We start from the raw sequence: 57,016 nt of genomic DNA, 5'->3' as shown, positions 1-57,016 counted from the left end.
CGAACTGTGCCGGGCGCAGCGCCGCGATCTGCCGGTCGGAGAAACCGTGGTGCTTCGCATAGCGCAGCTCGGTGGCACCGAACTGCTCGGCCGTGCGGACGTCCTCGCCCAGCTCGACGATGTACGCGAACTGCTCGAGGAACCACGGGTCGATCTTCGTGGCGTCGAAGAGCTGCTCGACGGTCGCACCGAGCTCGAGCGCCCGGGCGATCCGGTAGAACCGGCCGTCCGTGGGAGTGCGGATCTCTTCGAGGATCTCCTCGAGGGTGCCCTCGACCTCGGGGCCGGTCCAGAAACCGGCGGACTTGGTCTCGAGCGAGCGCAGCACCTTGCCGAAGGCCTCGGTGAAGTTGCGGCCGATCGACATGGCCTCACCGACCGACTTCATGGTGGTGGTGAGAGTGCCGTCGGCACCGGGGAACTTCTCGAACGCGAACCGCGGGGCCTTGACCACGACGTAGTCGAGGCTCGGTTCGAAGCAGGCCGGCGTTTCCTTGGTGATGTCGTTGACGATCTCGTCGAGGGTGTAGCCGATGGCGAGCTTGGCGGCCATCTTCGCGATCGGGTAGCCGGTGGCCTTCGACGCGAGCGCCGACGACCGCGACACGCGCGGGTTCATCTCGATGACGACGAGCCGGCCGTCGCGCGGATCCATCGCGAACTGGATGTTGCAGCCGCCGGTGTCGACACCGACCTCGCGCAGGATGGCGATCGAGAGGTCGCGCATCTTCTGGTACTCGCGGTCGGTGAGCGTCATCGCGGGGGCGACGGTCACCGAGTCGCCGGTGTGCACACCGACCGGGTCGACGTTCTCGATCGAGCAGACGATGACGACGTTGTCGGCACCGTCGCGCATGAGTTCGAGCTCGTATTCCTTCCAGCCGAGGATGGATTCCTCGATGAGCACGTTCGCGGTGGGCGAGGCCGCGAGACCACCGCCGGCGATGCGCTCGAGGTCGGCGTCGTCGTAGGCCATACCGGAGCCGAGGCCGCCCATGGTGAAGGACGGTCGCACCACGACGGGGAAGCCGAGTTCGGCGACGGTCGCACGGACCTCGTCCATCGTGTAGCAGACGGCCGAGCGAGCGGATTCGCCGCCGCACTTGGTGACGATGTCCTTGAACTTCTGCCGGTCCTCGCCGCGCTGGATGGCGTCGAAGTCGGCGCCGATGAGTTCGACGCCGTACTTGTCGAGGATGCCGCGCTCGGACAGCGCGACGGCGGTGTTGAGGGCGGTCTGGCCGCCGAGGGTCGCGAGCACCGCGTCGATCGGGGTGCCGCTGGCCTGCTCGGTCGCGATGACCTTCTCGACGTAGTCGGCGGTGATCGGCTCGATGTAGGTCGCATCGGCGAACTCGGGGTCGGTCATGATCGTGGCCGGGTTCGAGTTCACGAGGGAGACCCGCAGGCCCTCCTCGCGGAGCACCCGGCACGCCTGGGTGCCCGAGTAGTCGAACTCGCAGGCCTGCCCGATGACGATCGGGCCGGACCCGATGACCAGGACGTGGGAGAGATCGGTACGGCGTGGCATTTAGTTCTTCTCTCCCTCGAGCAGGCGGGTGAAACGATCGAACAGGTCGACGGCGTCGTGGGGACCGGCCGCCGCCTCGGGGTGGTACTGCACGGAGAACGCCGAACCGTCGAGCAGTCGGACGCCCTCGACGACACCGTCGTTGGCGCAGGTGTGGGTGACCTTCGCGCGCCCGAACGGGGTGTCGAACTCCTGGCCTGCCTCACCTTCGAGCGCGAAGCCGTGGTTCTGGGAGGTGATCGCGATCTGCCCGGTCTCGTGGTCGATGACCGGGATGTTCAGGCCGCGGTGGCCGAACTTCATCTTGTAGGTGTTCAGGCCGAGCGCGCGACCGAGGATCTGGTTGCCGAAGCAGATACCGAACAACGGCAGCCCTTGGCCGAGGATCTCCTTCGTCAGGTGCACCACGTCGCCGACCGCCGCGGGATCACCGGGACCGTTGGACAGGAACACGCCGTCGGCCTTCAGGTCGAGGATGTCGTGCAGGGTCGTGGTGGCGGGGAGCACGTGCACGCGGATCCCGCGCGCAGCCAGCAGTCGCGGGGTGTTGCTCTTGATCCCCAGGTCGAGGGCCGCGACGTCGAAGCGCGCCTCACCCTCGGGTTCGACGACGTAGCCGCTGGTGGTCGTGACCTCACGTGCGAGATTCGCGCCGAGCATCGGAGGCTGCGCCTTGACGCGGTCGAGGAGGGCGTCGATGTCGAGGTCGTCGCCGTTCCAGGCGAGTGCGTCGCCCGAGAAGATTCCCGCGCGCATCGAGCCGAGGGTGCGCAGGTGCCGTACCAGCGCGCGGGTGTCGATGCCCGCGATCCCGACGACCTTCTGCCGTTCGAGTTCGTCCTGCAGGGTACCGGTGGCGCGCCAACTCGAGGTGGTGCGCGACGGGTCGCGCACCACGTAGCCGGCCACCCAGATCTTCGAGTCGGCCGCGTTGCCGTCGGGGCCGACCGATTCGTTGTCCTCGTCGTTCCAGCCGGTGTTGCCGATCTGCGGTGCCGTGGCCACCACGATCTGGCGGTGGTAGCTCGGGTCGGTAAGGGTTTCCTGGTAGCCGGTCATTGCCGTGGTGAACACGGCCTCGCCGAGCGTCTGGCCGACCGCGCCGAAAGTGGTGCCGCGGAAGGCACGTCCGTCCTCGAGGACCAGCACCGCGGTGCCGCCGCCGAATGTTCTGCCGCTCATGCGTTGTCTCCGTTCTTATCGACCGCACCAGAGCCGGCCGCGCGGGCTGAGATCTCGCGTGTCGTGATCGTCGTGTTGTTCGTCGTGATCGTCATCGTCGTTGTGATCGTCACCGTCTCAAGATTTTTCGTCCGACCCGCTCGTCCAGAGCGGGTAGATCGACTTGTCGTCCCCGCGGAAGCCGGTGTCGACCTCCGTGCCCGAGGGCAGCTGCCAGCGGATGACCAGCACCCCGTCCTGGGACATGACCTTGCCCGCCAGACCGCGTTCGGTGCGGATCGCGCGGATCGAGTCCTGCGGGATCCAGATCGGGGATGCGCCGTCGCGTTCGAGCAGGGCACCGGATCGGTATCGGGTCAGTTCCGCGTTGGCGCGGTGGCCGAGATCACCGACCGCGATGCGGTCCTGCCAGCTCGGCGCGAGCGTGCTGCCGACGTACAGACCGGTGGTCGGCTCGACGAGCCGCTCCCCCAGCTCCGCCGGCACGGTCGGCAGTTCGCCGACCACGTCCTGCTGGCGTCGGGCACGTCCCTTCCAACCCTTCCACATCAGCAGGACGAGCACGACCCAGAGCGCGAGGAAACCGACGGTGATGAGAACGCGATCCATGTCGGTTCCTACCTTTCGGTCGAGCGCGGGAACACCGCACCGTCGCGGGCGGTGATCCGCCCGCGCAACACAGTGGTGGTGACCCGGCCCGGCAGGGTCATGTCCTCGTAGGGCGTGTTGTGGGAGATGCTCGCGAGGTCGGGACCGTGCACCGTCCACTCGGTATCCGGGTCGACGAGCACGATGTTCGCGGGTTCGCCTACCTCGAGGGGCCGGCCCTGATCGTCGAGGCCCACGATCTCCGCGGGACGCTCGCTCATGACCTTCGCGACGCCGCGCCAGTCCAGCAGGCCCGGCCGGACCATCGTCTCGATCACGACGGACAACGCCGTCTCGAGCCCGAGCATTCCCGGACGTGCCTGTGAGAACTCGCAGCACTTGTCCTGTTCGGCGTGCGGGGCGTGGTCGGTGGCCACACAGTCGATGGTCCCGTCCGCGAGGCCGCGTCGCAGTGCTTCGACGTCGCTCCGCTCCCGCAGGGGCGGGTTGACCCGGTTGATGCCGTCGTAGCTCTCGAGACGCGAGTCGTCGAGGAGCAGGTGGTGCGGCGTGACTTCGGCGCTGATCGCGATGCCCTGCGAGCGTGCCCACCGGACGAGCTCGACGGTGCCGGCCGTCGACGCGTGGCAGATGTGCACGCGGGCTCCGGCGTCGCGGGAGAGCAGCGCGTCGCGGGCGACGATGGACTCCTCGGCGGCACGGGGCCAGCCGGTGAGGCCGAGACGCGCCGCGGTCGGTCCTTCGTGCGCGACGGCACCGACGGTCAGCCGCGGCTCCTCGGCGTGCTGGGCGATGAGCACGCCGAGCGAGGCCGAGTACTCGAGCGCTCGACGCATCAGCAGCGGGTCGTAGACGCACTTGCCGTCGTCGGAGAACATCCGCACGCCACCGACACCGGCGGCCATCGTGCCCATCTCGGCGAGCTGCTTGCCCTCGAGTCCGACGGTGACCGCACCCACGGGGTGGACGTCGACAAGCCCGACCTCGCGGCCGCGGCGCCACACGTGGTCGGTGACGACCACCGAGTCGGCGACCGGATCGGTATTGGCCATCGCGAACACCGCGGTGTACCCGCCGCGCGCCGCGGCGGCCGAGCCCGAATCGACGGTCTCGGTGTCCTCGCGGCCCGGTTCGCGCAGGTGCGTATGCAGGTCGACGAAGCCCGGGAGCATGATCTGCCCCGTGCCGTCGACGATCTCCGCGTCGTCGCCGACCTCGAGGTCGGTTCCGACGGCGAGGATCTGCTCGTCGCCGAGCAGCACGTCGACCGGATCGCCCTCGCCGTAGAGGCGGACGTTGCGGATGAGCACCTGCGGCGTCACCTGTGTGTCTCCTGTTCCTGTGTCTCCCGGATGGGAAGTGTGGGTCACGACAGGCTCCCTTCCGTGCCCACGAGCAGACGGAAGAGCACCGCCATCCGCACGTGGACACCGTTGCTCACCTGCTGCAGCACAGCGCTCTGCGGGGCGTCGGCGACGGGGAAGCCGATCTCCATGCCGCGGAGCATCGGGCCGGGATGCAGGATCACGGCGTGCTCCGGCAGCAATGCCGCGCGCGTGGCGTTGAGTCCGTATCGAATCGAGTACTCGCGGGCGGACGGGAAGAACCCGCCGTTCATGCGCTCGGCCTGCACCCGCAGCATCATGACCGCGTCGAGGGTGGGAAGTTCGGCTTCGAGCGAATCGGCGACCGTCACCGGCCAGGTCTCCACCCCCACCGGCAGCAGGGTGCGGGGAGCGACGAGCACGACCTCGGCGCCGAGCATGCTCAGCAGCAGCGCGTTCGACCGGGCGACACGGCTGTGCAGCACGTCGCCGACGATGCCGATCCGGCGGCCTTCGATCGAGCCGAGACGCTGGCGCAGGGTGAGCGCGTCGAGCAACGCCTGAGTGGGATGTTCGTGGGTACCGTCGCCGGCGTTGACCACGGCCGGTCCGGAGCCGGATTCGTTGGTCCACTGCGCGATCCGGTGCGCGGCACCGGAGGCGGAGTGACGGACCACCAGCGCGTCGGCGCCGGCGGCGTGCAGGGTCAGCGCGGTGTCGCGCAGCGATTCGCCCTTCTTCACCGACGAACTGGACGCCGAGACGTTGATGACGTCAGCGCTCATCCACTTGCCGGCGACCTCGAAGGACACGCGGGTGCGGGTGGAGTTCTCGTAGAAGACGGTCATGATGGTGCGGCCGCGCAGCGTGGGGAGCTTGCGCACCTCACGCCCGAGCAGTGCCTGCTCGAACCGCTCGGCCTCGTCGAGAAGCCCCGTCGCGGAGTCCTTCGTCAGATCCGCGATGGTGAGCAGGTGTTTCACTGGGACTTGCCTCCGGAGATCTCGACGGCGTCGCGCCCGTCGTGTTCGGTCAGCAGCACGCGGACGTCCTCGCTGCGCGCGGTGGGGACGTTCTTGCCGACGTAGTCGGCCCGCAGCGGCAGTTCGCGGTGGCCGCGGTCGACGAGGACCGCGAGTTGCACCGCGCGGGGTCGTCCGAGATCGCGCAGGGCATCGAGCGCGGCGCGGACGGAGCGTCCCGAGAACAGGACGTCGTCGACGAGGACGACGAGGGTGTTGTCGACTCCGCCCTCGGGCACCGAGGTGCGCTCCAGCGGGCGGTGCGGCTTCGTGCGGAGGTCGTCGCGGTAGAGCGTGATGTCGAGCGAGCCGACCGGGACACGGACGCCGGCGAATTCCTCGATGCGGTCGGCGAGGCGCTGGGCGAGGGTGATCCCGCGGGTGGGGATGCCCAGGAGTACGACACGCGGTGCGTCCTCGGGGGTGTCGAGAGCGGTCTTCTCGATGATCTGGTGTGCGATACGGGAGATCGTCCGGTGGACGTCGGCAGCGGAGAGCAGCTCACGCGCCGGCACGCCGGTACCGGAGGACGTAGTGGGGGTAGAAGCTGTGGACCCGTCCTCGGACACGGCCATACAGCGACCTCCTTCTCCGCCTCACTGGACGGATCGTTAAAGGATGCCTGACAGTTGTCGAGCCTATCAGCGTCGACGTCCGCCCCGGCACGGATGACGGGTGAAGCGCAACACAGGCCCGGATGCGTGAGCGGGCCCGGCGGGAGTCTTCCCACCGGGCCCGCTCACGGTGCCTCGTGTCGTCGCTCACCCGAGAAGGGTGACGAAGTCAGGACTCGTTCGAGCCCTGATCCTGCGACTCCTGCGCCGGCCGGGCGAGGGTGGCAGCGGCTGCTGCACGCACCTGGTCGGCGACAGTGACGATCTGACCCAGCACCCCGTTGACGAAGGCCGGCGAATCGTCGGTGGACAGCTGCTTCGCCAGCTCGACCGCCTCGTCGACGGCCACCACGGGCGGCACGTCGGTCGCGTGGAAGAGCTCCCACACCGCGATGCGCAGGATCGCGCGGTCGACGGCGGGAAGGCGGTCCAGCGTCCATTCGTGCAGGTGATCGGCGATCACTCGGTCGGTCTCGTCGAGGTTGTCGGCGACACCGCGGATGATGGTCTGCGCGTATGCCGGCACCGGCGCGACCTGGTCGTCGTCGATCGCGAGTTCGACGCGATCGGCCGCGAGGTCGACGGGGTGCACGTCGCGGGCCTCGGCCTCGAAGAGCAGGTCCACGGCGCGCTTGCGGGCCTTGTGGCGGGCCCCGAGCTTCTTCTGGTTACCGGACACTCAGGAATTCACTCGCCCGAGGTAGCTGCCGTCGCGGGAATCGACCTTGAGCTTGTCGCCGGTGTTGATGAACAGCGGGACCTGGATCTCGGCGCCGGTCTCGAGGGTCGCGGGCTTGGTGCCGCCGGTGGAGCGGTCGCCCTGCAGGCCCGGATCGGTGTGCTGGACGACGAGCTCGACCGTGACCGGGAGCTCGACGAACAGCGGGACGTCCTCGTGCGTGGCGACCTGCACGGGCATGTTCTCGAGCAGGAAGTTGGCGCTGTCGCCGAGCAGTTCGGGCGAGATGGTGATCTGGTCGTAGGTCTCGCCGTCCATGAAGACGTAGTCGGTGCCGTCGTTGTAGAGGTAGGTCATGTCGCGGCGATCGACGGTGGCGGTCTCGACCTTGACACCGGCATTCCAGGTCTTGTCGACGGTCTTGCCCGACGTCACATTCTTGAGCTTCGTGCGCACGAAAGCAGGACCCTTGCCCGGCTTGACGTGCTGGAACTCGATGATCTGCCAGAGCTGTCCGTCGATTTTCAGAACGAGGCCGTTCTTGAAGTCACTGGTATCAGCCACTTGGTTCGTGTCTCCTAGGGTCGAGGAACCGCCCTCAAATGACGGTCAATGTCTTGTCGGTGAGCGTGAGCAACTCCGGAGTATGCTCCCGCACCACGAGCGTGTCTTCGATCCGCACGCCTCCGCGCCCCGAGAAGTACACGCCCGGCTCGACGGTCACCGCCGCACCGGCGACAAGTGTACCGGTCGCCGCGGCGCCGATTCCGGGCGCTTCGTGGATCTCGAGGCCGACTCCGTGGCCCAGCCCGTGCAGGAACAGGTCGGCGTAGCCGGCCTCGGCGATCACGGTGCGCGCGGCGGCGTCCACCGCGGCGCAGTCGACACCGGGCGCGAGCGCCTCGCGTCCGGCCTGCTGCGCGCGCAGGACCAGCTCGTACAGGTCGCGCTGCCAGTCCGCGACGCGGCTCAGCACGTAGGTGCGCGTCATGTCGGAGTGGTAACCGCCGATCTGCGCCCCGAAGTCGAGTTTCACGAAGTCGCCCTCCGCGAGGACCGCGCCGGTCGGGCGATGGTGCGGGATCGCCGAATTGGCACCGGCGGCGACGATCGTCTCGAAGGAGATGCCGTCGGCACCGTGCTCGAACATGCGCCATTCGAGATCGCGGGCGACCTCCTTCTCGGTTCGACCCGGACGCAGACCGCCCGCCGCGATGAGGTCCGCCAGTGCGCGATCGGCCGCACCGCATGCCTCGCGCAACAGACCGATCTCGTGTTCGTCCTTCACGGCCCGCAGGTGTTCGACGAGCCCGGGAGCGGGAACGAAGCGGACGGACACGCCGAGCTCGCCCCACCGCGACCGTTCGTCGACCGTGACGACGTGACTCTCGAATCCCCAACGCGCAGAAACTGTTCCGAACTCGGTGACGAGGTGAGCGGCCGACGACCGGGCGATCACGGCCCGCAGGTCGGGGACCTGCTCCCCCACCTGCGTGACGTAGCGGCCGTCGGTGCAGATGACGGTGCGCGTCTCGTTCTCGTCGTCCTCGGTGGAGACGATCAGCGCCGCGTTGGATCCCGTGAAGCCCGTGAGGTAGCGGATACCGGTCAGATCGGTCACCAGCAGCGCATCGAGTTCGCGTTCGGCGAGCAGCGCACGCAGCGCTCGACGGCGGGAGGCGTGGTCGGCAGACATATCGCTCAACCTACCGCGATCACGGCTGTGGGACGGGACACACTGTCGGCTTCGCCACCCGTTACGCTGAGGTACATGAAACCCTGGTTGCTCCGCGGACTCGGGCTCGCCCTGGTCCACGTGGTCGTGCGCGTCCTGCTCGGTGCCGCTCTCATCCAGTGGCCGTTGCAGGGATCGGTACTGCGCTGGCTGGGCTTCGCCGTGGTGGTCGTCGCAGCGTTCGTCTGGGCCGGTCTCGACGGCATCCGCGACCACCGCGCCCATCCCGACGCCGACGAGGGCGACGACCTGACGATGCGCTGGCTCGCCGCCGGTGCGGTCACCGGCCTGGTGGGCGGGGTCCTCACCTGGCTCGTCGACACCGTCACCCCGATGCCGGTGGGTGTGACGTCCCTGTTCTTCGAGATCACCTCCGGTGCCGCGTTCACCGTGCTTCTGGTATTCCTGCCGGCGATGGCGGCGGTGACGCTGGGCCGGTTCTTCGCGCGCCGGAACGAGCGCAAGGCCGCCCGCGACGACGACTGGTCGGTCCACCGCGATCACCACGCGCCCGCAGGCGTCGGAGCGGCCGCGGTTTCCGCTCCCGCGAACTCCGCGCAGCAGACCGATCCCGCCTGGCGCAGCGACGACTCGCCCACCGAGGTGTTCCCGAGGGTCGATCCGAAACAGTGAGACCCGAGTAGTGAGACCCACAGCAGTGAGACCACCCGCCCCCGCACATCCGGGGGCGGGTGCTCAGTTTTCCGAGTTGTGACGGTCAGTAGAGGTAGCCGACCCCGAGGAGCCGACCATGACCGACATCACCGAGACGCTCGACCTGACTCCCGCGACCCGCCGGATGGAGCGCATCCTGGCGGGGATCGACGACGCCCAGTTGCCGGGGCCCACACCGTGTTCCGAGACCTCCGTCGGTGCGCTCGTCGACCACGTGCTGGGCCTGTCCCTTGCGTTCACGGCCGCGGCGCGCAAGGACATCGGCCCGCACACCGACACTCCCCCGCAGCTCACGAGCGAACTGCCGCCGGACTGGCGGCGTCACGTTCCCGACCGGCTCGGCGACCTCCGCCGAGCGTGGAGCGATCCCGCAGCCTGGGAGGGCATGACGCGCGCGGGCGGCCTCGACCTGCCCGCGCCGGTCGCCGGACTCGTCACGCTCGACGAACTCGTCGTCCACGGCTGGGACCTCGCCGTGGCCACGGGACAGCAGTACTCCTGCGAGCCCGACGAAATCGCCGCGTGTACCGCATTCGCGGAGAGCATCACCGACGAGGAACGCGTCGCCGACGGGGGCGGCCTGTTCGGTCCGGCCGTCCGGGTGGGCGACGACGCTCCGCCGCTGGAACGCCTGATCGGACTCACCGGGCGCGACACGTCGTGGAGACCGCCCGCATAGAACCAGGCGGTCGACCAGGTGGTCAGAGCAGTACGGTTCGCGCGTCGGCCTTGCCTTGGCGCGCGACCTCGGAATAGGCCGCCGCGAGCAGGGTCGGGTCGGGTCCCTCGAGCCTGCCGGGCTTCGCAAGTCCGTCGAGGACGACGAACCGAAGCATGCCGGCACGGTTCTTCTTGTCGGTCTGCATGCCCGCGAGCAGATCGGCGAAGGCGTCGGGATCGTAGGTGGTGGGCAGGCCGACGGATTCGAGGATCGCGCGGTGCCGGTCGGCGGTGGCGTCGTCGAGACGCCCTGCGAGCCGGCCGAGTTCGGCCGCGAAGACCAGGCCCACCGACACGGCGGCGCCGTGGCGCCAGCGGTACCGCTCGCGACGCTCGATGGCGTGGCCGAGGGTGTGACCGTAGTTGAGGATCTCGCGCAGGCTCGACTCCTTGAGGTCGGCCGCGACCACCTTCGCCTTGACCTCGACCGATCGCCGGATCAGCTCGGGCAGCACCGTCCCGGCAGGATCGAGCGTGGCCTCGGGGTTCTCCTCGATCAGGTCGAGGATCACCGGATCGGCGATGAAGCCGGTCTTGATCACCTCGGCGAGTCCGGCCACGATCTCGTTGCGCGGCACCGTCTCGAGGGTCGCGAGGTCGACGAAGACCGCCGAGGGCTCATGGAACGAACCGACGAGGTTCTTGCCCGCCTCGGTGTTGATGCCGGTCTTGCCGCCCACCGCGGCGTCGACCATCGCCAGCAGCGTGGTGGGGATGTGGTAGACCCGTACGCCGCGCATCCACGTCGCGGCCACGAAACCCGCGAGGTCGGTGGCGGCACCGCCGCCGAGGCTGATGACGGCGTCCGAACGGGTCAAGCCGATGCGGCCGAGCACCTCCCAGCAGAATCCGGCGACGGCCAGCTCCTTGCCGTCCTCGGCGTCGGGGATCTCGATGCGGTGGGCGTCGATGCCGGTCTCGGCGAGCGCCTCCCGCACGGCCTCGGCCGTCGCGGTGAGCGTCGGCTGGTGGAAGATCGCGACGGTCCGCGTGCCGGACAGTTCTTCGACGACCTCACCGAGCAGTCCCCGGCCGATGATCACCGGATAGGGCTGGGCGGTCTCGACGTCGATGCGTACCGGTTCGGTCACGGTGTGGGGCTCCGATCCTCGCTGATGGTCTGGCTGGTCGCGGCGTCCGCCGCTTCGAGTTTGGCGAGCACCTGCTGGACGACCCGCCCGGGGCTGCGGCCGTCGGTGCGCACCCGGATGGTCGCCGCCTGCCGGTACAGTGGGCGGCGGCGACGCATGAGGTCGCGGTATTTCTGGGCCGGATCACCACCGGCCAGCAACGGCCTGGTTCCGGCGGCGCCGACCGCGCCGGTGCGACGCAGTCCTTCCGCCACGCTGATCTCGAGATAGACGACGGTGTGTCCGGCCAGTCGCGCGCGGGTGCGCTCCGAAAGGATCGCTCCCCCGCCCAGGGACACCACACCGTCGTGGGTGTCGAGGGCGCGCGCGACCACCTCTTCCTCGGTCTCCCGGAAGGCCGGTTCGCCGTCCTGGGAGAAGATGTCGGGGATGGTCCGGCCGGTCACACGCTCGATCTCGGCGTCGGTGTCGAGCAACGGCAGCTCGAGCGCGTTCGCGACCCGACGACCGATCGTCGACTTGCCCGCTCCCGGCGGGCCGATGAGTACCAGGCGAGGCGACATGCGATCACCGCGGCGGCCGCGCCGCGATGCCCTTCAGGTAGTGGTCGATGTTGCTCACGGTCTCGGCGAGCGAGTCGCCGCCGAACTTCTCGAGGGCGGCCTGCGCGACGACGAGGGCGACCATCGCCTCGGCGACGACACCCGCCGCGGGCACCGCGCACACGTCGGAACGCTGGTGGATCGCGACGGCCTCGTCGCCGGTGGTCATGTCGACCGTCGACAGGGCGCGCGGCACGGTCGAGATCGGCTTCATCGCCGCCCGCACGCGCAGGGCCTCACCGTTGGTCATGCCACCTTCGATGCCGCCGGCGCGGTTGCTCGAGCGGAGCACACCGTCGAGGCCGGGCTTCATCTCGTCGTGGGCAGCGCTGCCGCGGCGACGCGCGGTCTCGAAGCCGTCGCCGACCTCGACACCCTTGATGGCCTGGATCCCCATGAGGGCCGCGGCCAGTCGCGCGTCGAGGCGATCGGCACCGCTGACGAACGAACCGAGGCCCACGGGCAGCCCGTGCACCACGACCTCGACGATTCCGCCGAGGGTGTCGCCGTCGCGCTTGGCGGCCTCGATCTCGGCGATCATGGATTCCTCGGCGGCCTTGTCGTAGGCACGCACTGGGCTCGCGTCGATCGCGGCGAGATCTTCGGCACCGGGTTCGGAGCCGACATAGGGATCGGATGCGCCGATGGAGATGACATGCGAGACGACCTCGGCGCCGAACGCCTGGCGCAGGAAGTTCCGGGCAACCGCGCCGGCCGCCACGCGTGCTGCGGTCTCCCGGGCGCTGGCGCGCTCGAGGACGGGACGCGCGTCGTCGAAGCCGTACTTGAGCATGCCCGCGAAGTCGGCGTGGCCGGGGCGGGGACGGGTCAGCGGCGCGTTGCGCGCCTGACCTTCGAGCAGTTCGGCATCGACCGGGTCGGCGGCCATGATGGTTTCCCACTTGGGCCATTCGGTGTTGCCGATCTCGATCGCGATCGGGCCGCCCAGGGTGCGTCCGTGCCGGACGCCACCGATCACGGTGACCTTATCGGCCTCGAACTTCATGCGTGCGCCGCGGCCGTAGCCCAGTCGCCGTCGCGCGAGTTGCTCCGAGATGTCGTTCGACGTCACCTCGACTCCGGCGACCATCCCCTCGAGCATCGCGACGAGAGCGGGACCATGGGATTCTCCAGCAGTTATCCAACGCAGCACAGGTCCATCCTTCCATGTTCGTCCGCCGACTCGACATGCCGCCCCTGGTCAACCCGTCGAGATCACCGCCAACGCCGCGGCGGCGCACATCGACGGTCCGTGCGGAAGCACGCGCGGAGCGGCACGCACACCCCCGCGGCGGGCCTCCCGGAGCCGCAGAAACAGGGCCGCACCTGCGGTGAGGACGGGTGGGAGCAGTGCACCGAGGAGCACCGCCGAGGGGCCGGCGAGTCCGGTGACGGCACCGAGCCCGAGGGCGAGTTTGACGTCGCCCGCACCCAGCGACCGCGGCACCGCGAGGTGGGCGATCAACAACGGTGCCGCGAGCAGAAGTGCACCGGCGAACGCCGCCCGGCCGTGCCCCGTCGCTGCGGCCACACCGAGGATCGTGCCCGCTCCCCCGAGCGTCAGCACGTTCGGCAGACGCCGCACGAGCAGGTCCACGGCGCTCAGGCACACGCACCACCATCCGAACATCGCTGCTCCGACGACCGCCGCGCCCGTGGTGATCGAGACCGCGACGAGTGCGGCTGCCGCGCATGCCGCCTCGCACGAACCCGGCAGCGGCCGACGACCGGCCGTTCTTCCCGCCACCACGCGCACGATCGCTCCCACGCCCACGCCGAGAACCACCATCGCGAGCTCACCCACCGTCTCCCCTGCCACGACCCGGAGCATCCCCCATCCACACTCGCCGGCAGGGCGTTCGCGCGGTGTCCGGCCCGGTCCTGTGGACAGGCACGTCTCCTGTGGACAAAGCCGCACAGTGCGGCGATCGTCCTGCGAGGATTGCCGGAGTCTGTCGGTTCCGGTCGGAAGGTTCTGGTCGAATGGAGATTTCGTCGCTGCTCGAACACGTGGGCACGGCCATCGACGTCGTCGGAGTCGGCGTCATGGTGATCGGCGCATTGGCGGCGACGTGGATCGCGGCGACCGCGCGGCGGCGCGGACCGGGTTCGGAGATCTACGAGCCGTACCGGCGCAATCTCGGCCGGTCGATCCTGCTCGGCCTCGAATTCCTGGTCGCCGCCGACATCATCAAGACCGTCGCCGTCACGCCGACCTTCACATCGGTGGGTGTGCTGGCGGTCATCGTGCTCATCCGCACCTTCCTGAGCTGGTCGCTGCAGCTGGAGATCGACGGCCGGTGGCCGTGGCAGCGTTCGGTTCCCGACGCCGAGACGACGACCGGCACGACGCCGGCTACCTGAGCGCGTCCCGGACCTCGTCCCGCCGGCGCAGCAGATGCGCGCGCTCGATGGCGTTCTCCGTCCGCGCCGCGGCGGTGGCGTATGTCTCACTCGCCTCGGTGAGCCGGCCGAGGCGGGCGAGCAGGTCGGCCCGGACTGCGTGGAAGACGTGATACCGCTCGAGGTCGAGGTGGTCGACGATCCCGAGAGCCGCTGCGGGGCCCTCCACTTCGGCGAGTGCGACGGCCCGGTGCAACGCGACGACCGGTGTGGGGTCCGCGGCGAACAGCAGGTCGTAGAGCGCGACGATCTGCGCCCAATCGGTGTCCTCGAAGGTGGGCGCGTCCGCGTGCACTGCGGCGATCGCGGCCTGGATCTGATAGGGCCCCGGCCTGTTCCAGCGCAGGGTGCGCCGCACGAGCGCCTGCCCTTCGGCGATCAGCGCGCGGTCCCACCGCGAGCGGTCCTGGTCTGCGAGCAGGACGAGTTCGCCGCCGGGTCCCGTACGCGCCGAGCGCCGGGATTCACCGAGGAGCATCAGGGCGAGAAGTCCCGTGGTCTCGGGATCGTCGGGAACGAGCCCGGCCAGCACACGCGCCAGCCGCACCGCCTCCGAACACAGGTCCGTGTCGGCGAGTTCGGGTCCGGCGCTCGTCGTGTGGCCCTCCGTGTACACGAGATAAAGCACGGAACGCACCGCGTCGAGACGTTCGGGAAACTCGTCCGGGGACGGGATGCGGAACGGGATGCGCGCGTCGCGGACCTTCCCCTTGGCTCGGGAGATCCGTTGCCCCATAGTCGTTTCCGGCACGAGGAAGGCTCGGGCGATCTGCGCGGTGGTCAGCCCGCCGAGCAGCCGCAGTGTCAGCGCGACCCGCGACGCAGGCGCGAGCGCCGGGTGACAACAGGTGAAGATCAGACGGAGGCGATCGTCGGGGATCTCGGGCGGGACGACCGCTCCGGAGTCGAACGCGTCGCCGGATGTCGGGTAGAGCAGGTCCGCCTCGGCGTGCTTGAGCGGACGTGCGGCCTCCCGCCGTGCCCTGTCGATCGCCCGGCGACGGGCGGTGGTGATGATCCACCCGGCCGGGCTCGGCGGGATCCCCTCCCCGGGCCACCGTTCGACGGCGATCGAGAAGGCGTCCTGCACCGCGTCCTCGGCGGCGTCGAGGTCGCCGAGGACGCGGGTGAGCACGGCGGTCGCCCTGCCGTATTCCTCACGGAAGGCACGTGCGATGTCGGCGGTGGACGGCCCGGTCATCGAGCTTCGCACGTCATCCGGCGCAGGAGCCGAACGCCAGGGGCCGCACCTCGATGGGCAGTGTGGTGGCGTCGGCAAGACCGCGCGCCCACCTCAGCGCCTCGTCGAGGTCGGGCACGTCGATGACGTCGAAGCCACCGAGATGCTCCTTGCCCTCGATGTACGGACCGTCGGTCGTCGCCGTGCGCCCCTCGTCCGTGCGCACGACCGTCGCCGTGTCCGGAGGGTGAAGGCCGCCGGAGAACACCCAGACCCCTGCCTCCCGGATCTCGTTCTGCCACGCCGCGACCTTCTTCATGATCGGTTCGAGGAACTCCGGTGACGGCGGTTCACCGTCGGGCTGGTAGATGCTCAGCAGGTACTGCGCCATGGCGGGGTCCTTCCCCTCGGCGGCCGGCGGCTCCGGCCTCTCACCCTCTATACGAACGGTAGGGCGCCGATTCGACACCTGCGCGGAGAAATCCGCTGCCCACCCGCTCAGGCATCGCAGGTGGACAGCGGACGGTGTCGGGTGCGGCCTACTGCGCGACGAATTCGACGATGGTGACGTTGGTTGGCCTGGCCACCGCCCTCGCACATCGTCTGCAGGCCGTACCGGAGGTTAGTGCGGCGCATGTGGAAGATCATGTCGGTGAGGATGCGGGCACCGGAACCCCCGAGCGGGTGACCGAGAGCGATCGCACCACCGTTGGGGTTGAGCTTGTCCTCGGGTGCGCCGATCTCCTTCTGCCACGCCATGGGCACCGGAGCGAACGCCTCGTCGACCTCGAAGACGCCGATGTCCTGGTGGGGCCGCGCCCCGTCGTACCGGGTTCTCAGGCCGGGTGCGGAGAGTTCAGGTCGAGCCCGACAGCGCGCGCCATCTCCGCGCGCGGCGCGGGCAGCCCCGTGAACTGCTCGACCTGCCCGAAGGCCTGACTCAGGAGCATGTGCAGACCGCTGACGACGCGGACACCGCGTGCCTCGGCCGCTGTCGCCAGCGGCGTGGGCCAAGGGTCGTAGATTGCATCGAGAATGCACGGCGCCTGCGCGAGAGCTTCTGTGTACGGCGCTGCCGCGGGTGCGGGCACGGTGCTCACGAGCGCACCGGCCTCGGCGCAGACCCGGGCCAGTTCGGGTGCGTCGAACGACAACCACCGAGCCTCGATGTCGTCGCCGAGACAATCGAACGTCGCGCGGGCCTTCTGCTCGGACCGCGCGACCACAGTCACCGAGCGCACACCGAGGTCGGTGAGACCGACGAGCGCCGGCCGCGCGGTACCACCCGAGCCCACGACGACCGCCGACGCGCCGGACAGATCACCGACGCCGGCCGAGCGCAGTGCTCCGGACACGCCGTCGACGTCGGTGCAGTCGGCACGCCACCCGTTCTCGATGCGCACGAGGGTGTTCGCCGAGCCGATCCTCACGGCCCGCTCGGTGCGTTCGGTGGCGAACTCGAGAGCCGCGAACTTCCCGGGCATCGTGACGGACAGACCCACCCATTCCTCACCGAGCGAGGACACGAGGCCCGGCAGCTGCTCACCGGTGCATTCGATGCGTTCGTAGGTCCACTCGGTCAGCCCGAGTGCCCGGTACGCCGCGAGATGCAACAAGGGCGACTTCGAGTGCGCGATGGGTTTCCCGAGGACCGCGGCCCTCCGGACACCTCCGTTCGGATCAGCGGCCACTGTCGAGGATCCCGCTCGCGAGTGCCAGTTCGGTGTTCTGCAGGTGCTCCTCGTAGGAATTCGCGAAGAGCGTGGTGCCCTTGTCGTCGATCGTCACGAAGTAGATCCATTCCCCCGGTTCCGGGTTCTCCATCGCCTGCAGCGCACCGATGCTCGGTGACGAGATGGGCGTCGCCGGAAGACCGACCATGGCGTAGGTGTTCCAGGGGGTCACCCGCGCGCGGTCGGCGTCGGTGGTCGCGAGTTCGGTCTCGTCGAGTTCGTAGTTGACGGTCGAATCGAACTGGAGCATCTGGTCGATGTCGAGGCGGTTGAGGATCACGCGCGCGACCTTCGCGAAATCCTGTGGCAGAGCCTCGCGTTCGACGAGCGATGCGGAGATGAGCATCTCGTACGGGGTCAGCCCCACCCGTGCGGCCGCGTCGGTGATCCCCGTCGCGTCGTAGCTGGCAGCACTTTCCGACACGAGGCGAGCCAGGATCTCGACGGGTTCGGCCGTCGGATCGAAATCCCAGCTGCCCGCGGCGATGAGGCCTTCGAGCTGCCGCCTGCGGTCGGGCACGTTCGCGACCGCGTCGCGTGCCCATTCCGGAACTCCGAGTGCCTGCAGGTCCGGGGTGGCCCCGGCCGCGTCGAGTTCCTCGTAGGTGACGCAGTTCTCGGCGGCCGGATCGCCGTGGCAGCTCGCCTCTGCGATGAGCGTGTAGATGCCCTTGCGGACGGCACCGGTGTTGACGTCGCGGATGTCGTGGAGCTGACGTCCCTCGGAGATCACGAGCGCACCGACCCGGCTGGCCGGGTCGACGAGGGCCGCGACGGCGTCGACAGCCGGGATGTTGGTGGCCACCTGGTAGAAGCCGGGTTGCAGCGAATTCATCCCCGAGTTCTGCACGGCCGCTTCGTAGAAGGCGGCGGAACTCGCGACGACACCCTTGTCGACGAACTCGCTGCCGATCTCCCCGGCGGTCTCGCCCGGGTTGACCTGGACGACGACGGCCGGTCCGGGAGGTCCGGTGAAGTCCGGCGGAAGATCGGTGCCGAGGAACCGGTCGTAGGCGAGATAGCCGCCACCCACGACGACGAGCAGGAGCACCGCGGCGGCGAGCGCGCCTACGACACGTCCGCGCTTCTTACGCCCGCTCGCCTTCGGATCACGGCGTGCGGCGCGTTCCGAACCACCGACCGCGAGGGGGACCGCACGCTGCTCGGCGGTAATCTCCTCCGCTGCGACCGCGTCGTCGGCGGGGTCGTCGTCACGGCTCGCGTCGCGTGCGGCGTAGGAGTATCCGCCCGGGTACTCTTCGTCGAGATGTCCCCCGTCGGGGTGATCGGCCGGAGCGTGTCCGCGATCGGCGCCGATGGACCCCTCGTGCTCGTACCCGGATCCTGCGTAGCCCCCGTCGCCGTAGCCCTGCTCGGCATAGCCCTGCTCGGCATAGCCCTGCTCGGCATAGCCCTGCTCGGCATAGCCCTGCTCGCCGTAACCCTGTTCGGCGTGACCGGGCGGCGGGCCATCGAATACACCCGGCTCGAAGTTCAGGACCGTGGTCTCGTGATCGTCGGGATCGGGTCGACGGGCCTCCGGGTGCCCACTCGGGACGCCCTCGTATCCACCACCGCCGTACGGATCACAGCCGTGGGAGTCGTTGCCGTACGGGTCGTGCCCGTATGCATCGTGACCTCGAGGGTCGGATGCGTACGGATCGTCGTACCGGTAACGCGGGTCTGATCGATACGGATCCTCGGATCCGTATCGATACGGATCCCCGGATCCGGTGCGATCCACTGGAGGTTCCGTGTACCCATCGGCGTAGGGATCCGCGAACAGATCCTGCCGTGCGTTCTCCGAATGGTCGTCGTGTCGTCCGTGCCGGCTCACCGGCTGTCCCCCGCGTCACGCCCCGACTCGTTCACTACCGAACTCCGCTCGTCCAACCAACCCTGCAAGATGGCCACGGCGGCGGCCTGGTCGATGACCGGCCGCGCACCTCGCGCACTCACCCCGCTCTCGCGGAGGGCGCGCGCCGCAGTGACCGTCGTGAAACGTTCGTCGGCCAGGCGCACGGGAACGTCGGGTAAGGCACGGCGAAGTCGACGCGCGAAGTCGCTCGCCAGTTTCGCAGCCTTGCCGGGCTCACCGCGCAGTGTCTGCGGCAGCCCGACGATAACCTCAACAGCCTCGTATTCCCTAACGATCTCGACGATGCGCCGGATATCGGGTGCGTCGGGTCCGCGTTCCTTGGACCGCGGCACCGTCTCGACCGGGGTGGCGAGGATCCCGTCGGGGTCGCTGGAGGCGACCCCGATCCGGACGCTCCCGACGTCGACTGCGATGCGGCGACCACGGCCGGGATCGTCCACTCCGGGACGATCGGGGCGCGGCGGTTCGGCCACGCTCAGCCGGCCAGCTCGCTCAGACGGGCACGGAAAGCATCGAGTGCGGCCGGGATACCGGCCGGATCCGACCCTGCGCCCTGAGCCATGTCGGGCTTGCCGCCCCCGCGACCACCGATCGCGGGACCGAAGCTCGCGACGAGGTCGCCCGCCTTGATGCCCTTCTCCTGCGCAGCCTTGGTGGTGGCCACGACGAAGGGCACCTTGCCACCGGCGTTGCCGAGCAGCAGCACCACGGCGGGCTCGGTGCCGAGCCGGCCACGGACGTCGGATGCGAGTGTGCGCAGGTCGTTGCCGGCGACATCCTCCGGGGCGGCCTCGGCCACGACGAGCACGTCACCGACGCGCTGCGCCTTGCCCGCGTACGTTCCGGCTGCGGCGGCGACGTTCGCGGCGCGGGTCTTCTCGAGTTCCTTCTCGGCGGCCTTGAGCCGATCGAGCAGGGCCTCGACACGTCCGGGCACCTCCTCGGAGGGAACCCTCAGGGTCGAGGACAGGCCCGCGAGCAGCGCGCGTTCCTTCGCCAGGTGGCGGTACGAGTCGAGACCGACGTACGCCTCGACCCGGCGGATGCCGGAACCGACGGACTGCTCACCGAGGAGCGTGACGGTGCCGACGTGCGAGGAGTGCTGCACATGCGTGCCGCCGCACAGCTCCATCGAGAACGGGCCGCCGATCTCGACGACGCGGACCTCGTCGCCGTAGTTCTCGCCGAACAGGGCCATCGCGCCCATCTTCTTTGCCTTGTCGAGGTCGGTGACGAAGGTGTTGACGGGATAGTTCGCCGCGACGGCCTCGTTGGTGACGGCCTCGATGTCCTGCTTCTGCTGCTCGGACAGGGCGCCGGGCCACGAGAAGTCGAAGCGCAGGTAGCCGGGCTTGTTGAGCGAACCGGCCTGCACGGCGTTGGGGCCGAGCACCTCGCGCAGCGCGGCGTGGACCAGGTGGGTGCCGGAGTGGCCCTGGGTGGCGCCCTTGCGCCACTCGGGATCGACCTGCACGAGGACGGCGTCGCCTTCGACGACCTGGCCCTCGAGCACCGTGACCTTGTGGGTCCACAGTTGCTTGGCGATCTTCTGGACGTCGTCGACCTTGATCTTCAGGCCCGGGCCGGTGATGCTGCCGATGTCGGCGATCTGGCCGCCGGACTCCGCGTAGAGGGGGCTGCGATCGAGGATCAGCTCGACCTGCTGGCCCGCGCTCGCCGCGTGCAGGCGCTCGCCACCGGTGATGACGGCGAGCACGTGCGCCTCGGTCACCAGCTCGCTGAAACCGGTGAACTCGGTGGGACCGCGGTCGAGGAGTTCCTTGTAGACGGTCAGGTCGGCGTGGGCGTGCTTGCGGGCGCGGGCGTCGTCCTTGGCGCGCTGGCGCTGCTCGGCCATGAGCGATCGGAAACCCTCCTCGTCGACGGTCAGGCCCGCCTCGGCCGCCATCTCGAGGGTGAGGTCGATCGGGAACCCGTAGGTGTCGTGGAGGGTGAACGCCTCCGTGCCACCGAGCACATTCCTACCCTGCGACTTCACGGTCTCTACAGCGCCTTCGAACAGCTTGCTGCCGGTACCGAGGGTCTTGAGGAAGGCCGTCTCCTCGCCCACCGCGACGGTCTCGATGCGCGAGAAGTCGGTGTCGAGTTCGGGATAGGACGGGGCCATGGTGTCGTGCACGACCGCCATGAACTCGCGCATGGTGGGCTTGTCGGCGCCGAGCAGACGCGCCGAGCGCACGATGCGGCGGAGCAGGCGGCGCAGCACGTAGCCGCGGCCGTCGTTGCCGGGGTTGACGCCGTCGACGATGAGCATCGCCGCGGTGCGGGCGTGGTCGGCGATCACGCGGAAGCGCACGTCGTCGTCGTGCTTCGCGCCGTAGACGGCGCCGGTGAGTTCGGCGGCCTTGTCGATCACGGGGCGCAGCAGGTCGGTCTCGTAGACGTTCTCGACGCCCTGGAGCAGGAAGGCGACGCGTTCGACACCCATGCCGGTGTCGATGTTCTTCTTCGGCAGCGGGCCGAGGATCGGGTAGTCGTCCTTGGCACCACCCTCACCGCGCTCGTTCTGCATGAACACGAGATTCCAGATCTCGATGTAGCGGTCCTCGTCGGCCTCGGGGCCGCCTTCGACGCCGTAGGCGGGGCCGCGGTCGTAGAAGATCTCGGAGCACGGACCGCACGGCCCGGGGATGCCCATCGACCAGTAGTTGTCCTTCATGCCGCGACGCTGGATGCGTTCCTCGGGAACGCCGACCTTGTCGTGCCAGATCGAGAACGCTTCGTCGTCGTCGAGATAGACCGTCGCCCACAGCTTCTCGGGGTCGATTCCGTAGCCGCCGCCCTCGACGGATCCGGTGAGCAGCGACCACGCGAAGGTGATGGCCTCTTCCTTGAAGTAGTCGCCGAACGAGAAGTTGCCGGCCATCTGGAAGAAGGTGTTGTGGCGGGTGGTCTTGCCGACCTCCTCGATGTCGAGAGTGCGCACACACTTCTGCACCGACGTGGCGCGGGTGTAGGGCGGGGTCTGCTGCCCGAGGAAGTAGGGCACGAACGGGACCATGCCGGCGTTGACGAACAGCAGGTTGGGATCGGCGAGGATCAGCGACGCGCTGGGCACCTCGGTGTGTCCCGCCTTCACGAAGTGATCGAGAAAGCGCCTGCGGATCTCGTGGGTCTGCACGTCGATGGTCCTTTGTGGTCTGGCGATGGTGTGAACTTCCCGGGACGGGCGGTCGACCCTGTCGATCGGCCGTTCTTCAGCTTATCGCGCCGCCGAAAGCGGCCGCGGTACGGCGCCGTGAGTACTCGGCGGACGGCGTCACCGCTCACCGCGCACGATGCGGCGCAGCTTGGGCAGGCGGGCCGACAGCTCCCGTTCCACACCGCGACCGGTCGGCTCGTAATAGTCGACGCCGACCAGCTCGTCCGGGGCGTACTGCTGCGCGAGCACGCCGTCCGGGTGCGCGTGCGGGAACTTGTAGCCGATCGCGTTGCCGAGCTTCTGCGCGCCCTGATAATGACCGTCGCGCAGATGGGCGGGCACCGGACCGGCCCTGCCCGCCTTCACGTCGGCGATCGCGGCGCCGAGCGCGGCGGTCACCGAGCCCGACTTGGGTGCGGTGGCGATATGGATGGTGGCCTGAGCGAGCGCGAGCTGGGCTTCGGGCATCCCGACCTGCTGCACGACCTGCGCTGCGGCGACCGCCGTCTGCAGGGCGGTGGGATCGGCCATGCCCACCTCCTCGCTGGCCTGGATCATCAGGCGGCGGGCGATGAAGCGCGGGTCCTCTCCCGCGACGATCATCCGGGCCAGATAGTGCAGGGCCGCGTCGACGTCGGAGCCGCGCAGCGACTTGATGAAGGCGCTTGCGACGTCGAAGTGCTGATCGCCGTCGCGGTCGTAGCGCACGGCGGCCTCGTCGATGCTCGACTCCACGGTCGCGAGGTCGATGACGGCCGCGTCGCCACCGGAGACGGCGAGCGCCGTGTCGGCGGAGGCCTCGAGCGCCGTCAGGGCACGGCGGGCGTCGCCCCCGGCGAGCCGGACGAGGTGGTCGAGGGCGTCGTCGTCGATCTCGACCGCACCGGCGAGTCCACGGGCGTCGGTGCGCGCACGTTCGAGCAGTGCCCGGATGTCGTCGGGCCCGAGCGGCTGCAGTTGCAGCACCAGCGAGCGCGACAGCAGCGGGGCGACCACGGAGAACGACGGGTTCTCGGTCGTCGCCGCGACGAGCAGCACGATGCGGTTCTCGACCGCGGCGAGCAGCGCGTCCTGCTGGGTCTTCGAGAAGCGGTGGACCTCGTCGATGAACAGCACGGTCTGTTCGCCGTGGGTGAGGCGCCGGCGTGCCAGGTCGATGACGGCACGCACGTCCTTGACGCCCGCCGACAGGGCGGACAGCGCTTCGAACCGGCGTCCGGTGGCTCCGGAGATCAGCGAGGCCAGGGTCGTCTTCCCGGTACCGGGCGGACCGTAGAGCACGACGGAGGCCGCACCCGATCCCTCGACGAGCCGCCGCAACGGTGCTCCCGGTTCGAGCAGGTGTTGTTGCCCGACCACCTCGTCGAGACTCGCCGGTCGCATGCGCGCAGCGAGGGGCGCGTTCGCGCCGCCGGCCGCGACGGGTTGCCGGCGGACCTGCGGTTCGTCCTCGGGTTCCGGTTCGCGTGGCGCCTCGAACAGGGCGTCCGGTTCGGCAGACGGGTCGTTCGCCCCGAAAAGATCACTCACGCATCCGACGCTACAAGCTCGCGCCGACGCCCGGTCGACGGCGGTGTTCGTCGTTCGCGTGGACGGATGACCGACCGTGTGGTCGGATCTTGGTCGTGGCCACGACACCGTCCGCCGAACATGTGTCCCGTCGCGCCGTGCTCCGGTCGTCGATCCTCGCCGCAGGTGCGGCGGCCTTCGCCTCGACCACTCAGCACGCGCAGGCATCCCCCGCCGTCTTCGCGCACGGCGTCGCGTCGGGAGATCCGTTGCCCGACGCGGTGATCCTGTGGACGCGGGTGACACCCTCGCCGGAGGCGACACCCGGCTCGGGTGCGGGACCGGACGTCCCGGTCACCTGGGAACTCGCCCGCAGCAACAGCTTCGACACGCTGGTCGCGAGTGGGACGGTGACAGCGAGTTCCGTCTCCGACCACACGGTCAAGGTCGACGCCCGCGGGCTCGTACCGGGCACGACCTACTTCTATCGATTCCGCGCCGGCGGTGCCGTCTCCCCGACCGGCAGGACGTTCACCGCGCCCTCGCCCGACGCTGCGGTCGCACGCCTGCGCTTCGGGGTCGTGTCGTGCGCCGACTGGGAGGGCGGTTTCTTCTCCTCCTACCGCCACCTCGCCGCACGCGACGATCTCGACGCCGTGGTGCACCTCGGCGACTATCTGTACGAGTACGCGGCCGGGAAGTTCCCCGTCGCCGGTGGGCGGGGCGTCCGGACGCACGAGCCCGCCCACGAGATCGTGAGTCTCGCCGACTACCGCATCCGGCACGCGCAGTACAAGACCGATCCGAACCTGCAGGCGCTGCACGCGAAGGTGCCGTGGATCGTGATCTGGGACGACCACGAGGCGGCGAACGACGCGTGGGCGGGTGGGGCGGAGAACCACGATCCGCTCGTCGAGGGCGACTGGGCCTCTCGCAAGGCCGCATCGGTGCAGGCCTACGACGAGTGGATGCCGGTGCGTCCGAACGGCGGCCGACTCTACCGGCGCCTGCGGTACGGACGGCTCGCCGAACTGTCGATGCTGGATCTGCGGAGCTACCGTTCCCAGCAGGTCCTCGCAGTCGGACGGCAGGTCGACGATCCGGGGCGCACGATGACCGGCCGGGACCAGATGGAATGGCTCACCGCCGGGCTGGCGACCTCCCCCACACGATGGCAGTTGATCGGCAATTCGGTGATGTTCTCGCCGATCGTGTTACCACCGCTCGATCCGCGGACCACCGGAGCACTGACCGAACTCGTCGGAGTGCCGGCCGGCGGACTGCCCTTCAACACCGATCAGTGGGACGGCTACACCGCCGACCGTCGACGGTTGATGGACACCATCACGGCGGCGGGACTGCGCAACGTCGTCTTCCTCACGGGCGACATCCACACCTCCTGGGCGATGGACGTCCCGATGGACGCTGCCGACTATCCGGGTGCGGGCACCGTCGCCACGGAGTTCGTGGTTCCGTCGGTGACGTCGGCGAACATCGACGAGTTGCTCGGTGTGCCTCCGCGGAGCCTGTCGCCCGCGCTGGAGGCGACGGCGACCGCGGCCAACCGGCACGTGCGGTTCGTCGAACTCGATTCGCACGGTTACGGGGTGCTCGACGTGACTCCCGAGGCGACGCAGATGGAGTGGTTCTTCATCGGCGACCGCACGGATCCGAACACGGACGCGCGCCGCGCCGCGGGATACCGGGTGGCCGACGGCGCGACGAGGATCGAACCCGCCGCTCCGCTGGTGTAGACGCCGGTCGGCACCTGGCGGATCGGTCGCTCTAGCCGGCGGCGCGGTCCTCGAGGTGGGCGAGCACGTCGCGGGCGTGCGCGGCGACGTCGTCGTGGCCTGTCGCGGTGGCAAACTCGGCGAGCAGCGACCAACGGGCGCGGAGCGCGGGGATGCGCGGCACAGACAGTCCGTGTTCGCGTACCGAGGCGATCCGCGCATGGTCCTCGGGCAGGAACAGGTGCGTGCTCAGCCAGATGCACGCGAGCAGTGCGTCGAGCAGCCGCTCCTCGAGCACCTCGTCGTAGGCCAGCTGCGGCCACATGGCGACGACCTCGGCGCGCCACGCGTCGGCCATCGCACGGATGCGATCGACGGACAGCGGCACCGAGCACAGGCACAGCGGGAAGGAACTGAGGGCGTACGCGATGTCCAGGGTCGCGTCGCGGAAGCCGCCCCATTCGTAGTCGAGGAACTGCACACCCTCGTCGCCGACCACGATGTTGTCGGGGCACAGGTCGGACGGGCTGAAGGCCCGGAAACGCCCGCCGGTGAACAGCTTGGACGCCCGCTCGGCACGCTCGCGTACCGACTCGGGCACCGACAGGCCGAAGTCGGCCTCGAGGAGCTCGGGCACACCCCGCACGGCATCGAGGGCCTGCTGGGACACGGCGTCGGCGACCCGCGCGACGTCGGCGCGACGCAGCAGCGCCGCGAAGTCCTCCTCGCGGCCGACGGTCGCCGCATGCATGCGTCCGAGTGCCTGAGCCAGGGCCATCAGGGTGTTCCCGGCGGCCTCGGAACTGTTGCGGAGCACCTCCGACAGGGTGGTCGCGTCGCCGAGGTCGCTGAGGACCAGCAGGCGAGCGTCGAAGTCGTAGGCGAGCAGTTCGGCACCCGGACGGTGATCCTTCGCGAGGGCCGTCGTGAACTGGTAGGAGACCGCCTCGCGGAGGAAGGCGATCTGCTCGTCCGTCTCGGAACCGCGGAAGTCGACGTGGCCGGTGCCACGCGAGGGCGGTACCTGCTTGAGGACGAGAGTGCGCGGGAGCGAGAACGGATTGGCGGCCACTCGTACCCGTACGACCATCGAGCGGCCACTGCCCCCGAGATCCACCGGATCGGTCAGGGTCACCGTGGCGCCGGTACGGCGGGTGAGCAGCGCTTCGGCGGCGTGAACCACCTCGGACACGGGGTCTGCCAATGTTGCGGTCATCACTGCCCAATCTACAGGTTCTCGGTCACGACGAGGTCCTCCACAATGCTCGGATCGAGCAGGACCTTCTTCACCCGTGCCCGGCCCACCAGGTCGCTTTTGTCTGCTTTGCGAGGGGAAATCGCTGTTCATCCGGGTGTGTCCCCGTCCGCGCCTCGGCCGCTCCGCTCCTCGGACGCCGATCACGATCGGGACACGTCACGATCATTCCGGTGAAACGTGTGTCACCTTCTGAAAACCACGGGCGGTGCCACGATCCACCGCAGCCTTCACGACACCGAAGATCAGACCCTGGAGGGCGGCCGCGATCAGCACGTCCCGGGTGCGCTGCGACAGATCCTGCGGTTCGGGCCGTTCGTCACTGCCGCCGACCTTCTTCCACACTTGGTTGAAGACGGCTCCGGCGAGGATGCCTCCTCCCACACTGGCTGCGAGAGCGAGCGGCTTGTAGAAGATCACGCGTGCGTCGGCCATGGATACCTCCTCGATCCGTCGCCCCCGTTGGCGCCGGACCGACGGAGTACCCGGGCAGGATCCTCACAAACCTCATCGGGCCCACGAACCTCACTCGGGAGCACCACCGGACGGCACACACGACGGCGCGGTGCCCCCGTCCGGAGACGGGCGACACCGCGCCATCGACAGCTACGGGTGATCAGGTCTTGTCGGCGCCCTCGGTCTCGGGTTCGGGCACGAAGTCGATGCCTGTCTCCTTGCGCTGCTCCGGCGTGATCGGGCCGGGTGCATCGGTCAGCGGATCGACACCGCCACCGGACTTGGGGAACGCGATGACCTCGCGGATCGAGTCCATCCCGGCGAGCAGCGCGGTGATGCGGTCCCAGCCGAAGGCGATGCCGCCGTGCGGGGGCGCGCCGTACTTGAACGCCTCGAGCAGGAAGCCGAACTTCTCGTTCGCTTCCCCCTCCGAGATGCCCATCACCTTGAACACCCGCTCCTGGATGTCGGGGCGGTGGATACGGATCGAGCCGCCACCGATCTCGTTGCCGTTGCAGACGATGTCGTAGGCGTACGCCAGCGCCGAACCCGGATCGGTATCGAAGGTGTCGATGTACTCGGGCTTGGGCGAGGTGAACGCGTGGTGCACCGCGGTCCACGCCGAATGACCGAGGGCCACATCACCGCTCGCGGTCGCGTCGGCCGCCGGCTCGAACAGCGGGGCGTCGACCACCCACACGAACGCCCATGCGTTCGGATCGATCAGATCGAGCTTGCGGGCGATCTCGTCGCGGGCGGCGCCGAGCAGTGCACGCATCTGCTTGGTGGGACCGGCGGCGAAGAAGATGCAGTCGCCGGGGTTCGCGCCCACGTGCGCGGCGAGACCCTCGCGTTCGGCGTCGGTGAGGTTCTTGGCGACCGGACCGCTCAACGTGCCGTCCTCACCGACGAGCACGTAGGCGAGACCCTTGGCACCGCGCTGCTTGGCCCACTCCTGCCATGCGTCGAGCTGACGACGCGGCTGGCTCGCGCCACCGGGCATGACGACGGCACCGACGTACTCGGCCTGGAAGACGCGGAAGGTGGTGTCCTTGAAGAACTCCTTGCACTCCACGAGTTCGATGCCGAAACGCAGATCCGGCTTGTCGGTGCCGAAACGGCGCATGGCCTCGGCGTAGGTCATCCGCGGGATCGGGGTCTCGAGTTCGTAGCCCACCAGGCGCCACAACGCGTGCAGCACCTCCTCGGCGAGGAGGATCACGTCGTCCTGATTGACGAACGCCATCTCGATGTCGAGCTGGGTGAACTCGGGCTGACGGTCGGCGCGGAAGTCCTCGTCGCGGTAGCAGCGGGCGATCTGGTAGTAGCGCTCGATGCCACCGACCATGAGCAGCTGCTTGAACAGCTGCGGGGACTGCGGCAGAGCGTAGAAGTTACCGGGCTGCAGGCGGGCCGGGACCAGGAAGTCGCGCGCACCCTCCGGCGTGGAGCGGGTGAGGGTCGGGGTCTCGACCTCCACGAACTCGTGGTGGGCGAGCACCGCGCGGGCAGCAGCGTTGACCTTGCTGCGCAGACGGATGGTCTTGCCCGGCTTCTCGCGACGCAGATCCAGGTAGCGGTACTTCAGGCGCGCTTCCTCGCCGACCTGATCGTCGAGCTGGAACGGCAGCGGGGCGGCCTCGTTGAGAACCACGAGCTCGGAGGCGTCGACCTCGATCGCACCGGTCGGGATCTCGAAGTTCTGGTTGCCCTCGGGGCGGACCTCCACCTTGCCGGTGATCCGGACGCAGTACTCCGCGCGGAGCCGGTGCGCCTGCTCGAGGACGCCGGCGCTGCGGAAGACCACCTGCGAGACACCCGAGGCGTCGCGCAGGTCGATGAAGATGACCCCGCCGTGATCGCGTCGCCGGGCAACCCAACCGGTGAGGGTGACTGTCTGCTCGGCGTGCTCGGCTCGCAACGAGCCGGCGAGATGGGTGCGCAGCACGGAATTCCTTTCGAAACGATCAGCGACGGGTTCGTCGGCTGTAATCCTACGAAAGACACGATCGGCCCGAGCGCACCCGTACCGAATAGTTCGTGCCAAGCTTGTCCGAATCCGACGAACACGGGAGAAAGCGGCGGCGATGACGTTCAGAGAAGGTGCACGCATGGATGCGGGCCGTGTCCGTACCGGCGGCGGTGGGCGTGGCGGAAAGCTCGCTCTCGGTGGCGGGGCCGGCGGCCTGATCGTCATCATCCTGGCGCTGCTGTTCGGCGGCGATCCGTCCTCGCTGCTCGGCTCGGGAATGCCCGACACCTCCGGCGATCCGCAAGCCGAGAGCGCACTCGAACAGTGCGAGGTCGGTGGCAGCGCCGCGAACGAGAACGTCGACTGCCGGGTGCTCTACACCGTCGGGTCGCTCGACTCGGTGTGGGAGCAGCAGTTCGCGACACAGACCGGCGTGGCCTATGTGCAGCCGGAGGTCGAGATCTTCACCTCGGCCACGTCCACCGGTTGCGGCAACGCCACCAGCGACATCGGGCCCTTCTACTGCCCGGCGGACCGGACCGCCTACTTCGACACCAGCTTCTTCGACGAACTCGAGACACGGTTCGGCGCCAGTGGAGGTCCGCTCGCGCAGGAATACGTCGTCGCCCACGAGTTCGGGCACCACCTGCAGAACCAGCTCGGCGATCTCGGTCGCGCACAGGCCGACCCGCGCGGCCCCGAATCCGGCGCTGTCCGTACGGAACTGCAGGCCGACTGCTACGCCGGGGTGTGGGCCTACCATGCCGACAAGCTGCCCGAGCCGACCACCGGAGAGCCCTTCCTCGTGCCGCTCACCGACACCGACATCCGCGACGCACTGTCGGCCGCGTCGGCCGTCGGCGACGACCGGATCCAGCGGGCCGCCACCGGCCGGGTGAACCCGGAGGGATGGACTCACGGGTCGTCCGAGCAGCGTCAGGCCTGGTTCCTGGCCGGATACCGCACCGGCCGGGTCGACGCGTGTGACACCTACTCGGCACGCGATCTCGACAACCCGCCGGCACTGCGCTGAGTTCCGCGGTGTCGTGAACCGCAGAGCGAGCGCCGGGACGCCGTCACGCAACGGTGACGGTCATGTTCGCGCGGTCGGCGACCAGGTCGGCATGCTTCCGCATGCGCAGCGAGATGGGCCAGGTACCGGCGCGGCGCGCCTTGAAACAGAAGACCCGCTCGCCGGTCCCTCCCGGCAACGGGTTCTTCGACGGCAGGAATCGGATGTCGCGAAGGACGAGTCCCTCTCCGACCCTCGACGTCGACCAGCAGTAGTCCCGGGAGGTGTTCTCAGGGAGATGCAGTTCGATCGTGTCCCCGACACCGACCGTGACATCCTTCGGACCAGTGGCGATGTGCTTCATGACCTCAGGATAGCCCGCGAATGTGATTTTCCTCACTCTCGTGACCATGGCGCTAGCACACCCGTCGCGACCGCGATGTGTGATGGGACACAAAACGGGGCATTCGTTCTGCATGCACGAAGAACGAGCCGGAATCACACGCAGCGACGCGGTGATGGGAGGACGCCTTCTCGCTCTCGCACACGAGAACGGCTACAGCGAACTGACCGAAGAGGTCGCGGCGCTGGTGTCGAGCCCCGGTTCGGACCCGCCGTCACAGATCACTCCCCCGCTCTACGGGAACGTGCTGAGGTGGACGGTCTCGACGATCGCCGACGTCGTCGTCGACAAGATCGGCCCGCAGGTGCGTGGCGACGAGAGCTTCGAACTGACCATCCGGACCGAGAGCGGCCGTCACGTCCGGCCGGAGGAACTCCCGCAGCCGGAGAGCACCGTGATGAAAGCGGTCGTCGACGCGCTCGCCGGCGACTCGGTCGCGGCCCGCAGCGAACTCGACGAAGTGGTCTTCGCCATGGACTGGGCGTCGCAGATGGAAGCGCTGGTCGAGGCGGTGCTCTGGCTCGACCGGCTTCTCGACACCCCGGTACCGGACGGGAACGACACGCCGCCCTGGTGACCCCCATACGCGGATGGGCGTGAACGGCGAGCGATGCCCGCCTTCACTCCCCTGACCCCCGAGATACTCACGGCCTCCGTCGCCGATCGCGCCGAGGCGCTCACCGGAAGCGTGTGCATCGCCGTGAGCGCACCGGACGCGGCAGACCCGGTGGAATTCGCACAGCGTGTCGCGACGGAACTGAGAACGCGGGGCCGCGCAGCGGACGTCGTCGATCTCCACGATTTCGTCCGGCCCGCATCGCTCCGGCTCGAGCACGGACGGACCGATCCGTACAGCTACCGCCACGACTGGTTCGACTACGCCGCGGTCGACCGAGAGGTGCTGCGCGCGGTACACGAACATCGACGATGGCTTCCGCGGCTGTGGGACGAACGCACCGACCGTTCGGCGCGCGAGCGCCCGCGTCGAGCGGCGGAGGACCAGGTCCTCGTCGTCGCCGGCCCTATGCTTCTCGGCCGTGGTCTCGACTTCGATGTCACCGTCGTCCTGACGATGTCCCGGGGCGCGCTCGAAAGGCGCACGCGCCCCGAGGATCACTGGACGATCGACGCGGTGCTCGAACATGACGCGGTGCTCGAACATGCAGTGCTCGAACATGCAGGAGCGGACGCGGACGTCCTGGTGCGCTACGACCACCCCACCCGCCCGGCAGTGCGGACGCGATCCGACTGAGCGGTCCTGCCTTCGCGGATCATCGCCCCGATCGAGGCTTGGCCAGGACCCGGTGAACCGCCGAGGTCACCGCGTCGGGCGCCACCGTGCCGAAGACCGCCATGGATTTCGCGAGCACGGAGCCGGGCACCACGTTCGCCTCGCCGCGCATCAGAGCGGCATAACCGTCGCGCGCGACGTGCGCAGGATCGTCCTTGGGCGCCTTCCCGAGGATCGTGTCGAGCATCCCGGCACGTGTGAAGAAGTGGGTGTCGGTGGCACCGGGGAGCATCGCGGTGAGCGTGACCCCGCTACCGTCGAGTTCCTTGCGGACGCCGTCGGTGAAGGACTGCACGAAGGCCTTGGACGCGTTGTACACGGCCTGGTAGGGGCCGGGCATCTTCGACACCACCGACGAGGTGACGAGCATCCGGCCCGAGCCCGCCCGCAGCATGTCGTTCAGCAGCAGGTGCGCCAGATGCACCGTCGAGCGCACGTTGACGTCGACGATCGAGAGGACGTCCCCGAGCTCTGCGTCGACGAACGCCCCGCCGATCCCGACACCGGCGTCGAGCGCAGCCGCCGCCGGGACGCGACCTCCGGCCGTCGCAGCCTCGTGGACCGCCCGGACCCCTTCCGGAGTCCTCAGATCCGCGTGGACCGACACCACCTCCGCGCCGGACGTCCGCAGGTCTGCGGCGACCTCGTCCAGAGTGTCCGATCTCGCCGCGAGCACGAGGTCGTATCCGTCGGCCGCGAACAGGGCCGCCAACTCCCGGCCTATGCCTCGCGATGCTCCGGTCACCAGAGCGAGAGGTCGAGCGTCGTTCATATCTCCTCCTCGGCACGTCTGGCTCGCGGGTACCCACACCCCGCCGGGTCGACACGGCGCCGGGATCTCGCAACCGTTTGGGGCGGGCACGTCCTCGGGTATGCGGAGGGCACCCTGCGCGCGCAGTCCCTTCCGAGTTCTGGAGTCCACTTGCAGCACAAGATGTATCGGTCGTCGTCCGACATTGCATCGGAGGATGCACGCGAGGAACTCTGCGCCGCCGCGCAGAAGGTGTTCGGCTGGGACACGCTGCGTCCCGAACAACTGGACGCGATGGTTCCGCTGCTGGGCGGACGCGACGTCCTCGCCGTGATGGCCACCGGCTCCGGGAAGTCCGCGATCTATCAGGTGCCCTCGCTGCTGCTACCGGGGGTGACGGTCGTCGTCTCGCCCTTGATCGCGCTCCAGAACGATCAGATCGCCGGTCTGGACCACTCGGAGGCACCCGAGGCGGTCGCGATCAATTCGCGCCAGCGCGAGTCGGAGAACGAGGCGAACTGGCGGGCCGTGCTCGAACACGATGCCGACTACGTCTTCCTCGCCCCCGAGCAGCTCGCCAAGGACGAGGTCCTGGAGCGTCTGAGAAGCGTGGAGGTCTCGCTCATCGTCGTCGACGAAGCGCACTGTGTCGCCATGTGGGGCCATGACTTCAGGCCGGAATATCTACGCCTGGGAGACGTGGCCGAGGCCCTGGGCCGGCCACCCGTCGTCGCGCTCACCGCCACCGCCTCACCCCCGGTCCGCGAGGACATCGTCGAGGCGTTGCGCATGCGGGATCCGCTCGTCGTCGCCGGTGGTTTCGACCGCCCGAATCTCGACATCGAGGTGCGCAGGCACACTGACGACGGCGAGAAGCGACGCGCCGTCGTCGAGGCCGTGGCGTCCCTGCCCGGTCCCGGCATTCTGTACGCCGCGACCCGCAAGGACACCGAGCGATACGCCGAGGCCCTGCGTGAACGCGGGATCGACGCGTGCCCGTATCACGCCGGGATGCGCGCGGCCGAGCGCGGGGACGTTCACCTCGGATTCCTCGACGGTCGCTGCGATGTCGTGGTGGCGACCTCCGCCTTCGGTATGGGCATCGACAAGCCGGACGTGCGTTTCGTCGTGCACGCCTCGACACCGGACTCGGTCGATTCCTACTACCAGCAGATCGGGCGCGCCGGACGCGACGGGGAGCCGGCCACCGTCCTGATGTTCTACCGTCCCGAGGATTTGTCGCTCGCGACCTTCTTCACCACCCACAACCCCGACGAGGAGCTGATCGGCCGGGTGTTCTCGGCGGTCCGCTCCGCGTCGCCGATGAGGCTCGGACGGCTGCGTACCGAGCTCGACGTGCGGGGGCGGAGACTGGCCAACGCGGTGAACCTGCTCGAACGGTGCGGAGCGCTCGTCTCCGGCCGGCGTGGACTCTCCGCCGCCGACATCCCCCGACGGAAGGCGGTCGAGCACGCACGCGAGACGGCCGCGTCGGGCGAACGACTGGACCGATCGCGGGTCGAGATGATGCGGGGCTACGCCGAGACTCGCGGTTGCCGCCGCCGGTTCCTGCTCGGGTACTTCGGCGAGACGCTGTCCGACCCCTGCGGCCGGTGCGACACCTGCCGGGACGGCGCGTCCGACGAGGTTGCGACGGTATCCGTGTTTCGGGGCGCCGATACTGCCCCGGCGTACTGCGAGACGTCCGTGTTCGCCCCGAACACGCATGTCGTGCATGCCGAGTGGGGACCGGGAGTGGTGATGACCTGCGAGCACGATCGCGTCACCGTCCTGTTCGACAGCGAGGGTTATCGGACACTGTCGCTCGATGCAGTCGCCGAGTCGGGGGTGCTGAAGGTCGACGACCCCGCACCGGCAGAGCCCGTACCTGCCCATGCCGAAGAACCCGTGGCGTGAGGGGCCACGGGTTCTCCGGATCCCGTCATCACGACGGGTGGGTACGGATCAGGGGCGAACCGTGCCGGGGGTGGTCCGCGTGCGTGTCAGGAGCACACCGAGCGCGATCATGCCCACGCCCAGGACGAAGTGCAGCCAGTCGTCCGCGGAGTTCACCGGCACGAAGTTGGCGCCGCTGTCCTTGTCGATGATCAGGCCGTAGATCCAGAGCACCAGGTAGATCCCACCGCCGATGATCAGGAAACTGCGGGCGGTTGCCACGGCCCGGGCCGCAGCGAGCCCCAGGACACCGAACAACAGGTGCACGATGTTGTGCAGGATGGAGACCTGGAAGATCCCCAGGAGCATGGCTTCGGAATGATGGCCTGCGCCCGAGAGTTGATCGTAGTCCGACGTGACCCCCGGGATGAAGCCGAGGATGCCCACCAGGAGGAAGACAGCGCCCACCACGAGCGCCGCAGTCTGCACCGGTGTTGCCGTCATCGAGCCACGGCCGGGGCTTGGGGTTCGAGATGTCATGTTCCGCGTCCTCTCACCGAACGTCCGTTCGGGTCGAGTGGTCCGAATTACATTCCCCGGTTAGCCGTGACCGAACGAACCCAAACGTCGGTTTCCGTGTTCGAGGACGGAGGTCGAGAACGGCGGCCGAGGGCGGGTGCGGCACTCCACCCTCTGGCCGGACGGACACGACCGTGTCCGGACACGACGAAGGCCCGCGGGATCAACCCGCGGGCCTTCGAGTCTGCGAGGCTCAGGCCTGGCTGCTGCCGAACGCATCGCCGGCCGCATCAGCAGAACCGGTGAAGAAGTTCAGCACGTCGAACAGGTCGGACAGGTTACCGAAGAGGTCGACAAGGAACTCGAGTGCAGGCACGGGCTTCTCCCATCAATGGAACGACATCGAAGTTGTGACGACTCGCGTCGACACGCGATCCAATTGTTACCTGCATTCGACAGCTGCGCAGCGCGAAGAATTGTAATCCGGAACACAAATCGGCCCTAGCAGGGGAAATATGGAGAGTTCGGTGAAAATCGGCCCGATATGTCGTATTATTCGGGGAGTTTCCAGGCCGGACAATACGGCCTATTCGGGGAAGATTCCCATATTACAAGATCGCCTTGTGACCATATCTCCACCCCGCGGGGGGAACTTCCGCCGGTGCCCGTTCGTCCTATCCTGTGAGTACACCTGCCCGCCCGACCCCGAGGGAGTCATGAAACGCCCCAAGCGAAAACCTCGAAGACCCGTCCCGCCCAGATATGACGCTCTGCTCGTCACCCGAGCCCGGTCCCCGAAGTGCTGACCGCCCTCGGAATCGCGGCCGGCATTCTTGTTGTTCTCGCCATCACTGCACTGACCGGCTACTTCGTCGCGCAGGAATTCGCGTACATGGCCGTCGACCGCTCCCGCCTGAAGGCCCGCGCCGAAGGCGGTGACTCGGCTGCAGCCCGCGCACTGGCGGTCACCCGCCGCACCTCCTTCATGCTCTCGGGCGCTCAGCTCGGCATCACCGTCACCGGCCTGCTCGTCGGCTACGTCGCGGAACCGCTGATCGGTAGCGGTCTCGGCGAACTGCTCGGCGGGGTGGGTATCCCCACCGCGGTGGGTGTCGCCGTCGGCACCGTGCTGGCCGTGCTCTTCTCGACGGTGGTCCAGATGGTCTTCGGTGAACTGGTACCGAAGAACCTCGCCATTGCCCGTCCCGAACCGGTCGCACGCCGCCTCGCCCTGTCGACGAGCGCCTATCTCGCCGTCTTCGGATGGCTGATCAAACTCTTCGACGCGTCGTCGAATCTCCTGCTGCGCGCATTGCGCATCGAGCCGGTGCACGACGTCGAGCACTCCGCGACACCGCGCGACCTCGAACACATCGTGGCCGCGTCGCGCGAGACCGGCGAACTTCCGCCGGAATTGTCCACCCTCCTCGACCGGATCCTCGAGTTCCCGACCCGGACCGCCGAACACGCGATGATCCCGCGGTCGCGGGTCGACGTCGTCGAACTGGACGAGCCGGTCGCCACCATCCTCGACAAGATGAGCGAGGGGCACACCCGATACCCCGTGGTGGGCACCTCGTCCGACGATCTGCGCGGTGTCGTGCACCTGCACGACCTCCTCGGCCTCGACACCCCGACGGGCACGGCCGCGGGGGTCTGCCGCCCCCCCGTGATCGTGCCGGCCACGCTGGCACTGCCGGAGGTTCTCACCGAACTGGCCCGGGCCGAGGACGAGATGGCACTGGTGATCGACGAGTACGGCGGGTTCGCCGGCGTCGTCACCCTCGAGGACATCGCGGAGGAACTGGTCGGCGAGATCGCCGACGAGCACGATTCTGCGATGGCCGCCGAGGTCATCCGCCCCGAGGGCGACGGCTGGATCGTCCGCGGCGACGCACACATCGACGAGGTGGCCCGCACCCTCGACCACGAACTGCCCGAGGGCGACTACGAGACGCTCGCCGGCTTGGTCATCACCGAGTTCGGTGGCCTCCCCGAGGTGGGTGACACCGTCCGGATCACACTGGATCCGGATCCCGCCGAACTGCTGAACGGGGACGGCCCGATCCACAGGACCCTGGTGGCCGAGGTACGCGACATCGACAAGCACGTGCCGTCGTCCGTGCGCGTGACCGTTCTGACGGACGAGGTGACCGGCAATGAGTAATCCTGTGGTCGTCGCGGTGGTGACGATCGGCCTGATCGCCGCCAGCGCGTTCTTCGTCGCGGTCGAGTTCGCGCTCATCGCGGCGCGACGACACCGACTCGAGGACGCAGCGACGTCGAGCCGCTCGGCGCGGGCCGCTCTGCGCAGCGCGTCCGAACTGTCGGTGCTCCTCGCGGGATCCCAGCTCGGTATCACGGTGTGCACGCTCGCACTCGGTGCGACGACGAAACCCGCAGTGCACCACTGGCTCACGCCGTTGTTCGAGAACTGGGGCGCGCCGCTGTGGCTCGCGGACGTGGCCGGCTTCGTCCTTGCGCTGATCATCGTGACGTTCCTGCACCTCGTCGTCGGCGAGATGGCACCGAAGTCGTGGGCGATCGCCCACCCGGAGAAGTCCGCCACGATGCTGGCGCTGCCGATGCGCGCGTTCATGTGGGTGACCCGGCCGTTGATCGTCCGGTTGAATCATATGGCGAACTGGTGTCTGCGAAAGGTCGGTGTGGACCCGGTGGATCAGGTCGCCGAAGGTCAGGATCCCGATGCGCTGCGGCACCTGGTCGAGCACTCGGCCACCGTCGGCACGCTCGACGAGCGCTATCACGGGCACCTGAGCAGCGCGCTGGAGCTCGAGACGCTCACGCTCGGCGAGATCGTCACGCCGCAGGCCGAGCCGAGCAGCGTGAAGCCGACCTCGACGGCCGTCGAGATCCGTGAGACGGCCCATCGCACCGGGCACCTCCGGTTGCTCGTGCGCGACAACGGCCACGTGGACGGTGTCGTGCACGTGCGCGACAGTCTCCAGGCCGCACCCGGAACCACGGCGACCGAACTGATGCGCCCCGCGCTGACGATCGACGCCGCGACGCCGGTCTACGAGGCGCTGACGACGATGCGGGAGACCAGGAACCATCTGGTCACCGTCACCGAGAACGGACGGATCGTCGGATTGATCACCCTCTCGGACGTCCTGGCCCGGCTGCTGCCGATGAGCGGCGCCACGAGCTGACGTCGTTTCCTGCCCCGGCCGGGACCGTTCAGGAGTGTCCGAGTGCGGCGTGCATCTCCCAGACGATGATCTCGGCGCCGGTGGCTGTGGTGAGCTGTCGGCCGCCACCTCCGGCGATCCGCGCCGCGTCTCCTTGGGCGAGAGGTCCGGCTCCCTCGAGTGCGGCTTCGCCCCGGGCGACGAAGAGGTGCACGAAGGGTGCGTCCGGCAGCGTCACGGGGCGATCCGGCCGCATCCGCGCGACGTGCATGGCGGCATATCTGTTGCGGATGCGGATGGCGGAATGGTCGGCGTAGGCGTCCATTCCGGATGCGACCGGCACGAGTCCGCCGGAGAGCAGTTCGTCGTCGATCTCGAGTTGTTCGTAGCCCGGCTCGATCCCGGCTTCGTCCGGCAGCACCCACATCTGCACGAACCGCACCGGTTCGTCGTGCTCGGCGGCATACGACGCAGTGGCACCGGGATGACGCCACGAGTCGTTCTTCTCGGAGTGGAGGATCCCCGAGCCCGCGCTCATGCGCTGCGCGAGACCCGGGTAGATCACCCCGGAATGCCCCGTCGAGTCCTGATGCACGAGCGATCCGCGGAGCACCCAGGTGACGATCTCCATGTCGCGGTGCGGGTGAGTGTCGAAACCGCTTCCCGGACGGACGATGTCGTCGTTGTTGACCATCAGCATCCCGAAATGCGTGTTGTCGGGATCGTAGTGGTGGCCGAACGAGAAGGAGTGCCTCGAATCGAGCCAGTCGATCTTCGTGTGGAGGCGGTCGTCCGCGCGGCGAACGTCGAGAATCGGTGCGGTGCTCATGCGGGGTCCTGTGTCGGGCAGTTCGGATCTGCGGTGGGCGGATTGCGGCGGGGGCGGATACGCGCCTGGGGCAGGGGCGGCGCCGGGAGACGCTCGACCCTCCCGGTGTAGCCGGAGACGCGGCCGAACCGATCGCACCCGCGTTCCCAGGCGTCCCGGTAGGCGACGATCTCGTCGTGGTCGCGGCCGACGAAGTTCCACCACATCACGATCTCCTCGCCGAGGGGTGTTCCGCCGAGGAGGACGATACGTGCGGGTTCGTCGGTGGTGTTGGTCAGTTCGAGGGCCGGCACGCCGGTTCCGGTGTAGCCGAGGGCGGCTCGCGTGAGCACGGTGCCGAACAGCGCGACCGTACCGGTGTCGACGAGCACCCCGTGCTCGAACGACGGGTCGACGTCGAGGGTGATGCTCGCCGCGGGGTCCAGGACGATCTCTGCGCCGAGCAGCGGGGTGTACGTCGTCACGGGCGACTCCTCGCCGGCGAGCGAACCGAGGAAGACCTTGACCTCTGCACCGGGCACCCGAACGACCGGCGGCACGTGGTGCTGGAAGTCGCGGGGCGCATCGCGATGTGCGTCGGGCAGGGCCACCCACAACTGCACGCCGTGCAGTGTCGTGGTCGCGGAGGTGGAGACCTCGGAGTGACAGATTCCGTGGCCTCCGGTCATGAGGTTCAACTCCCCCGGCCGGACCATCGCGTGCACGCCGTGACTGTCGCGGTGTTCGATCTCGCCGGTGAACAGCCACGACACCGTCTGCAGACCGGTGTGGGGGTGCGGTGCGACGTCCATGCCGCCGGTGCGGGAGACGTCGTCGGGGCCGTAATGGTCGACGAAGCACCACGCGCCGATCAGCGAACGCTGCCGTTGCGGAAGCGTACGGCGCACGGGCATGGCCCGGGGGCCACCGAGCGGGACCTCACGCGAGGTGATGATCTCCACGCGGGGGCGGAGCGGGTCGCGGATGGGGAGGTCCTCCGTCCGGCAGCGGATCTCCTCGGGACGGGTGTCGGTGTTGCTCATGCCGCTCGACTCCTCTCGGTGGTCCGTCGGTCGACCCTATCCATTGTGTCACATTTGATTGCGCAGTCAACTAACGCGGGTACACTGGGGATCATGGGAGACGCGAAGTGGCTCAGCGACGACGAACAGCGCCTGTGGCGCGCCTATCTGGATGCGACGCGCCTGCTGTTCCAGAATCTCGACAAGCAGCTACTGCGGGACTCCGACATCTCCTTCACCGACTTCGAGATCCTGGTCCTGCTGTCCGAGGCACCCGACCGCCGGATGCGCATGCGCGACCTCGCGGACGCGAGCACCACGACCCGCAGCGGCATCACCCGCGCCGTCTCCCGCATGGAGAACGCGGGGTGGGTGCGGCGCGTGGAGTGCGAATCCGACCGACGCGGCGCGTGGGCCGAACTCACGGACGTCGGCTACGCGAGACTCGCCGAGGCGGGTCCCGGCCACGTCGGGGCGGTCCGCGAGAACATGTTCGACCTGCTCTCCCCCGCCGACATCGCCCCCATGACCGAGGTCTTCGCCCGCATGCGCGATCGCATGATCGACGGCAGACGGTAGGCCTCCGCCCCGAAGCGAACTCCGCCCGCACCTCCGGAGCGGGACGTCGATCGGATCGCGGATATGTTGACCGGGTCACAGCCACGACCTCCGAAGGCGGTACCTCCCATGCGGCACGACCCGCGACGCACCTCGCTCGACCTGTATCCGTTGCAGCGCACGATCACGCCCCTGTTCGGCGACACCGACGCGCTCGGACACATCAACAACGTCTCGATCGCCCGCTACTTCGAGCAGGCCCGCGTCCTCGTCATGGAGGCCGTGTCGTCGACCTTGGGCGATACCTACCCCTTCGAGCGTGCGGTACTCGCGAAGATCGAGATCAACTTCCTGGCCGAGGTGTTCTATCCGCACGACATCGTCATCGCCACCGGTGTCCACCGCATCGGGACATCGTCGGTGGTGATCGGCTCGGCCCTGTTCCAGCACGGCCGGTGCGTCGCGCTCGCCGACTCGGTGGACGTCGGCACCGCCGCCGAAGGCGGCTCGCAACCGATCTCCGAAGCATCGCGCGTGGCGTTCGAGAAGGTCCGGCTCGCATACGACGACTGACGCGCCGCCCACGAACTGCCTCAGAACAGGGTGAGCGCCGCCTCGGGTTCGGGGACGCGTTCGTCGGCGCGCAGCGCACCCCTCTCCTCACGCCGAGCGGACGCCCGGACCCCGAGGCGGTGACGTTCGAGCAGGGGCGCGACCCGCTCGTCCAACCACTGCGAGTACTCCGGAGCAACGTACGCGCCCCGTCCGTAGAGGCGGCGATAGCGTCTCATGAGGGCAGGATGCTCCTGCGCGAGCCACGACAGGAACCACCCGCGGGTCGAGCCGCGCAGGTGCAGCGGTATTACGGTGACCCCCGACGCGCCGGCGGCGGCGAGGGAGCCGAACAGCGTGTCGAGGTGCTGTCGCGAGTCGGTGAGGAAGGGCAGCACCGGAGCGACCATGACGTGGCACGACAATCCGGCGTCGACGACCGCCTTCACGAGATCGAGACGGGCCTTCGGTGACGGCGTGCCCGGTTCGATGTGCGCGGCCAGTTCGGGATCGCCGATCGGGAGCGACACCGCGACCGACACATCGACCTGACCGGCCGCCAGCGACAGCAGCGGAAGATCGCGGCGCAGCAGCGTGCCCTTCGTGAGAATGGAGAAGGGGGTGCCGGATTCGGCGAACGCCCGGATGACTCCGGGCATCAGCCGGTAGCGCCCCTCTGCCCGTTGGTAGGGATCGGTGTTGGTACCGAGCGCCACGTGTTCCCGGGTCCAGGATCGTCGCGCGAGTTCGCGGCGCAGGACGGCGGCGACGTTGGTCTTGACGACCAGTTGCGAGTCGAAGTCGTGCCCGCCGTCGAGATCGAGGTACTCGTGCGTGGGCCGGGCGAAGCAGTACCGGCAGGCATGGGTGCAGCCCCGGAACGTGTTGACGGTGTACCGGAACGGCAACCGGGAGGCCTCCGGCGTCCTGTTCAGCGCGCTCTTGCACAGCACCTCATGGAAGGTGACTCCCTCGAACTCCGGCGTGCGGACACTACGGACGAGACCGGCCCGTTCGAGGCCCGGCAGAGCTCCGTCGTCCGCATCCACAGTCTGACCCGCCCACCTCATACCTCCAGTCGAACATGTGTGCTATTCGCTGTCAACAGATCGTTCGGCATCGTGGTCGATCGGACGGAGCGCACTCGCGGTGCAACGAATACATCGGCATTCCCATCCGTTCATCCACAGGCGGCCGAGGGTCCGGTGGCTCGCCCGGTGCGCTCGAGTTACAGTGCTCGCCACACTGATCTTCGATGGGGGGTTCGATGAGCGGTCTGTTTCCCGGTGCCGGAATCCGGGTGGTGCCCGATGGTATTCGAGCGTTCGGGGCCACGAATCTTCGTGCGGCCGAGCAGGTGGCGCAGGCGGGGACGTTCGATCTGCAGGCCAACATCTCCGCGTTGAGTCCGGCTCTGGGACTCATCGGCGGAGAGTTCCTCGCGGTGTTCGCCGCGGCCCAATCCGAGCACACCAGTGCCGTCGCGCAACTGTCGTGGGCCTACGCGTCCAACGGCATCGCAGCACACGAGGCGGCCACCGGTTACGAAACGACCGACACCGGAACGGCTTCGGCGCTGGCCGACGCTGCGGGAGGACTGTGATGCAGGGATCGGTCATCGACACCGCAACACCCGCAGCGTCACCGACCGTTCTCGACGCTCTCCGCGCGTCGCCGATCGGACCGGTCCTCGACGCACCGCTGCCGGTACTTCCGGAACCCGTTCTTCCCGAGCCGGGTCTGCCCGTCCTCGAGGCGAATTCGATCGTCGAGCTGCTCGAATCGATTCCGGTACCGGTGCTGCCCGATCTCGAGACGATCGTGCGGCCGCTCACCGAACTCTGCTCGATGTTCGGCACCGGTATCCTCGACTCGCTCGATCCGTCGGCGATCCTGCAGCAGGGGTCGCGTCTGCTCGAGACCGCCACGATGCTCGGACGCAGTGCGCTGCACGCACTTCCGGAGTCGTGGGAGGGAGCAACGGCCGACGAGGCCGCAGGTCACGGTGTGCGCGCGCAGCAGTCGGCCCTCGAACTGGCCGACCGCGGCGACCGGATCGGCGACGTCACCCGCGCCGCCACGGCGACCGTCGAACGCGGCAACATCGAATTGACCGGCATCGCACAGTCGTTCGTGGCCACGGCGATGGCGGCCGCACCGGCTCTCGCGACGCCGCCGGGCCAGGCCGCCCTGTTGGCGTCCGCCGCGCAGCATCTCCAGGCTGCCCTGGCCGTCGTTGCGCGTACCCGGGGCGAGCTGACGGTCCACACCGCCGCGATGACGGCGCTGACCACGCCGATTCCCGTGCCCGCGCCGGTGGCCGTGGCCGGGGTGCAGGAGATGCGCACGGTCGCCACGGCCGCAACCGATGTCGCGTCGAGTGTCGCAGCGCCGTTCACGGCCGCCGCGCACGCCGCGACCACTCCCACCGCCTACGCGGCGACCGCGCCCACCGCACACGCGGCGGTTCCGACCGTCGGTGCGGCGGTCGCGGGATCGGCCGGAACGGTGTCGGCCGGAGTGGTCACCGGTCACGGCACCGCGGGGGCCGCGTTCGGAACTGCGGGTGTGCCTGCCGCCGCTCCGATTCCGACCGCCCCGGGCTCGGGCGGGAGTGCGCAGGCCACGACCGGCGCGAGCGCGATGGGAAGGGCACCCTCGACCGGTGGGATGGTCCCCGCGACGTCCGCTCGCGGGTCCGACGACGAGGAGCACCGCTCCCCCACCCGTCTGCTGAGTGCCGCCGCGGAGGGCACCGAGGTCGTCGGCGAACTGCCGTTGGTCGTTCCCGCCGTGATCGGTTCGCACGACGACCGCTGAGCATTACTCGTCGATCGGACGAGCCTGTCAGTCGACGAGGGAGGCGACCTCGTGGTCGGTCAGCGTCGTCTGCGGCACCCGGCCGGCGCCGCGCGCGAGTTCGATCGCCCGGTAGAGCGGGCGTTCGCCGAGCGCGGCGTCGCGGGCCTCGGCCCGCAACTGTTCGACGAGCACCGACGAGATCGCCGCCGCCGGAGCGATCTCGCTGGTGGCGAGCGCATCCGCGAGCTTTCGCAGGGCCAGCACGTCGAGTTCGCGACCGCCGCCGTTGGCGTACAGGGCGAGCGGGACCGACACGAGATTGTGCTCACCGTCGTTGACGCGCACGACGGCCTGCGATACCCCGCCCACCCGGACGATCAGTTCGACACCGGCGAGTCGCGCGAGATCGACACTGCGCGACCGGAACGCCCCCGACAGCGTGACGACGGTGCCGCGCAGCAGCAGGTGCCGACGCGTGGCCAGGAACGCACCGACGGCCGGCGGCACCGCGAAGACGGCCCCGACGAGCAGCGCGACCCATCCGGGCGCGACGATCCAGACCAGAACGCCGAGGACGACGCCGACGGCGAGCGCGAGCAGCGCGATCCTGCGGGCGCGTGACCGGAGCAGCCGGGACGGGATCAGATCGAGCGGGACGGCGGCACCGTCCCGGTCGTCATGCGCCGGCAACGACCTCACCCACACGGGCGACGACGTCCGTGAGTGCAACGCTGTGCTGCTCGCCGTTGCGCAGATCCTTGACGACGACCTCACCTGCCTCGAGTTCGCGGTCACCGAGCACGAGCGCGACGACGGCACCGGACTTGTCGGCCGCCTTCATGGCGCCCTTGAGGCCGCGCCCACCGTATGCGAGGTCGACGCGGACACCCGCGGCGCGCAGTTTGTGCGCGATGGGCACGAGGGCGACCTTGGCGGCGTCGCCCATCGGCACCCCGTACACCTCGCACCGCGCGGGGCTGCCGGCGGTCTTGCCCTCGGCGGCGAGCGCGAGAACCGTGCGGTCGACGCCGATCCCGAAACCGATGCCCGAGAGCGGCTGGCCGCCGAGCTGTTCCATGAGCCCGTCGTAGCGGCCACCACCACCGATGCCGGACTGGGCGCCGAGCCCGTCGTGGACGAACTCGAAGGTGGTCTTCGTGTAGTAGTCGAGGCCGCGCACCATGCGCGGATTGACGACGTACGGGACGCCGATCGCGTCGAGGTGGGCGAGTACCTCGTCGAAGTGTGCGCGAGCGGTGTCCGAGAGATGGTCGAGCATCAGCGGCGCGTCGGCGGTCATCTCGCGGACCTCGGGGCGCTTGTCGTCGAGCACGCGCAGCGGGTTGATCTCGGCGCGGCGGCGCGTCTCCTCGTCGAGCGGGAGCGCGAACAGGAACTGCTGCAGCTTCTCCCGGTACTGCGGACGGCAGGTCTCGTCGCCGAGGGACGTGATCTCGAGGCGGAATCCGTCGAGTCCGAGCGACCGGAATCCTGCGTCGGCAACCGCGATGACCTCGGCGTCGAGCGCGGGATCGTCGATGCCGATCGCCTCGACGCCGACCTGCTGGAGCTGACGGTAGCGGCCCGCCTGGGGGCGCTCGTAGCGGAAGAACGGCCCGGAATAGGACAACTTCACGGGGAGCTGACCGCGGTCGAGACCGTGCTCGATCACCGCGCGCATCACGCCCGCGGTGCCCTCGGGACGCAGCGTGACCGAGCGCTCACCGCGATCGGCGAAGGTGTACATCTCCTTCGTGACGACGTCGGTGGACTCGCCGACGCCGCGAGCGAACAGGCCGGTGTCCTCGAAGATGGGCAGCTCGACGTGCCCGTACCCCGCCAGGCGTGCGGCACGGGTCAGACCGTCCCGTACCGCCACGAACTCCGCCGACTGCGGGGGAACGTAATCGGGCACACCCTTCGGCGCCGAAAACGTGGAGGCCTTGCTCACTGGTACTGCCTTCTCTCGGGATTCTCTCGGTTGGTCACCGGACGGATCGCGGTGTTCGTGCCGTCAGCGGGATTCTGCCAGGCCGGTGAGGAAGGGATTCGACTCCCGCTCCTGCCCGATCGTGCTCGCTCCGCCGTGTCCGGGGAGGATGTTGGTGCCGTCGTCGAGCACGAGCAGCTTGCGCGCGATCGAGTCGAGCAGTTGCGCGTGGTCGCCGCCGGGCAGGTCGGTGCGGCCGATCGACCCCTGGAACAGGGTGTCGCCGGTGAGCGCGACGTTCAGGGCGGCCCCGTCCGGGGTGGTGGTGCGCGTGCGCAGGACGACCGAGCCGCGGGTGTGTCCGGGCGTGTGGTCGACGACGAACTCGATTCCGGCGTGTTCGATCTCGTCTCCGTCGCCGAACTCCACGACCTGCTGCGGTTCGACGAACTCGACGCCGTCGAGGAAGGGGGCGAGGCTCGACCCCATGCCCTGCAGCGGATCGGTGAGCATCATCCGGTCGTCGGGGTGGATGTAGACGGGGATCCCGTACCGGTCGGCCACCGGCTGCGCCGACCACATGTGGTCGAGGTGACCGTGCGTGAGCAGCACCGCCCGGGGCGTGAGATCGGATCCGGTGAGGAACTCCACGAGCGGCTCGGCGGCGTCCTGGCCGGGATCGACGATGACGCACTCCTTCGCGTTGTCCTGCGCGAGGATGTAGCAGTTGGTCTGGAACATCCCGGCAGGGAATCCGGTCACGAGCACGAGCATCGCTCCTACGGGTGGAAGCCTTCGAGGTCTCCTACAGACTATGCGTTGCGCCCTGCCCGCGGGTTGCCGGTCCCGGGTGGCAGACTCGGGTCTGCTTCGAAGTCGGTTGGACCACATCGATCGTTCACGGGAGGACTACTGCAGTGCCGAGCAACGCACAACGGCGCCAGGCCGCGAAACGCAAACTCGAACGGCAGCTCGAGCGTCGAGCCGAACGCGAGCGCAAGCGGCGCCGCATGACGATCGCGCTGTCCGCGCTCGGAGTGATCGTGGTCGTCGGCGCCGGTGTTGCTCTGTGGGCGGTCGACCGGGGCGACGACACGGCCACCGAGGCGGCGTCGAACGACACCTCTGGTTCGGAAATGGAGTACGCCGCGCTCCCCGACGGCCGGTCCGAGCCGTTGCCCGAGACGGTGAGCTGCTCCTACACCGCGGACGGCCGCGAACCGTCGAAGCCGGCAGAGCCGCCGCGCACCGAGGGCATCCGCACCACCGGTGAGGGCAACACGGACATCAGCGTCAGCATGGAGACGAGCCAGGGGAACATCGGCCTGATCCTGCACAACGACGATTCGCCGTGCACCGTCAACAGCTTCCTGTCGCTGGCCTCGCAGAACTACTTCGACGACACGCCCTGCCACCGGCTGACCACCTCGCCGTCCCTGCAGGTCCTGCAGTGCGGCGACCCGTCGGGTAGCGGGTCGGGCGGTCCGGGATACCAGTTCGCCAACGAGTTCCCCACCGATCAGTTCGCCGCCGACGATCCCGCCGCGCAGGAACCGATGACCTATCCGCGCGGCACCCTCGCGATGGCGAACACCGGACAGCCCGAGACCAACGGCAGCCAGTTCTTCCTGGTGTACGGCGACTCGGTGCTGCCCCCGCAGTACACCGTGTTCGGCACGATCGACGAGACCGGTCTCGCGACCCTCGACACGATCGCCGCAGCCGGTGTAACGGGTGGGGCTGCCGAGGGTACCCCCGCGCTGGAAACGACCCTCACGTCGGTCAGGATGGACTGATGATCCGATTGCGCACCACCCTCGCCGCCGGCGTCGGGCTCGCACTCCTCCTCACGGGGTGCTCCGACGATTCGTCCACCGATACCGCCGCGAACTCGTCGGCACCTACGTCCGCCGCCGACCGGCAGTCCCCCGCCTACACGGGCGAACTACCGGAGCGACCCAGCGGCACCGACTCCGTCTCGTGCACCTACGACGCCTCGGGTGACGCCGCACGCGACGTGACCGCCCCCGCCGCGGACGACGTCTCCGCCACCGGCGCTGCTGCCGCGCAGATCACCACCAGCGTCGGCGTCATCGGCGTCGAACTCGACCGGGCCGCGGCCCCCTGCACGGTCAACAGCTTCGTGTCCCTCGCGGAGCAGGGCTACTTCGACGACACCCCCTGCCACCGGCTGGTGACCTCCCCCGGGCTGCAGGTGCTGCAGTGCGGCGACCCGACGGGCACCGGAACGGGCGGGCCGGGTTACGGGTTCGACACCGAGTACCCGGAGAACGTGTACGCGCCCGGCGACGCCCAGCTGCGGCAACCGGTGATCTACCCGCGCGGCACGGTCGCGATGGCGAACACCGGTCGTCCCGGCAGCAACGGCAGCCAGTTCTTCCTGGTCTACGAGGATTCGCAGCTTCCCCCCACCTACACGGTCTTCGGGACGGTCGACGAGGCCGGACTCGCCGTGATCGAGGAGGTCGCGGCGGAGGGCGACGACGGCTCGATGGCGGCCGGCGGCGGTGCGCCCAACCGCGCGGTGCAGATCGAGTCGGTGACCGTCGGGTCCTGACACCCCCCGTTCACACGGAACGCACGGACGTCCCGTCCCGGAGATTCCGGGGCGGGATGTCGTCGTCCGGCGCGAGACCGAGACGGATTCGGTCAGGCTGCCGAGGTCACCCGGTACACGTCGTAGACGCCCTCGACGTTGCGGACGACGTTGAGCACGTGCCCGAGATGTTTCGGGTCGCCCATCTCGAAGGTGAACCGGCTCACCGCGACCCGATCGCCCGTGGTCGTCACGGAGGCCGACAGGATGTTGACCTTCTCGTCGGCGAGTGCCTTCGTCACGTCGGACAGCAGACGGTGCCGGTCGAGAGCTTCGATCTGGATCGCGACGAGGAACACCGACGACGGCGAGGGCGCCCACTGCACCTCGATGATGCGCTCCGACTGCTCCCGCAGCGACCCGGCGTTGGTGCAGTCGGTGCGGTGCACGCTCACCGCTCCGGTGCGGGTCACGAAGCCCATGATCTCGTCGCCGGGGACGGGCGTGCAGCACTTGGCGAGCTTCGAGACCGTGCCCGGTGCGCCCGGCACGAGGACACCGGAGTCGCCGCTGTTCCGCGAGCGGGTCGGGATGGTCGACGGTGTGGACCGCTCGGCCAGTTCCTCTTCGACGCCACCGACGCCACCAAGCAGCGCGACCAGCCGTTGCACGACGTGGTGCGCCGAGACGTGGTGCTCACCGACCGCGGTGTACAGCGCCGAGACGTCGGCGTACCGCAGTTCCTTGGCGACCGCGACCATCAGGTCGGCGTTCATCAGGCGCTGCAGCGGCAGACCGACGCGACGGACCTCCTTCGCAATGGCGTCCTTGCCGGATTCGAGGGCCTCCTCGCGACGTTCCTTGGCGAACCACTGCCGGATCTTCGCCTTGGCGCGGGGTGAGACGACGAACGACTGCCAGTCGCGGCTCGGGCCGGCGTTGGGGTCCTTGGAGGTGAAGACCTCCACGACCTCGCCGTTCTCGAGCTTGCGTTCGAGGGCGACGAGGCGGCCGTTGACGCGGGCTCCGATGCAGCGGTGCCCGACCTCGGTGTGCACGGCGTACGCGAAGTCCACGGGCGTCGAGCCGGAAGGCAGCGTGATCACGTCGCCCTTGGGCGTGAAGACGAAGATCTCCTTGACCGCCAGGTCGTAGCGGAGCGATTCGAGGAACTCCCCCGGGTCGGCCGCTTCCCGCTGCCAGTCGAGGAGCTGCCGCATCCAGGCCATGTCGTCGAGCTCGGCGACATCACCCGAGTGGCGTCCCTTTGTCTCCTTGTACCGCCAGTGCGCGGCGATGCCGAATTCTGCGGTGCGGTGCATCTCGTGCGTGCGGATCTGCACCTCGAGCGGCTTGCCCTCGGGACCGATGACGGTGGTGTGCAGCGACTGGTAGACGCCGTAGCGGGGCTGGGCGATGTAGTCCTTGAACCGTCCCGCCATGGGCTGCCACAGCGAGTGCACGACACCGACGGCCGCGTAGCAGTCGCGGATCTCGTTGCACAGGATGCGCACGCCGACCAGGTCGTGGATGTCGTCGAAGTCGCGGCCCTTGACGATCATCTTCTGGTAGATCGACCAGTAGTGCTTGGGCCGGCCCTCGACGACCGCGTCGATCCGCGACGCAGAGAGTGTCCGTCCGATCTCGTCACGGACGGTGGCCAGGTAGGTGTCGCGCGACGGTGCGCGGGTCGCGACGAGCCGGACGATCTCCTCGTACTTCTTCGGATGAAGGATCGCGAAGGCGAGGTCCTCGAGCTCCCACTTGACCGTCGCCATCCCGAGGCGGTGGGCCAGCGGGGCGATGACCTCGAGGGTCTCGCGTGCCTTACGGGCCTGCTTCTCGGGAGGCAGGAAGCGCATGGTCCGCATGTTGTGCAGACGGTCGGCGACCTTGATGACGAGCACCCGGGGGTCGCGCGCCATCGCGATGATCATCTTGCGGATGGTCTCGCCCTCGGCGGCCGAACCGAGCACGACCTTGTCGAGTTTGGTGACGCCGTCGACGAGATGCGCGACCTCTTCACCGAACTCGGCGGTGAGCTGCTCGAGCGTATACCCGGTGTCCTCGACGGTGTCGTGGAGCAGTGCCGCGACGAGGGTCGTGGTGTCCATGCCGAGTTCGGCGAGGATCGTGGCGACCGCCAGCGGGTGGGTGATGTAAGGATCGCCGGACTTGCGCTTCTGGCTGGCGTGCCGTTCCTCCGCGACGTCGTAGGCCCGCTGCAGCTGCGAGAGGTCGGCCTTCGGGTACAGCTCGCGGTGGATGGTGACCAGCGGCTCGAGGACCGGCTTGAGGCTCGTGCCCCGCTGACCGGTGATGCGTCGCGCCAGGCGCGCGCGTACCCGCCTCGACGCGGAGGTCGATGCCGGTGTGGGGGTCGGGTTCTGACCGGAATTGTGGGACCGATCGAGATTCTGGGTCATGCCTCAACCTCCCGTCGCGGCTGCGAACCCGGTTCGTCACCGATGCGCATGTCCGGACCGTACGGGTCCGGCGGGTTCACCGGCACCTGTGGCAACTCTATCCCTCAGATCCGCATGAGAGACGTCAGCGGGTACTTCTGCAGTCGCGTCCGGCCGCCGAGGGCTTCGATCTCGGTGACGACGGTGATCCCGACGACCTCGGCGCCGACGCGTTCGAGCAGTTCGACGGTGGCGGCGAGGGTTCCGCCGGTCGCAAGGACGTCGTCGACGACGAGCACCTTGCGACCCTGCAGGGCCATCCAGTCGCCCGGGATCTCGATCGCGGCGGTGCCGTATTCGAGGCTGTATTCACAGGTCTGGACGGGCGGCGGGAGTTTGCCCGCCTTGCGGACGGCGAGCACGCCCACCCCCAGGGTGCGGGCGATGCCGCCGCCGAGGAGGAAGCCGCGCGCATCGATACCGGCGACGAGTTCGGCGTCGGGTGCCGCGGAGGCCAGCGCCGCGATCACGGCCGAGAAGGACGGTCCGTCGGCGAAGACGGGCGTCAGGTCGGCGAAACGGACACCCGCGGTCGGGAAATCGTCGACCCATCGGGTGTGTTCGGCCACGGCCACGGCAGCTTCTTCGACGAGCCGCGTATCGCCGATCCGTTGAGCGCTCATCCTCCGAGTATCCACCGGTCCATGTTCCAGCCCGCACCCGCGGTCGTCGGGTTGGGCACCCCGGCATGCATTCCCGCCGCGAACCCGATCGTGCGGGGCTGCGCGAACAGGGGCAGGGTGGGAACGTCGCCCCACAGGATGCGTTCGGCCTCGGTCGCGAGTCCCGCGATGGCCGCGTTGTCCTTCGCCACGAGCAGGCCGTCGAGCAGTTCGTCGACGCGGCCGATCGAATAACCGCCGACGTTGCTGCCGGCCCCGGAGTGCAGTGCGTCGCGGGCGTGCTCCATGTCGGCGGCGCCACCGGCACCGGCGGCCGTGGCCGTCCCGACAAGGATCGCGTCGACCTCCCCCGCCGTCAGCTGCGACGGCGTGAAGGTGTCGGAGCCGGCGTCGACGATCTCGATGCCCGCCTCGCGGCAGGATTCGCCGATCAACTCGACGGTGCGCGCGCGCCGGTCGTCCGGCCCGAGATATCCGATACGGACCTGCATCCGGTCCTGACCGGAGGCCTCGCGTTCCGAACGGGCGGCGTCGATGTCCACCTCGGCGTAACGTTCGGCCGACGGCGCGGTCTGCGGGTACAACGGCGAATCGGGCGCCAGGAGCCTCGACGTGATCGGGCCCGTGACGCCGTCCGACTCGTCGGAGGCGCCCAGCTCGTCGAACAGCTGTGTGCGAGGCGTGCACAGGGCGACGGCGCGGCGCGCCGCCGGGTCCTGGAAGACACCGCTCGTGGCGAACACCAGTTGTTCGAGGTTGCGTGAGACGACGGTGGAGACGTCGGCGCCGTCGCCGAGGTTGCTGTGGCCGACGGATCCCTCGGCCACGTCGACGACGTGGATGCGGCCGTCCTCCGCGGCCGCGGACGTGTCGGTGCCGCGCGGCCAGACGACGATGCGGTCGGTGCCCGGGGCGTTCCCCCACCACCGCTCGTTCGCGACGAGCGTCAGGCCGTCCTCGGCGGTGTACGACTCGAGGCGGTACGGGCCCGCGGACGGGAACAGCGCCGGATCGATCTCACCCGGGGTGAGGGTCCAGCCGGTGTTCCAGAACTCCGCGATGCGCCGGACGGCCTCGGTGTCGTTCGCCGTGATCGCTCCGACCAAGTCGGACACACCCGACCTTCCTGCCGCCACGTGGGCCGGCATCAGCTCGGTGGCCCCGAACAGCGCCTTCCAGTTCGTGTCCTCGCGGCCGGGTCGGAAGACGACGGTGGCCTCCTTCGACCCGGGCTGACAGTCGACCCGGTCGATGTCGGCGTAACCACCACGATGGGCAGCGTCGAACAGCGGGACCTGCTCGCCGGACTCGTCGGGAGCGGTGAAGCGTCCGCTCGACGCAGCCCAGGCCAGGACGAGGTCGTCGCAGGACATGGGCACACCGTCGGAGTAGACCGCGTCCGGCGACAGGCGGTACTGCACGGTGAGCCCCTCACCGGGCACGACCGAGGCAGTGCCGATGTCGGTGTCCGCGATCACCCGGCCCTGCGGACCGACGTAGCCGAAGCCCGGCAGCACCCGGGCGAACGCCTGGCGCGCGCCCGAGGCCGCACCGTCGACGGTGTTCGCGTTGTAGGTCGTCACCGTGTTGTCGATCGCGTACCCGATCGAGCGCACCGGTTCCTCGTCCGTGCCGCACGCGACGGTGGAGAACGCGAGTGTCGAGGCCACCGCCGCGCACGCGAGGAGCGGCGTGCCGCGGCGCCTCGGCGACCGCCTCGTCGTCGGGTCGTTCCGCTCGCTCACCGCCATGTCAGGACCTTCTCTTGCCGCGCTTTCCGGTGGGTCGTGCCCCGGGGGCAGGGCCGCGACGGACCGTCGCCCGGTCGGGCAGGGATCCGGCGCCCTGCACCGTCGGCACCACCTTTGCGTCGACCGCGTCGGCCGACTGTGATCCGGCCGGCGTCCCGGCCTTCGCCGCGCGGGCGGCGGCCTCCTCCCGCTTGGCGAGCACCTTGCGGGTGTGCTTCGCGACCGGACCACGCCATTCCTCGAGCGTAACCAGCAACGGGGTCGCGAAGAAGATCGACGAGAAGGTACCGACGACGATGCCGACCAACTGGACGAGGGCGAGGTCCTTGAGCGTGCCCACACCGAGGAGCCACACCGCGATGACCATCAGCGCCAGCACCGGCAACACCGAGATGATCGTGGTGTTGATCGAGCGCATGAGCGTCTGGTTGACGGCGAGGTTGGCCTGCTCGGCGTAGGTGCGGCGGTGCAGGTGCAGGATGCCGCGGGTGTTCTCCTCGACCTTGTCGAAGACGACGACCGTGTCGTAGAGCGAGAAACCGAGGATCGTGAGCAGACCGATGACGGTCGCAGGACTGACCTCGAAGCCGACGAGGGCGTAGACACCCGCTGTCACGATGATGTCGAAGAACAGGGCGGTGATCGCTGCGATCGCCATGTTCCGCTGGTATCGGATCGTGATGTAGATGCTGACGATGACGAGGAAGACCACCAGCGCGATGAGCGCCTTGTTGGTGATCTGGCTTCCCCACGTCTCGCTGACGTCGGCGACGCTGATCGAGTTGCGGGACGGCTCACCGTCCGGCCCGGCGGGCTGGAACTCCTCGAACAGCGCGGTCTGCAACTCGGCGACCTGCTCGCCGTCGAGAGTCTCCGACCGGATCTGGACGGTCGCTCCGTCGCCGGCGCCGACAGTCTGCACCGCCTCGGGTTCGAAGCCGATGGTGTCGCTGAAGACGGTCTCGACTTCCTCGACGGAGACGCCCGGCACGGCCGGCATCTGGATGCGGGTGCCGCCCTCGAAGTCGATACCCCAGCTGAATCCGCGCAGCAGCATGCTGAGCAGGGCGATCAACACGATCACCGCGGTGACGATGTACCACCGCTTGCGGCGTCCGACGATCTCGAAGGCGCCCGTGCCGGTGTACAGACGGGACAGTCGGCTGTGCTGCGGCGCGGCCGTCGTCGTGGTCGTGTCGGTCATCGTCACGCCTCCTTCGCAGCGGTCGCGGCGACGAGACGACGCTCGTCGGCCACCTGCTGGATCGCGCCCAGACCGTTCACGCTCGGCTTGGACCAGAACTTCGACTTCGAGGCCAGGAACACCAGCGGCCAGGTCACCAGGAACACGACGACGACGTCGAGGATCGTGGTGAGGCCGAGGGTGAACGCGAAGCCGCGGACCTGACCGACGGCCAGGACGTAGAGCACGGCGGCAGCGATGAAGCTGACCGCGTTACCGGAGAGAATCGTGCGGCGGGCCCGTGCCCAGCCGCGCGGCACCGCGGAACGGAAACTCCGCCCCTCGCGGATCTCGTCCTTGATCCGTTCGAAGAACACGACGAACGAGTCGGCGGTCATGCCGATACCGATGATCAGACCGGCGACGCCGGCGAGGTCGAGCGTGAACCCGATGTATCTGCCGAGCAGCACCATGACCGCGTAGACCGCCATTCCCGAGAGAACGAGCGACAGCGCGGTGAGCAGTCCGAGCATCCGGTAGTACGCGAGGCAGAACAGGAGCACCAGCGCCAGACCCACCGCACCGGCGATCAGCCCGGCCTCGAGCGAAGCCAGACCCAGAGTGGCGGAGACGGTCTCGGCTTCGGATGCCACGAACGACAGCGGCAACGACCCGTACTTGAGGGTGTTCGCCAGCTCTGCGGCCTGCGTATTCGTGAACTGGCCGGTGATCGAGGTGGCGCTGCCGGCGGGGGTGGCGCCCTGGATCACGGGCGCGCTGACGACCTTCGAGTCGAGCACGAAGGCGGCCTGCTGACCGATGTTCGCGGCGGTGAACTGCGCCCACGTATTGCTGCCCTCGCTGTCGAAGGTCAGGCTGACCTCGTAGCGCGACTGCTGCTGATTGAAACCGGAGGTCGCGTCCTCGATCTGCTGGCCGTCGATGATGCTCGGGCCCAGCAGGTAGATCGCGGTGCCGTCGGTCGAGCACGCGACCAGCGGAAGCGCCGGGTCGTCGTTGCCGGCGAGCGGGTCGGCCGCGGAGCAGTCGAGGGCGAGAGCCGCCGCCTGCTGCACGGCGGGGTCCTCGCTCTGACGGGTGGCCTTGGCCGTGGCGATGTCTGCAGCCGCCTGTTCCTGCGGCGTGAGCGAGCCGTCGTTCTCGGGAGCCTCGGGGGCTCCGGAGGGCTCGGCCGGAGCCTGGGGCGCCTCGACGGGGGCCTCGGGCGTCTCGGCCGGTGCCGGGGCATCGGTGGGCGCGGTGGGATCCTGCGCCGGGAACGGACGTCCCTGCGGTTCGGGTGCGTCGGCGGGCGGAGCCTGGTCGGCCGGCGCGGGTTCACCGGGTGCCGGTTCGGCAGGGGCCGGTTCTGCGGGCAGCCCGCCCTCGGGGGTACCGGCACCGGGCTGCTCGGCGAGATCCTCGGCGGTCATGTTCGCGTCGATCGGTCCCCCGATCACCGGCCTGATGTACAGCCGGGCGGTCTGGCCCAGCGTCCTGGCCTGGGCGCTGTCCTCACCCGGGACGGTGATCACGAGGTTGTCGCCCTCGACGATCACCTCCGAACCCGACACACCGAGCCCGTTGACGCGGGTCTCGATGATCTGCTGGGCCTGGCGGAGGCTGTCCGGACTCGGGCTGCTCCCGTCGGGGGTTCGCGCGGTGAGGGTGACGCGGGTGCCACCCTGCAGGTCGATGCCCAGCTTCGGGGTGGGCGACTTGTCCCCGGTGAAGAAGACCAGTGCATACAACGCGGCGAGAATCACCCCGAACAGGGCGAGAGCGCGCACGGGATGCACCGATCCGTTGGAAGGTGCCACGGTCTGTCAGTCTCCTCGATGCGAGTGAGTGGTGGTCGGGTGCAGTTGCGCGGCGCTCGGCACCGGCACCGGAGACTCCGGTGCCGAAACCGTGCGTCGCGAATCGGCTGTCAGTACTCGGTCGGACGTCCCTCCGGCGGGTTCGCATCGTCGTCCTTGCGGAGCAGATCCGGATCCTGCGGGGTCTCGGTCTCGACGCGCTCCCGGATGACCAGACGCGACCAGGTCGTGACGACACCCGGCGCGATCTCGAGATCGACGGTGTCGTCGGCGAGGGCGGCCACCGTGGCGTGCAGACCCGCGGTGGTCATCACGCGGTCGCCGATGCGCAGGGAGTCCTGCAGCGCCGTCACCTTCTGCATCTCCTTCTTCTGACGCCGCACGCCCAGAAAGGTCGGGACGAGCAGTGCCAGGATCAGGAGAGGGAAGAGCAGTTCCATCGTTGAAGTCAGTCCTCGGTCGTTGTCGGTGGGTGGTGACGCGAGCGACACCAGCGGGTCGTGGTGACGCATGCGGCCCCACGACGTCGGGATCGGCCTCCACGGACCGACGCAGTAGACCAGTGTGCCATTCCCCGGGCGAGGGCCCTACCTCCGTACGTCCGGATCGTCCGGGTCGGACGGATCGACACCGCCCTCGAGGGTCGTGTCCGGGTCGTCCTCGAACAGCTCGAGCTGTGGTTCGCGCGCACGCACCTCGATGCCCCCGGTGGCGGCCTCCGGCGGCGGGGTGAGGCCGAGCTGCAACCAAGCGGCCTGCGTGGCCACACGTCCGCGCGGAGTGCGCGCGACCATGCCGGCACGGACCAGGAACGGCTCGCACACCTCCTCGACGGTGGCGGGCTCCTCCCCCA

At 69.0% G+C, this 57,016-nt stretch carries 56 protein-coding genes and 1 pseudogene (2 of these 57 running past the window's edge); 16 read left to right on the top strand and 41 right to left on the bottom strand.

Annotation, left to right across the window (positions count from 1 at the left end; all coding sequences use genetic code 11):
* The 9 genes from carB to A5767_RS08515 form a co-directional block, all read right to left on the bottom strand.
* Positions 1-1,531 carry the start of a carbamoyl-phosphate synthase large subunit gene (gene carB, locus A5767_RS08555; RefSeq protein ID WP_064852085.1) on the bottom strand. It extends 1,814 nt beyond the left edge of the window, so 1,531 of the gene's 3,345 nt are visible here — the first part of the coding sequence; the start codon lies at positions 1,529-1,531; the stop codon falls past the left edge of the window.
* Positions 1,532-2,713, bottom strand: a complete 1,182-nt coding sequence (carA, locus tag A5767_RS08550) for a glutamine-hydrolyzing carbamoyl-phosphate synthase small subunit (protein WP_064852084.1) — start codon at positions 2,711-2,713, stop codon at positions 1,532-1,534.
* Positions 2,714-2,830: 117 nt separating this feature from the next.
* The gene (locus A5767_RS08545) at positions 2,831-3,322 is read right to left on the bottom strand and encodes a PH-like domain-containing protein (protein WP_064852083.1); all 492 of its coding nucleotides are present in this window, start codon (positions 3,320-3,322) and stop codon (positions 2,831-2,833) included.
* A gap of 8 nt (positions 3,323-3,330) precedes the next feature.
* Complete coding sequence (locus tag A5767_RS08540; RefSeq protein WP_064852082.1) at positions 3,331-4,644, bottom strand: dihydroorotase; 1,314 nt, start codon at positions 4,642-4,644, stop codon at positions 3,331-3,333.
* A gap of 44 nt (positions 4,645-4,688) precedes the next feature.
* Positions 4,689-5,630, bottom strand: a complete 942-nt coding sequence (locus tag A5767_RS08535; RefSeq protein ID WP_064852081.1) for an aspartate carbamoyltransferase catalytic subunit — start codon at positions 5,628-5,630, stop codon at positions 4,689-4,691.
* Positions 5,627-6,244, bottom strand: a complete 618-nt coding sequence (gene pyrR, locus A5767_RS08530) for a bifunctional pyr operon transcriptional regulator/uracil phosphoribosyltransferase PyrR (protein WP_024100783.1) — start codon at positions 6,242-6,244, stop codon at positions 5,627-5,629. Before pyrR ends, A5767_RS08535 begins: the two co-directional genes overlap by 4 nt.
* A 208-nt stretch (positions 6,245-6,452) precedes the next feature.
* Positions 6,453-6,962 carry a transcription antitermination factor NusB gene (gene nusB, locus A5767_RS08525; protein ID WP_006551442.1) on the bottom strand — a complete coding sequence of 170 codons (510 nt, stop codon included), beginning with the start codon at positions 6,960-6,962 and terminating at the stop codon, positions 6,453-6,455.
* Positions 6,963-7,526, bottom strand: a complete 564-nt coding sequence (gene efp / locus A5767_RS08520) for an elongation factor P (RefSeq protein ID WP_006551441.1) — start codon at positions 7,524-7,526, stop codon at positions 6,963-6,965.
* Between the two features lie 34 nt (positions 7,527-7,560).
* Positions 7,561-8,658 carry a M24 family metallopeptidase gene (locus A5767_RS08515; protein WP_064852080.1) on the bottom strand — a complete coding sequence of 366 codons (1,098 nt, stop codon included), beginning with the start codon at positions 8,656-8,658 and terminating at the stop codon, positions 7,561-7,563.
* Between the two features lie 75 nt (positions 8,659-8,733).
* Here A5767_RS08515 and A5767_RS08510 point away from each other — a divergent pair, with 75 nt between their 5' ends.
* Entirely contained in the window at positions 8,734-9,330 is a 597-nt protein-coding gene (locus tag A5767_RS08510) for a B-4DMT family transporter (RefSeq protein ID WP_064852079.1), read from the top strand.
* Positions 9,331-9,448: 118 nt separating this feature from the next.
* Complete coding sequence (locus A5767_RS08505; RefSeq protein WP_082937629.1) at positions 9,449-10,051, top strand: TIGR03086 family metal-binding protein; 603 nt, start codon at positions 9,449-9,451, stop codon at positions 10,049-10,051.
* A gap of 22 nt (positions 10,052-10,073) precedes the next feature.
* On the opposite strand, the gene aroB is transcribed toward A5767_RS08505, so the two are convergent.
* From aroB to A5767_RS08485, 4 genes are read right to left on the bottom strand one after another with little or no spacing between them, the layout of a single operon-like run.
* Positions 10,074-11,183, bottom strand: a complete 1,110-nt coding sequence (gene aroB / locus A5767_RS08500) for a 3-dehydroquinate synthase (protein ID WP_064852078.1) — start codon at positions 11,181-11,183, stop codon at positions 10,074-10,076.
* Positions 11,180-11,746, bottom strand: coding sequence for a shikimate kinase (locus A5767_RS08495; RefSeq protein WP_006551436.1), 567 nt, complete (start codon positions 11,744-11,746; stop codon positions 11,180-11,182). The genes aroB and A5767_RS08495 overlap by 4 nt, the downstream gene beginning before the upstream one ends.
* A 4-nt stretch (positions 11,747-11,750) precedes the next feature.
* Positions 11,751-12,938, bottom strand: coding sequence for a chorismate synthase (gene aroC / locus A5767_RS08490; protein ID WP_064852077.1), 1,188 nt, complete (start codon positions 12,936-12,938; stop codon positions 11,751-11,753).
* Positions 12,939-12,986: 48 nt separating this feature from the next.
* Positions 12,987-13,616 carry a prepilin peptidase gene (locus A5767_RS08485; protein WP_064852076.1) on the bottom strand — a complete coding sequence of 210 codons (630 nt, stop codon included), beginning with the start codon at positions 13,614-13,616 and terminating at the stop codon, positions 12,987-12,989.
* A gap of 152 nt (positions 13,617-13,768) precedes the next feature.
* Between A5767_RS08485 and A5767_RS08480 the strand changes: the two genes are divergently transcribed.
* On the top strand, positions 13,769-14,149 hold the full coding sequence (locus A5767_RS08480) for a DUF1622 domain-containing protein (RefSeq protein WP_019289268.1): 381 nt from the start codon (positions 13,769-13,771) through the stop codon (positions 14,147-14,149).
* Here A5767_RS08480 and A5767_RS08475 read toward each other — a convergent pair.
* From A5767_RS08475 to A5767_RS08440, 8 genes and pseudogenes are all read right to left on the bottom strand, one after another.
* Positions 14,142-15,389: an RNA polymerase sigma factor gene (locus tag A5767_RS08475; protein ID WP_064852128.1), complete on the bottom strand. Its 1,248-nt coding sequence runs from the start codon at positions 15,387-15,389 to the stop codon at positions 14,142-14,144. The genes A5767_RS08480 and A5767_RS08475 overlap by 8 nt on opposite strands.
* A gap of 13 nt (positions 15,390-15,402) precedes the next feature.
* Positions 15,403-15,759, bottom strand: coding sequence for a YciI family protein (locus A5767_RS08470; protein WP_006551431.1), 357 nt, complete (start codon positions 15,757-15,759; stop codon positions 15,403-15,405).
* Positions 15,760-15,866: 107 nt separating this feature from the next.
* Positions 15,867-16,169, bottom strand: a pseudogene (locus A5767_RS08465) (hypothetical protein); the annotation flags it as partial.
* A gap of 35 nt (positions 16,170-16,204) precedes the next feature.
* Positions 16,205-17,059, bottom strand: a complete 855-nt coding sequence (locus A5767_RS08460) for a shikimate dehydrogenase (protein WP_006551429.1) — start codon at positions 17,057-17,059, stop codon at positions 16,205-16,207.
* Positions 17,049-18,938, bottom strand: coding sequence for an endolytic transglycosylase MltG (locus A5767_RS08455; RefSeq protein ID WP_064852074.1), 1,890 nt, complete (start codon positions 18,936-18,938; stop codon positions 17,049-17,051). Before A5767_RS08455 ends, A5767_RS08460 begins: the two co-directional genes overlap by 11 nt.
* Positions 18,935-19,453, bottom strand: coding sequence for a Holliday junction resolvase RuvX (gene ruvX, locus A5767_RS08450; RefSeq protein WP_024100772.1), 519 nt, complete (start codon positions 19,451-19,453; stop codon positions 18,935-18,937). The genes A5767_RS08455 and ruvX overlap by 4 nt, the downstream gene beginning before the upstream one ends.
* A 2-nt stretch (positions 19,454-19,455) precedes the next feature.
* On the bottom strand, positions 19,456-22,122 hold the full coding sequence (alaS, locus tag A5767_RS08445; RefSeq protein ID WP_064852073.1) for an alanine--tRNA ligase: 2,667 nt from the start codon (positions 22,120-22,122) through the stop codon (positions 19,456-19,458).
* Between the two features lie 138 nt (positions 22,123-22,260).
* Entirely contained in the window at positions 22,261-23,673 is a 1,413-nt protein-coding gene (locus A5767_RS08440; RefSeq protein WP_024100770.1) for a replication-associated recombination protein A, read from the bottom strand.
* Positions 23,674-23,768: 95 nt separating this feature from the next.
* Between A5767_RS08440 and A5767_RS08435 the strand changes: the two genes are divergently transcribed.
* Positions 23,769-25,406, top strand: a complete 1,638-nt coding sequence (locus tag A5767_RS08435; protein WP_064852072.1) for an alkaline phosphatase D family protein — start codon at positions 23,769-23,771, stop codon at positions 25,404-25,406.
* Between the two features lie 31 nt (positions 25,407-25,437).
* Here the strand turns inward: A5767_RS08435 and A5767_RS08430 are convergent, their stop codons facing one another.
* The 3 genes from A5767_RS08430 to aspS form a co-directional block, all read right to left on the bottom strand.
* The gene (locus A5767_RS08430; protein WP_033096583.1) at positions 25,438-26,601 is read right to left on the bottom strand and encodes a kinase; all 1,164 of its coding nucleotides are present in this window, start codon (positions 26,599-26,601) and stop codon (positions 25,438-25,440) included.
* 204 nt (positions 26,602-26,805) lie between these two features.
* Positions 26,806-27,075, bottom strand: coding sequence for a DUF4235 domain-containing protein (locus A5767_RS08425; protein ID WP_006551422.1), 270 nt, complete (start codon positions 27,073-27,075; stop codon positions 26,806-26,808).
* A gap of 181 nt (positions 27,076-27,256) precedes the next feature.
* Positions 27,257-29,044: an aspartate--tRNA ligase gene (aspS, locus tag A5767_RS08420; protein WP_064852071.1), complete on the bottom strand. Its 1,788-nt coding sequence runs from the start codon at positions 29,042-29,044 to the stop codon at positions 27,257-27,259.
* A gap of 139 nt (positions 29,045-29,183) precedes the next feature.
* Between aspS and ypfJ the strand changes: the two genes are divergently transcribed.
* Complete coding sequence (ypfJ, locus tag A5767_RS08415) at positions 29,184-30,101, top strand: KPN_02809 family neutral zinc metallopeptidase (RefSeq protein ID WP_024100766.1); 918 nt, start codon at positions 29,184-29,186, stop codon at positions 30,099-30,101.
* Positions 30,102-30,144: 43 nt separating this feature from the next.
* Here the strand turns inward: ypfJ and A5767_RS08410 are convergent, their stop codons facing one another.
* Complete coding sequence (locus tag A5767_RS08410; RefSeq protein ID WP_006551419.1) at positions 30,145-30,444, bottom strand: protease inhibitor I42 family protein; 300 nt, start codon at positions 30,442-30,444, stop codon at positions 30,145-30,147.
* 112 nt (positions 30,445-30,556) lie between these two features.
* On the opposite strand from A5767_RS08410, the gene A5767_RS08405 reads away from it, so the two are divergent.
* Positions 30,557-31,060 (top strand): hypothetical protein, encoded by a 504-nt coding sequence (locus tag A5767_RS08405; protein WP_006551418.1) that lies wholly within the window; start codon positions 30,557-30,559, stop codon positions 31,058-31,060.
* 33 nt (positions 31,061-31,093) lie between these two features.
* On the top strand, positions 31,094-31,735 hold the full coding sequence (locus tag A5767_RS08400) for a hypothetical protein (protein ID WP_064852070.1): 642 nt from the start codon (positions 31,094-31,096) through the stop codon (positions 31,733-31,735).
* A 19-nt stretch (positions 31,736-31,754) separates the two neighbouring features.
* On the opposite strand, the gene A5767_RS08395 is transcribed toward A5767_RS08400, so the two are convergent.
* On the bottom strand, positions 31,755-32,546 hold the full coding sequence (locus A5767_RS08395) for an SDR family NAD(P)-dependent oxidoreductase (protein ID WP_064852069.1): 792 nt from the start codon (positions 32,544-32,546) through the stop codon (positions 31,755-31,757).
* A gap of 162 nt (positions 32,547-32,708) precedes the next feature.
* Between A5767_RS08395 and A5767_RS08390 the strand changes: the two genes are divergently transcribed.
* Positions 32,709-34,442, top strand: coding sequence for a RecQ family ATP-dependent DNA helicase (locus A5767_RS08390; RefSeq protein WP_064852068.1), 1,734 nt, complete (start codon positions 32,709-32,711; stop codon positions 34,440-34,442).
* Positions 34,443-34,490: 48 nt separating this feature from the next.
* Here A5767_RS08390 and A5767_RS08385 read toward each other — a convergent pair whose 3' ends face one another.
* Together A5767_RS08385 and A5767_RS23920 are read right to left on the bottom strand one after the other, a co-directional pair.
* A complete protein-coding gene (locus tag A5767_RS08385) occupies positions 34,491-34,925 on the bottom strand; it encodes a DUF4383 domain-containing protein (protein ID WP_033096579.1) in 435 nt (144 codons plus the stop codon).
* Positions 34,926-35,193: 268 nt separating this feature from the next.
* Positions 35,194-35,316, bottom strand: coding sequence for a hypothetical protein (locus tag A5767_RS23920; protein WP_016933989.1), 123 nt, complete (start codon positions 35,314-35,316; stop codon positions 35,194-35,196).
* A gap of 423 nt (positions 35,317-35,739) precedes the next feature.
* Here A5767_RS23920 and A5767_RS08380 point away from each other — a divergent pair, with 423 nt between their 5' ends.
* On the top strand, positions 35,740-37,107 hold the full coding sequence (locus A5767_RS08380) for a hemolysin family protein (RefSeq protein ID WP_006551412.1): 1,368 nt from the start codon (positions 35,740-35,742) through the stop codon (positions 37,105-37,107).
* Positions 37,100-38,113: a hemolysin family protein gene (locus A5767_RS08375; protein ID WP_170318499.1), complete on the top strand. Its 1,014-nt coding sequence runs from the start codon at positions 37,100-37,102 to the stop codon at positions 38,111-38,113. The genes A5767_RS08380 and A5767_RS08375 overlap by 8 nt, the downstream gene beginning before the upstream one ends.
* 28 nt (positions 38,114-38,141) lie before the next feature.
* On the opposite strand, the gene A5767_RS08370 is transcribed toward A5767_RS08375, so the two are convergent.
* Together A5767_RS08370 and A5767_RS08365 are read right to left on the bottom strand one after the other, a co-directional pair.
* A complete protein-coding gene (locus A5767_RS08370; protein ID WP_006551410.1) occupies positions 38,142-38,921 on the bottom strand; it encodes a pirin family protein in 780 nt (259 codons plus the stop codon).
* Positions 38,918-39,943 (bottom strand): pirin family protein, encoded by a 1,026-nt coding sequence (locus A5767_RS08365; RefSeq protein WP_064060274.1) that lies wholly within the window; start codon positions 39,941-39,943, stop codon positions 38,918-38,920. The genes A5767_RS08370 and A5767_RS08365 overlap by 4 nt, the downstream gene beginning before the upstream one ends.
* 93 nt (positions 39,944-40,036) lie before the next feature.
* On the opposite strand from A5767_RS08365, the gene A5767_RS08360 reads away from it, so the two are divergent.
* Positions 40,037-40,501 carry a MarR family winged helix-turn-helix transcriptional regulator gene (locus A5767_RS08360; protein ID WP_006551408.1) on the top strand — a complete coding sequence of 155 codons (465 nt, stop codon included), beginning with the start codon at positions 40,037-40,039 and terminating at the stop codon, positions 40,499-40,501.
* Positions 40,502-40,609: 108 nt separating this feature from the next.
* Complete coding sequence (locus A5767_RS08355) at positions 40,610-41,053, top strand: acyl-CoA thioesterase (protein WP_006551407.1); 444 nt, start codon at positions 40,610-40,612, stop codon at positions 41,051-41,053.
* A 20-nt stretch (positions 41,054-41,073) separates the two neighbouring features.
* Here the strand turns inward: A5767_RS08355 and A5767_RS08350 are convergent, their stop codons facing one another.
* Positions 41,074-42,102, bottom strand: a complete 1,029-nt coding sequence (locus A5767_RS08350) for an Rv2578c family radical SAM protein (protein WP_024100755.1) — start codon at positions 42,100-42,102, stop codon at positions 41,074-41,076.
* Positions 42,103-42,299: 197 nt separating this feature from the next.
* Here A5767_RS08350 and A5767_RS08345 point away from each other — a divergent pair, with 197 nt between their 5' ends.
* Positions 42,300-42,635, top strand: a complete 336-nt coding sequence (locus A5767_RS08345; protein ID WP_006551405.1) for a type VII secretion target — start codon at positions 42,300-42,302, stop codon at positions 42,633-42,635.
* Positions 42,635-43,852, top strand: coding sequence for a hypothetical protein (locus tag A5767_RS08340; protein WP_064852127.1), 1,218 nt, complete (start codon positions 42,635-42,637; stop codon positions 43,850-43,852). The genes A5767_RS08345 and A5767_RS08340 overlap by 1 nt, the downstream gene beginning before the upstream one ends.
* Before the next feature lie 27 nt (positions 43,853-43,879).
* Here the strand turns inward: A5767_RS08340 and A5767_RS08335 are convergent, their stop codons facing one another.
* From A5767_RS08335 to A5767_RS08325, 3 genes are all read right to left on the bottom strand, one after another.
* Positions 43,880-44,524: a hypothetical protein gene (locus A5767_RS08335; protein ID WP_197483221.1), complete on the bottom strand. Its 645-nt coding sequence runs from the start codon at positions 44,522-44,524 to the stop codon at positions 43,880-43,882.
* On the bottom strand, positions 44,511-45,785 hold the full coding sequence (gene hisS, locus A5767_RS08330) for a histidine--tRNA ligase (RefSeq protein WP_006551401.1): 1,275 nt from the start codon (positions 45,783-45,785) through the stop codon (positions 44,511-44,513). Before hisS ends, A5767_RS08335 begins: the two co-directional genes overlap by 14 nt.
* A 63-nt stretch (positions 45,786-45,848) precedes the next feature.
* The gene (locus A5767_RS08325) at positions 45,849-46,532 is read right to left on the bottom strand and encodes an MBL fold metallo-hydrolase (RefSeq protein ID WP_183079234.1); all 684 of its coding nucleotides are present in this window, start codon (positions 46,530-46,532) and stop codon (positions 45,849-45,851) included.
* Between the two features lie 149 nt (positions 46,533-46,681).
* Between A5767_RS08325 and A5767_RS08320 the strand changes: the two genes are divergently transcribed.
* Positions 46,682-47,560, top strand: coding sequence for a peptidylprolyl isomerase (locus tag A5767_RS08320; RefSeq protein ID WP_064852066.1), 879 nt, complete (start codon positions 46,682-46,684; stop codon positions 47,558-47,560).
* Complete coding sequence (locus A5767_RS08315) at positions 47,560-48,342, top strand: peptidylprolyl isomerase (protein WP_064852065.1); 783 nt, start codon at positions 47,560-47,562, stop codon at positions 48,340-48,342. Before A5767_RS08320 ends, A5767_RS08315 begins: the two co-directional genes overlap by 1 nt.
* Positions 48,343-48,434: 92 nt before the next feature.
* Here the strand turns inward: A5767_RS08315 and A5767_RS08310 are convergent, their stop codons facing one another.
* The 7 genes from A5767_RS08310 to ruvB all read right to left on the bottom strand — a co-directional run.
* Positions 48,435-50,747: a RelA/SpoT family protein gene (locus tag A5767_RS08310; protein ID WP_024100749.1), complete on the bottom strand. Its 2,313-nt coding sequence runs from the start codon at positions 50,745-50,747 to the stop codon at positions 48,435-48,437.
* A 104-nt stretch (positions 50,748-50,851) separates the two neighbouring features.
* Positions 50,852-51,409, bottom strand: a complete 558-nt coding sequence (locus tag A5767_RS08305) for an adenine phosphoribosyltransferase (protein WP_006551396.1) — start codon at positions 51,407-51,409, stop codon at positions 50,852-50,854.
* Positions 51,406-53,160, bottom strand: a complete 1,755-nt coding sequence (locus A5767_RS08300; RefSeq protein WP_064852064.1) for an ABC transporter substrate-binding protein — start codon at positions 53,158-53,160, stop codon at positions 51,406-51,408. The genes A5767_RS08305 and A5767_RS08300 overlap by 4 nt, the downstream gene beginning before the upstream one ends.
* Before the next feature lies 1 nt (position 53,161).
* The gene (secF, locus tag A5767_RS08295; RefSeq protein ID WP_228045024.1) at positions 53,162-54,364 is read right to left on the bottom strand and encodes a protein translocase subunit SecF; all 1,203 of its coding nucleotides are present in this window, start codon (positions 54,362-54,364) and stop codon (positions 53,162-53,164) included.
* 2 nt (positions 54,365-54,366) lie between these two features.
* Complete coding sequence (gene secD / locus A5767_RS08290; protein WP_024100747.1) at positions 54,367-56,163, bottom strand: protein translocase subunit SecD; 1,797 nt, start codon at positions 56,161-56,163, stop codon at positions 54,367-54,369.
* A 110-nt stretch (positions 56,164-56,273) separates the two neighbouring features.
* Entirely contained in the window at positions 56,274-56,603 is a 330-nt protein-coding gene (yajC, locus tag A5767_RS08285) for a preprotein translocase subunit YajC (RefSeq protein ID WP_006551392.1), read from the bottom strand.
* Positions 56,604-56,750: 147 nt separating this feature from the next.
* Positions 56,751-57,016 carry the end of a Holliday junction branch migration DNA helicase RuvB gene (ruvB, locus tag A5767_RS08280; RefSeq protein WP_231913153.1) on the bottom strand. Its footprint extends 832 nt past the window's final position, so only the last 266 of its 1,098 coding nucleotides appear in the window; the start codon falls outside the window, past its right edge; its stop codon occupies positions 56,751-56,753.

It is taken from the genome of Rhodococcus sp. 852002-51564_SCH6189132-a (assembly GCF_001665495.1).
Lineage (GTDB): Bacteria > Actinomycetota > Actinomycetes > Mycobacteriales > Mycobacteriaceae > Rhodococcus > Rhodococcus pyridinivorans.
Note: the sequence above shows the minus strand (reverse complement) of the source record. Positions and strands in the feature narration are given on the sequence as shown.

Coding starts and splice junctions, on each gene's coding strand:
- carA (WP_064852084.1), bottom strand. CDS start 2,713: ATGAGCGGCAGAACATTCGGCGGCGGCACCGCGGTGCTGGTCCTCGAG.
- A5767_RS08545 (WP_064852083.1), bottom strand. CDS start 3,322: ATGGATCGCGTTCTCATCACCGTCGGTTTCCTCGCGCTCTGGGTCGTG.
- pyrR (WP_024100783.1), bottom strand. CDS start 6,244: ATGGCCGTGTCCGAGGACGGGTCCACAGCTTCTACCCCCACTACGTCC.
- A5767_RS08515 (WP_064852080.1), bottom strand. CDS start 8,658: ATGTCTGCCGACCACGCCTCCCGCCGTCGAGCGCTGCGTGCGCTGCTC.
- A5767_RS08510 (WP_064852079.1), top strand. CDS start 8,734: ATGAAACCCTGGTTGCTCCGCGGACTCGGGCTCGCCCTGGTCCACGTG.
- A5767_RS08505 (WP_082937629.1), top strand. CDS start 9,449: ATGACCGACATCACCGAGACGCTCGACCTGACTCCCGCGACCCGCCGG.
- A5767_RS08495 (WP_006551436.1), bottom strand. CDS start 11,746: ATGTCGCCTCGCCTGGTACTCATCGGCCCGCCGGGAGCGGGCAAGTCG.
- A5767_RS08485 (WP_064852076.1), bottom strand. CDS start 13,616: ATGCTCCGGGTCGTGGCAGGGGAGACGGTGGGTGAGCTCGCGATGGTG.
- A5767_RS08480 (WP_019289268.1), top strand. CDS start 13,769: ATGGAGATTTCGTCGCTGCTCGAACACGTGGGCACGGCCATCGACGTC.
- A5767_RS08475 (WP_064852128.1), bottom strand. CDS start 15,389: ATGACCGGGCCGTCCACCGCCGACATCGCACGTGCCTTCCGTGAGGAA.
- A5767_RS08470 (WP_006551431.1), bottom strand. CDS start 15,759: ATGGCGCAGTACCTGCTGAGCATCTACCAGCCCGACGGTGAACCGCCG.
- A5767_RS08430 (WP_033096583.1), bottom strand. CDS start 26,601: ATGACCGCAACATTGGCAGACCCCGTGTCCGAGGTGGTTCACGCCGCC.
- A5767_RS08425 (WP_006551422.1), bottom strand. CDS start 27,075: ATGGCCGACGCACGCGTGATCTTCTACAAGCCGCTCGCTCTCGCAGCC.
- ypfJ (WP_024100766.1), top strand. CDS start 29,184: ATGACGTTCAGAGAAGGTGCACGCATGGATGCGGGCCGTGTCCGTACC.
- A5767_RS08410 (WP_006551419.1), bottom strand. CDS start 30,444: ATGAAGCACATCGCCACTGGTCCGAAGGATGTCACGGTCGGTGTCGGG.
- A5767_RS08405 (WP_006551418.1), top strand. CDS start 30,557: ATGCACGAAGAACGAGCCGGAATCACACGCAGCGACGCGGTGATGGGA.
- A5767_RS08400 (WP_064852070.1), top strand. CDS start 31,094: ATGCCCGCCTTCACTCCCCTGACCCCCGAGATACTCACGGCCTCCGTC.
- A5767_RS08395 (WP_064852069.1), bottom strand. CDS start 32,546: ATGAACGACGCTCGACCTCTCGCTCTGGTGACCGGAGCATCGCGAGGC.
- A5767_RS08390 (WP_064852068.1), top strand. CDS start 32,709: ATGTATCGGTCGTCGTCCGACATTGCATCGGAGGATGCACGCGAGGAA.
- A5767_RS08385 (WP_033096579.1), bottom strand. CDS start 34,925: ATGACGGCAACACCGGTGCAGACTGCGGCGCTCGTGGTGGGCGCTGTC.
- A5767_RS08375 (WP_170318499.1), top strand. CDS start 37,100: ATGAGTAATCCTGTGGTCGTCGCGGTGGTGACGATCGGCCTGATCGCC.
- A5767_RS08370 (WP_006551410.1), bottom strand. CDS start 38,921: ATGAGCACCGCACCGATTCTCGACGTTCGCCGCGCGGACGACCGCCTC.
- A5767_RS08365 (WP_064060274.1), bottom strand. CDS start 39,943: ATGAGCAACACCGACACCCGTCCCGAGGAGATCCGCTGCCGGACGGAG.
- A5767_RS08360 (WP_006551408.1), top strand. CDS start 40,037: ATGGGAGACGCGAAGTGGCTCAGCGACGACGAACAGCGCCTGTGGCGC.
- A5767_RS08355 (WP_006551407.1), top strand. CDS start 40,610: ATGCGGCACGACCCGCGACGCACCTCGCTCGACCTGTATCCGTTGCAG.
- A5767_RS08350 (WP_024100755.1), bottom strand. CDS start 42,102: ATGAGGTGGGCGGGTCAGACTGTGGATGCGGACGACGGAGCTCTGCCG.
- A5767_RS08345 (WP_006551405.1), top strand. CDS start 42,300: ATGAGCGGTCTGTTTCCCGGTGCCGGAATCCGGGTGGTGCCCGATGGT.
- A5767_RS08340 (WP_064852127.1), top strand. CDS start 42,635: ATGCAGGGATCGGTCATCGACACCGCAACACCCGCAGCGTCACCGACC.
- A5767_RS08315 (WP_064852065.1), top strand. CDS start 47,560: ATGATCCGATTGCGCACCACCCTCGCCGCCGGCGTCGGGCTCGCACTC.
- A5767_RS08310 (WP_024100749.1), bottom strand. CDS start 50,747: ATGACCCAGAATCTCGATCGGTCCCACAATTCCGGTCAGAACCCGACC.
- A5767_RS08305 (WP_006551396.1), bottom strand. CDS start 51,409: ATGAGCGCTCAACGGATCGGCGATACGCGGCTCGTCGAAGAAGCTGCC.
- A5767_RS08300 (WP_064852064.1), bottom strand. CDS start 53,160: ATGGCGGTGAGCGAGCGGAACGACCCGACGACGAGGCGGTCGCCGAGG.
- secF (WP_228045024.1), bottom strand. CDS start 54,364: ATGACCGACACGACCACGACGACGGCCGCGCCGCAGCACAGCCGACTG.
- yajC (WP_006551392.1), bottom strand. CDS start 56,603: ATGGAACTGCTCTTCCCTCTCCTGATCCTGGCACTGCTCGTCCCGACC.